A 57,671-nucleotide genomic window follows, 5' to 3' on the forward strand; every position below is an offset into this window, starting at 1 on the left:
GTGTAAGGGTTTTTTATTTCACTATAATTAATACGGTCGAACCATACGCTTATATTGCTCAAGTGACACACTTTGATCTGATGATACACGCTTAATATAAAATGGGTCTTCATAAGGTGAATTATAGCCAAGTCGTGTCGTTAGTGCTAGGTCAAAGCCTGCATTCTTTACAATTTGCACAGTATTTGCATTAAATTGACCAAATGGATAGGCAAATGCGCGTGGGCCTTTTGGTAAACTCGAAATATTGCGCTTTAAATCTGCTGCAAGCTGTGCATTCGATACTGTTAGCACATTGCTTGTCTTGCCAATGATATTATGCAAGTTGTACGTATGCCCTTCAAATGAAAAGACATCACTCATATTCGTTACATCCTGCCATGATAACGCTTGTAATACATTGGGGCTAAACACTTGCTTAGGGTTTGCCGCATCATTACGTGCCGTAATTAAAAACTGGGCTGCTTTAAAATTATGTTTCTTTAATACAGGGTAAGCATACTCTCGCGTTGATAATAAACCATCATCAAAAGTTAACACCACAGAGTTTGCAGGCAAAGTAATTTGTCGTTTTAAATAACGACGGAATTCGTCTAAAGTAATTGTTTCGTAGTTTTGCGAATTTAGGTACGCCATTTCCTGTCTAAACTGCTCACTCGTCACAGTCGTACTTTTATGTTTAAAGAAACCTAAATCACGCTCTGGTAAAACATGATGATACATTAATACGGCTACACCACGGTCTAGTGCCGCCTTAGAGCTATGAATATAACCCTCACGACCACCAATTACTGTTACATACCAGTTGCCCTCCGTACGAATTAGCGGGAAGCGCTGATTGGTATCTAAGTGACCAAAGGCTATCAGCTTACCACTCTCATTTGTATAAATATGATTGCTTTGTGAATTATACGGAATAATAAATTTACCTGTTGGACGTAGCGTTGTAAAGCGATTAGCCGCAACGGTCTGCTCTTTTACATGAGAGCGTGTAATATATACAGGTGCATCGCCCCATTGAACCTTAACATGCGTTTTGTAGCGGCTATCCGCTGGATCATCCACATATTTAATCGGTGTATTGCCATATAAGCGTGCTACCGTCATTGGCTTATCACGTCTAAAATCAATAACTTCTGTATATGTTGTTGTAAAACCTGTTTTAGCCACTGGCTTACTCGGTGGCGTTGTTACTGGTGGCTTTGGTTGAGGTGCTGGTGTACTCGTTACATCGACATTTGTATGATAAATAAAACCTAGTCGTCCATTCAGTTCAATGCCATACCAGTTACCCATTTGACTAATTACTGGATAGGTTTGCCCTTGCTTTAGCACTGCAAAAGCTTTTAATGTGCCTGCAACGGTTTTATTATCCATAATGCTTGCATCTCGATTAGCAGTAACAATTTGCTTCGCAGGTGCAATTGCTGTTGCATTGCGATAATTTACCGCTTTTACTTGCTTAGTGCGATTTTTAGCAATATACGCATAGTGATTACTCCAACGAATTTGCCACCAATTGTCACCATAGCTTTTTTCAACTGTAAATGTTTCACCTTGTACAAGTTGCCCAATTTCAACTAGTTGTCCTGTACGATTATCGTAAACGGGTACATTTTGCGTAACCTCAATAATTGGCTTAGCTGCCTGTGCAGTTAAGCTGCCTGTTACTACAAAAGCAAATACTACAATAAACGCACGTATCAATCGTTGCATGATATCTTCTCCTTTACTCACTCTCCATAAAATCCTCTGGTCGCACACCTTCCATACCTATCATCGGTGAAATGTGCTGGTAGTTTACAGCAGTTAAGTTAATTTCAGTTGTAGCTTGTACTACTTGCTCTGCTACTTGGTCAATAATCGCAAGGCGTGCAGTTAAACTTGTCCGACGCGCTAAAGTATCTGCTCGGCGTAATCCTTTTTGAAAAGCATTAGGGTCGCCACATAAAATTAAAAAGCGCTGCGCACGAGTAATACCCGTGTATAAAATATTGCGATTAAGCATGCGATAATAATCATTAACGACAGGCATAATAACAGTCGCAAACTCTGAGCCTTGTGCCTTATGCACAGAACAACAATACGCTAACGTCAGCTGGCTAAGGTCTGCTCGCTCATATGTCACTTCAATACCACTAAAGGATACAACCATTTGTTCTTTTTTATCGGCGCTCTCCTTAGCCAAAATAATATGCGTGACACGCCCCATATCACCATTAAATACATTACTCTCTGGTTGATTAACCAGTTGTAAAACTTTATCCCCTACCCGGTACGTAGTATCCCCATAAATTACTTCCTTTGGTTTCGCTGTTGTACGTGGATTTACTACTGCTTGGATTTCACGATTTAAATGATCAATCCCTGCTGGTCCACGGTAAATCGGCGCAAGCACTTGGATGTCTTCAATGGATTGCCCTGTGTCTAGTGCACGCTTAATAATGCGAGTAACACGGTTGGCAATGTCGGGCGTATTAGCTGGTATAAAAGAACGGTCAGGTGTTTTTGCGGTAATATCCGCAGGTACAGCTCCTTGCTTAATTTCATGAGCCATTCTAATAATAGAGGAGTGGCTCGCTTGTCGAAATACCTCAGTCAACTCAATAACGGGCACTTGCTTACTCTGTAATAAATCGCGTAATACTTGACCAGGCCCTACAGATGGCAGTTGGTCTTCATCCCCTACAAATATTACTTGCATATCCTCTGGTAGTGCCTTTAATAGCTGGTAAGCTAACCACGTATCCACCATCGAAAACTCATCCACAATTAATAATTTGCCTGTAACCGCACGCTCACTACCTTCTTCTTCCTCTTGCCCTGTAAACCCTAACAAGCGGTGAATAGTCATGGCAGGTAAGCCTGTAGACTCTGCTAAACGCTTTGCGGCTCGCCCTGTTGGTGCGGCTAGTACAATCGGAAACGCCTCATTTTTTGCGGCATAATGTGCAGGGTCTAGCGGCAATTCATGCAACGCAGCATACACCTCAACAATACCGCGTACTACAGTTGTTTTACCTGTACCTGGCCCACCTGTTAAAATCATTAATGCCGACTCCACTGCCGTTGCAATTGCCTCTGCTTGCGTAGTGGCATATTTGACTTCGAGTTTTTCTTCTACCTCACCTATCGCAGCGTATACATCACTATTGACGAATGAGGGCGCCTTTTCGTTGTCCATTAATAAAGAAATTATTTTATGGGCAATGCCTACTTCGGAATAATACAAACCTTTAGGGTATACACGCGTTTCTTCGCCGCATAATGCGCCCTCGTCAATTAAACGCTCTAGAGTAGCCGTAAATAGCTCCGCATCTTGAATCGTTGCAAGCTGTTGTGCACGCGCTACAACCTCACTCGCCTCTGCGTAAATATGCTCTGTCGTAACCGCTTCATTTAACGCAGCGATTAAGGCTGCTTCAATGCGTCTTGTATCCTCGTGTGCAAAGTGCAAGGACTTGCCAATCTTATCTGCCTTATCAAAGCCAATACCCTTAATATCCTCAATTAAGCGGTAAGGGTTGTCCTCTACAACTTTCAAAGTGTCTGCACGGTAGGTTTCATAAACCTTAATACTGTCTTTATTTCCGATGCCATACTCCTGTAGCTTCAGCAAAATATGTGACACACCAATATTTTCTTGCACATTCGTAATAATCATTTGTTTTTTTTCGTCTGTCAGCCGCGGGACAGCATCAAGTACATCCCCGTCTTGCAAAATGCGCTGTAATGTATTGTCTCCTACCTTATCAATAATCATCTCAGCTGTTTTAATGCCAATCCCAGGGAATAAATCACTGGATAAATAGCGCACAAGACTTAGACGAGACGTTGGCAATTGCTTTTCAAAAGTATCAGCAGAAAACTGATCCCCGTAACGCGCATGCGTTTTAGCATACCCTGTAAAGCGATACATTTCTTCTTTTTCGATAGCTAAAAAACTACCAACGACGGTTAAATCTTGCTTGCGAGAAATAGTTGGTGCATCCGTATCTGTTACGCGGAGGCTGAGTACGGTATACAAGGTTTCTTCATTATGAAATACTACGCGATTTACCTCGCCCTCAACAAAATGTACCATAATAACCTCCTAACGATTTTCTAAAATTTACAGCTTATTTCTAGCTATTTGCTTTATTCGCATCTAAATTTGTCTGATTTTTCTTTTTTATTAAATCAATGCTATAATTATACTAGCATTATAGAAAAGCAAAGGTGGACATTTCATGAATTTAATTTATAAAGAGCTAGTTTTCCCGTTCAAAAACACAAATTTAGAACGTATAATTGATGGTAAATACTTCAAAGTTAATACTATGGATAATGCGCAAGAAATTCAAGTACAACTCGACAATGAACAAATGTTACTCGAATTCTCCAAATCATTAAAAGCAACGTGTGGCTTATTGCAAACGTATGAAACAGAGCCTTATACGTGTGTAACAATAGATTTAGAAAAGTTTGTAGCCTCTTTTAATGCGCGCTACCAGCTAAATGCTGTAATTACAGCCTAATGAAATACCAGACCTGTCAACTTGGACAGGTCTGGTATTTTTTTCATTGTAAACGTTGATTAACTAAATCATAAATGTATTTAGCTTGCTCAAACGCTGGTGAAATTGTAAAGGCGCGCTCTAGGTGATGCAATGCGCCTTCTGTATTTTGCGTAGATACTGCATATAGCACACCTAAATTATAATGAGCATCTGCATTATCCTTATCCATTTCTGTAACAGCGAGTAGCTCTGGTTCTGCTTGCTCAAACATTTCAAGCGTGCATAGTAAAATACCATATGACAAACGCACTTGACTATCAAATGGTGCAAGCTCTGCCGCACGTTGCATATAAGGTAGCGCAAATTTAAAGTTTTCTTGTTGCTCTAAGCTTTTACCTAACATGTAATAGGCATCTGCACCCTCCAATTTATGCTCAATAGCCTTTTGGTAAAGTGTTGCCGCTTCTGCGTAACGTTCATTATTATAATAAAGATTAGCTAGCCCGTAATAAGCCGTTGCGGCTGTTTCGTCTAGTGTAATTGCTTTTTGAAAGAAGCGCTCTGCACGCTCTGTGTCATTTAATGCAGCGAGTAAGTTACCAAAGTTAATATAACCTACAGCCTCCTCAGGATTTGCCTCAATGGCATCATTAAAGGCTTGCGCCGCCTCGTCGTAGCGCTTTGCTTGAAAGGCCTCAATGCCTAATTCATTATAGTTTACTATCATGCCTGTCACCTTACCCTACGTATGTTAATTTTTCGCCGTTTTTAAATACTTCATCAATCGTACCGCCACCTAGGCATACATCACCATCATATAATACAACAGCTTGTCCTGGTGTAATCGCACGCACAGGTGCAGCAAATGTAATTTCTGCACGACCATCTGTCAGCATTTGCACCGTTACAGGTGAGTCTTCTTGACGGTAGCGGAACTTAGCCGTACACGTAAAAGTAGCAGGCATTGCTTGTGGTGTTGTAAAGTTCATTTCAGTTGCTGTTAAAGATGTTGAGTAAACCGCATCATGGTGGAAGCCTTGACCTACTAATAATACGTTGCGTTCAAGGTCTTTACCTAATACAAACCAAGGCTCACCATCGCCACCAATACCAAGTCCGTGACGCTGCCCTAATGTGTAATACATTAAGCCATCATGCTTACCTTTTACCTCACCGTCCATTGTTTCCATATTGCCAGGCTGTGCAGGTAAATATTGTCCTAAAAACTCTTTAAAATTACGTTCGCCAATAAAGCAAATACCTGTTGAGTCCTTTTTCTTTGCCGTAGCTAAACCAGCTGCCTCTGCAATTTTTCGGACTTCTTTTTTCTCCATTTCGCCAATTGGGAACAACACATGCTCAAGTTGCTCTTGTGATAATTGGTTAAGGAAGTACGTTTGATCCTTATTGTTATCTACACCACGCAGCATTGTGCTACCTGTTTCGTCATGACGGACGCGTGCATAGTGACCTGTTGCTACATAATCTGCTCCTAAGCTTTTTGCATGCTCTAAGAAAGCTTTAAATTTAATTTCCTTATTGCACATCACGTCAGGGTTTGGTGTACGTCCTGCTTTATACTCTTGTAGGAAGTACGTAAATACTTTATCCCAGTACTGTTTCTCAAAATTGACGGCATAGTAAGGGATACCTACTTGGTTACATACTTTAATTACGTCTTCATAATCTTCCGTTGCTGTACAAACGCCTGATTCGTCAGTGTCATCCCAGTTTTTCATAAATATACCGATTACCTCATAGCCTTGCTCTTTTAATAATAAAGCTGCTACTGAAGAATCTACACCGCCAGACATCCCAATTACGACACGCGTTTGCGACGGGTCTTTAGTTGTTGCCATTTCACTTCACCTTTTTCTATAAATTAACGAGGCGTGTAACAATCTCTGCCACTTGCTTAGCAGCTTGCTCAACCTCTTGTGCTGTTGTACTAAAACCAAAGCTAAAACGAATTGCATTGCGTAGCTCAGGCGCACCCTCACCGTACATCGCTACTAATACATGCGACGGGTCAATAGCGCCTGCTGTACAAGCAGAGCCGCTTGATGCACAAATCCCCGCCATATCTAAATTGACAAGCATTGACTCTACATCCACACCCGCAAAACTAACATTAAATATTTGTGGTAGCGTGTTCGTGCCATTGATAGCGTACGTAATACCTGCAGCTTGCCACGTATCTTGCATCAATTGCTTAAACGCTAAATAATCTACCTCTGTACGCATTGCTACAGCTTTAGCAAAGCCGATAATCGCTGGTACGTTTTCTGTAGTAGCACGGCGCATACGCTCTTGTTGCCCACCAAATAATAAAGGACTAAATGCCGCACCTGTGCGCTGATATACAAAACCAATGCCTTTTGGCCCACCGATTTTATGCGCTGACACACTTAAATAATCGACAGCTAGCTCATCTACCTCAATAGGTAGTACGCCGTATGCCTGTACCGCATCCGTATGAAAAGTTGCAGGGTGCTCGCGTAATAAGGCCCCAATTTCTGCAATTGGCTGGATTGTACCTACCTCATTGTTAGCTAACATAATTGTGACTAAAATTGTATCCTCACGTAGTGCTTGTTTTACAGCAGCAACACTTACTGCACCATTTGCATCTACAGGTAAATAGGTTACGTCAAAACCTTCTTTTTGCAATTTTTCACACGCATGAAGTACAGCATGATGCTCCACCTGCGTTGTAATAATATGCTTACCTTTATGACGATTAGCATAAGCCACACCAAAAATGGCTGTATTGTCTGCCTCTGTACCGCCACTTGTAAAAATAATTTCCGTATCTTTTGCACCAATCGACTGTGCAATCGTCATACGCGCTTCATCAATAGCTTTACGCGCTTCACGTCCTGCTGCATGTACGCTTGATGGGTTTCCGTATACTTGCATCGCCGCTAGCATCGTATCAATTACGGCTGGTCGCATTGGCGAAGTCGCTGCATAATCTAAATAAATTGTCATTGCGTTTACTCCTTTAAATATAGAACATGTAGCCGTCTTCAGTGCGCTCTACATGATTTGCTAAATCTTCTATCGTTGTTGTATCTAATACATTTTTTACTGCGTCACGAATACGTGACCACAGCTCGCGTTGTGGTGCTTCCTCGTCCTCAATACCTTCGACAGGTTGGATAGGTCCTTCTAATACACGAATAACATCAGCTGCAGAAATTTCTGCAGGTGGATGCGCTAATAAATAGCCACCATAAGCACCGCGTACACTTTTTACTAACCCTGCATTACGCAATGGCGAAATTAATTGCTCTAAATATGCCTCAGACAGCTCTTTGTCTGTCGCAATCTTTCGTAGTGGCGTTGGGCCATCGCCATAATTTTTAGCGAGCTCAATCATAATGGTTAAACCATAGCGCCCTTTCGTTGAAATCTTCATATGAACACCTCTTACTTTAGTTAAAAAAATATAGCCATAGTATAACATATATGCACGTTTACGAGTGTGACATAAGCGCTTATGCTACAATATATTACAGATTGGAGGCTGGTAAAATGAGCGAACCACTCGCTTTCCGAATGCGCCCGCGTACACTTGACGATATTGTAGGGCAAGACGATATTATCGGAAAAAATACCGCACTGTATAAAATGATTTGTAAGGGGCATGTGCCGTCTATGTTATTTTACGGTGAGCCAGGCATTGGCAAAACATCCATTGCAAATGCAATTGCAGGCACAGCTAAACTCCCCTTCTACCCATTAAACGCTACAATCTCTACTAAAAAAGATGTAGAGCATGTTGTTAACGAAGCTGACTATTACGGTCAGGTTATTTTATTTTTAGACGAAATCCATCGTTTTAATAAATTACAGCAAGATGCCTTGTTACCTCACGTCGAAAATGGCAAAATAATTTTAATTGGGGCTACTACAGAAAACCCCTTCCATAGCGTTAATCCTGCCATACGCTCACGTTGTGGTGATATTATCCAACTCACACGCCTTACAGCGGCAGATTGTAAATTACTAATAACGCGCGCTATTCAAGATGAGACTTACGGGCTTGGCAAAGAAGACTTTATAATTACCGACGAGCAACTCGATAACATCGCTATTGCTGCCGGTGGCGATGCACGCCGTGCGCTCACCTTAATAGAGTCGGTATTTTATTCTGGCGATGTGAAAGGCAATACGACAATCGCTACCGATGACGCTATTGCTCATTTAAGTAAACGCATTGGTGTTTACGGAGATAATAAGGGCTCTCATTTTTATAATTTATTATCGGCATTGCAAAAATCAGTACGTGGTAGTGATGCAGATGCCGCACTCTATTACTTAGCTCACCTTTTAGAGATTGGTGACTTAGTTGCTGTTAACCGCCGCCTACTCGTAATGGCTTATGAGGATATTGGGCTTGCTAACCCGCAAATCGGGGCTCAAGTGCTTGCAAGCGTGCAAGCAGCTGAACGCCTCGGTATGCCAGAAGCACGTATTCCTTTAGCTAATGCCGTCATTAGCATGTGTCTTTCGAGCAAATCTAATACTGCCTATAAAGCCATTGACAAGGCCACCCATGCGATTAATAGTGGACATGTTGGCGATATTCCTAAGCATTTACGTGACACTCATTACGCAGGTGCAGAAGCATTAGAACATGTAGGCTACAGCTACCCTCACCTTACACCTATGGGCACGTTTGGTGGCTGGGTCAAACAACAATATTTGCCTGATGAAGTAGAAGGTTTGCAATTTTATTCTCCACTACTTGCTGGTGAGGAACAACGTCTCGCAAAAATTTATCAAGGCTTACGTGATAAAGCAAAATAAAAACTACCGCCACTATTGTTAGGTAACAATGGTGGCGGTAGTTTTTTTAGCGTAGTACCTTTATCGCATCTGCAATGCTTGCTGTAGGTTGTAAACCTAAACAACGCATCGCAACATCCTTCATCACATCAGAAAACAGTTTTTCCTCTTGTGCTAAAGATTGATGAATTGCTTTCACAACATTAGCTTGCGCCACAACCCAATGCCTTGGTAGTGGTGTGATAGCTGTTGATAGCTCCTCATATACTTCATGATACTTTTGCATTTTGATAGATTTAACTAGCTGGTAATCTTCATCTAAATAATTCACCTGCAACACATACTCATTTAACCAATGAAGCAGGTAATGCGTTGTAATTGTTGTATAAATAAATGCCTGATCGGCATCACCTTTACATGCATTTTCGAGATTTTCGATAGCAGTATCTTTAGCAATGGCCTGCAATAATGCATAACGTACAGAATGAATCATAGTATTTTTTTGATTAATAATGACATTATCTCGACCATAATAAAACATCAGCCAAATATCTCGCATGGTAATTGCAACATAGGAAGAACAAAACGTTGTCTCAAACTCTCCAGTAGTTGTGAAGGCGGGTAAAAAACGTTGCGCAAATGCATCGTTATCTTGCTCATTTGATACAACAAGACCATAATCACCTTGAGCAATCTCCGTCATGATTGAATGTGCTAACGTTGTTGCCATCTCTTTGCCCTCCCCTTAAATTATGCTGTTATGATATCACAGTATGCTGCGTCATGTAATCTGCAAAAAGTCGCAAGCTTGTTGCTACATCATTGCGCGCTGTGGCTAATGAAGCGACTACCTCACGCATTTTTGTTTCATCCTCAATAAGCGCAGTATACTTTTCATTCATTTCATCGACTAAAAGCTCGTCATCTTCACTTTTCATTTGCGGTAGTGTTGCTACTGCTAACTCTGCATATTGTACAGCTTGTGTTTTATCTGCTAACTGTTGTGCAGTAGTGAACGTAGTAATTGATAAAAAATAACTAAGCTGTGAAACACAACTCACAAACATATGCCAATAGGTGGATGCATCTGGCAACACACCATTATTTTTCGTTATATAATTGGTGAAGTACTGCTGCACTTCTGTAAAAAGTTCGTTTAGTTGCTCATGTGCAATTTCGTGTCGTACTGACGTATCCATATAATCGAATACAATGTGGTCAATTTGCTCTTGCAAAGACATTACATCTAATAAATCACCTTTAGTTGTTTTAATTGCCATCATTAACACTCCCTTTAGTCCATAATTCCCTACCCTTGCTTAACCGTATTGGTTACGAAAAGTATAACAATAATAGTTATAAAAATTAGGGTTTACGTATAAAGGAACGTAATTCAAGTCATTTGTAGCAATTTTGTGACAGATTGCCAAAGTTACTTTGCATCGTTGACACGTGTAATTGGCATGTCCTCAATAATTTTATTTATTACCCAACTTGCAGCAAATAGACCTGCTACCGAGGGTACAAAAGCGTTAGAAGAAGGTGGCAATTGCGCCTTACGCACGGTAGCATCCTTATTACCAATCTCATCAACAATATCCTCGCGCACTACAATTGGGCTCTCGTCCGAAAATACAACGGTAACCCCTTTTGTAATACCTTCTTTACGTAGTTTTGTACGAATAACTTTTGCCAATGGGTCTGTATGTGTTTTAGCGATATCTGCAATTTGAAAGCGTGTAGGATCAAGCTTATTAGCCGCACCCATACTTGAAATAATCGGGATATTACGGCGCAAGCATTCTTTCATGACATGAATTTTATACATCACAGTATCCGAAGCATCAATTACGTAGTCAATATCCTCCGCAAAAAACCTTTCGTATGTTTCGTCTGTATAAAACATATGCATATCTACAACCTCACAAGCAGGATTAATATCAGCAATACGTTCTTTCATTACAGCTGATTTAGATTGACCTACTGTTGATAAATAAGCTACTAACTGCCGATTAACATTAGTAATATCAACGTCATCCTTATCAACAAGCACAATTTTACCTACACCTGAGCGTGCACAGGCCTCTGCTGCGAAAGAACCTACGCCTCCAATCCCTAAAATTGCTACGGTTGTCTGCTGTAATTTAGCAACGCCTTCTTTGCCAATCGCTAGTTCGTTTCTTGAAAATTGGTGTACCATTTGTAACGCCTCACTTTTTTATTGTATGAGCGAATTATACACAACAAAAAACCAAGTATCAAGCTATGTATTAATGACAAACAAAAAATCCAAAGCTACCGTCGCTTAAAGTTGATTGAACCCTTCTATGTGAAGGTGGATACTCGCATCAAGTACGCAAATGTCCTTCTATGTAAAAGGCGTATTTTTGTAATTGAAATTAAAGTTTCCTAGTTACTGGTGTCGGTCAATCAAAAATAAAACTAAACGTATAGCCTAGGATTTATTAAAACTAATTTTATCACACTGTTTTGAAAAGTCAATTAATTGAACTTAGTATAAAAAAGACGCCCACAATAGGTGAGCGTCATAAAATTAACGTAAACGAATGTGTAAATCTGCTAATTGTGCTGGTGCAACTTCGCTTGGTGCATCCGTTAATAAGCAGCTTGCTGAAGCTGTTTTAGGGAATGCAATTGTGTCACGTAAGTTTGTGCGACCTGCTAATAACATAATTAGACGGTCTAAACCAAGTGCTAAACCAGCATGTGGTGGTACACCGTATTCAAAAGCATCTAATAAGAAGCCAAATTGCTCATTAGCTTCTTCTTCTGTAAAGCCAAGTAGTTTAAACATTTTTTGTTGCAGTTCTTTTTCGTAAATACGTAAAGAACCACCACCAAGTTCATAACCATTTAACACAATATCATAAGCTTGTGCGCGCACACTAGCAGGGTCTGTATCCATTAACGCTACGTCTTCTTCAAACGGACGTGTGAATGGGTGATGTGCTGCTGTATAACGACGAGCTTCAGCATCATACTCAAGTAACGGCCAGTCTACTACCCATAAGAAGGCAAATTGTGACTCATCAATTAACTCAAGTTCTTTACCTAATTTTAAGCGTAGTGCGCCAAGTGCATCGGCTACTACATTCTTTTTATCTGCTACGAATAAGAATAAGTCACCCGCTTCACCGTCAAGTGCTTCGATTAATGCTGTTGCTGCTTCGCCCTCAAAGAATTTTGCGATTGGACCATTTAAGCCTTCTTCAGTAACTTTTAACCAAGCTAAACCTTTAGCGCCATAAACGCCTGCAAACTCACCTAATGCATCAATGTCTTTACGTGAGTAGTTCGTTGCTGCCCCTTTAACGTTAATACCTTTTACTTCGCCGCCGTTTTCTACTGCTGAAGCAAATACTTTAAAGCTAGAGTTTTTAACAATCTCTGATAGTTGTACAAGCTCTAAACCAAAGCGCACGTCTGGTTTATCTGAACCAAAGCGATCCATTGCTTCTTGGTATGGCATACGTGGGAATGGCACAGTTACGTCAATACCTTTTACTTCTTTCATTACCGCTTGCATCATACGTTCGTTTGTTTCGATAACTTCATCCATTGACATAAAGCTTGTTTCGATATCGACTTGTGTAAACTCTGGCTGACGGTCAGCACGTAAGTCTTCATCACGGAAACAACGCGCAATTTGGAAGTATTTTTCGAAGCCTGACACCATTAATAATTGTTTAAATAATTGTGGTGATTGTGGTAAGGCATAAAACTCACCCTCATGCACACGTGATGGCACTAAGTAATCACGCGCGCCTTCTGGTGTAGATTTCGTTAAAATTGGCGTCTCTACTTCTAGGAAGCTTCTGTTTGTAAGAAGTTACGAATCGTACGTGTAACGTCTGAACGCATTTTTAATGTTTCGTACATCGCAGGGCGACGCAGGTCTAGGTAACGGTATTTTAAACGTAGCTCCTCTGAAACATCCGTGCGGTCTTCAATAGCGAATGGTGGTGTTTTGGCTGTATTAATAATAACTAGTGCTGAAGCGATTACTTCAATTTTACCTGTTGCCACATTGTTGTTTACTTGTGAGGCATCACGTAATACAACTTCACCTGTTACTTCTAACACAAACTCACTACGCACAGTTTCAGCAATTGCTAAAGCTTCAGGCGCTGTTTCTGGGTTAACAACGATTTGTACGATACCTTCGCGGTCACGTAAATCAATAAAGATTAAACCACCTAAGTCGCGGCGACGTTGCACCCAACCTTTTAATACTACCTTTTCACCCGTTTGTGCCTCTGATAGTAAGCCACATGTATGTGTACGTTTTGCCATTATGCTTGTCCTCCTAATTTTCCTTGTAAATATGTTACCAGTTCGCTAAATGCGATGGTTTGTTGCTCGCCTGTTGCCATTTCTTTTACGGCAGCCGCTTGCTGTTGTAATTCAGTTTCACCTAAAATAAGAACAAATTTAGCTTGTAGACGGTCTGCCGCCTTCATTTGTGCTTTCATTTTACGCTGTGCATAATCAATTTCTGCTGCAATGCCCTTTGTACGGAAAGTGCTGGCTAGCTCTACTGCTTTAACTTTAGCCGCTTCGTCCATTGCCACGATGTATACATCAAGCTCATTGTGTAAATCTAGTGACTTACCTTCCGCTTCAAGCGCTAATAATAAACGCTCAATGCTCATCGCAAAACCAATGCCTGCCGCATCTGGTCCACCAATTTCTTTTGTTAAACCATTATAACGACCACCGCCACAAAGCGTTGTAATAGCGCCAAAGCCACTTGCTGTTGACATAATTTCGAATGCTGTGTGGTTATAGTAATCTAGGCCACGCACTAAATTAGGGTCTAGCTCATAAGCAATACCTAATGTATCTAAATACATTTTGACATCTGCGAAGTAAGCTGCTGCACTTTCTGTTAAATAATCTGTTAACTTTGGTGCTGTAGCCATTAGAGGATGCGCGTGATCCTTTTTACAATCTAAAATACGTAATGGATTTTTTGCTAAACGTGACTGACAGTCGCTACAAAACTCACCAATCGCTGGCTCAAAATGTGCCACTAAGGCTGCGCGGTGATTGTCGCGAGTTTCCTTGTCGCCTAATGAGTTAAGGACAAGCTTAATATCCGTAAGGCCTGCTTGCTCATAAACATCCATAGCTAATGAAATAACTTCTGCATCAATTGCTGCATCATCACTGCCAATCGCTTCTACACCAAATTGTACAAATTGACGATAGCGACCTGCCTGTTGGCGCTCATAGCGGAACATTGGTCCAATATAAGATAATTTTACAGGCTGATCAGGTGAGCCAAACATTTTGTGCTCTACATATGAACGAACAACTGCTGCTGTGCCTTCTGGACGCAATGTTAAAGATCTGCCACCGCGGTCTTCAAACGTATACATTTCCTTTTGGACAACATCTGTTGTCTCACCCACTGAACGTGTAAATAGCTCTGTGCTTTCAAACATTGGTGTACGAATTTCATCGTAGCGATAAACACGACATAAATCGCGAATGATTTCTTCTACGCGTTGCCACTTTGCTGACTCGCCAGGTAAAATATCTTGCGTGCCTCTTGGTACTTTAAAACTCATCTCCATGACCTCCTTAAAATAAAAAAAGCCCTCGCCACTTGCATTACGCAAGGGACGAGAGCTAATAGCTTCCGCGGTTCCACCCTAGTTGGCAAAAAGTTTGCCCACCTCAAACGACTAACGGCTCGTAACCGTCTTTAACTACTACATTTCATTAAAGAACTTCAAGAGTGTTATTCATGATACATTTTTGTGAAAAAGATTGCAGCCCATGTCTTTTTCTCTCTAGCCAATAGTGGTATCATTACTTGCTCTATCATAAGTTTTAACTATTCAATATAGTTCATGTTAATCACAAAACACTTGCTTGTCAACTGTTTGTCTAAGCATTTTGGGTAAGTTCTCGCTTATGTCGCTTACAATCTATAGATTGTGGTAATATAATAACATTATAAGGAGGGAAGACATGGCAAGTAATTACCAAAAAATATTTTTTGTACTACTCCTCCTGTTCGCCATGGTTACACCCGTGCAAGCAGCAAGCACAGATTTACAAGTAGGGAATGCCGAGGTTAACTTACGCCAAGGTCCAGGGCTCTCGTACCCTGTTTTGGTAACATTAGCTAGTGGTACACCCTTAACATCGCTTGAACGAAGCGGCGATTGGATTAAAGTACAAAGTAAGCATGATGAAGGTTGGATTGCTAGCTGGCTTGTTACTACGCCAGAAAATTCCACAAAAAAAGCGCAAACTGTTGTTTCTCAAGCAGACAAGCTTAATGTGCGTATGGAGCCTAACTTCTCTGCGCCAATTTTAGCCCAGCTTTATACAGGTGACCAAACTGAGCTTTTGCAGGAGCGAGATGGTTGGGCACAAATTAGCTGGAACAACCAAAAAGGTTGGGTATCAAAAGATTATATCGCGATTAAAAATGGTACACCCAAAACAAGTACTACTACAGATAATAGCACCTTTACTGTTGTAGTAGACGCACTACGTATGCGCAGTGAACCAAGCCTCGATGCTAAGGAGATTGGTGTCGCAAAATACGGAGAGCAGTTCCCTGTGGTTAGTCAACAAGACAACTGGGTTGAGATTTCGGTAAATGGCAATACTGCATGGCTTTACAGCTTCTATGGCTCATTTAGTCAAGGCGCTGATGCAGAAGTAACCGAGCAAACCTATACGACTATTATTTATAACGAAACTAACGTGCGTGCTAACGCCGAAACTAACGGACAAGTTATTGCGCGTGTACATGCAGGCGAAAAATATCCTATAGTAGGTATGCAAGGTGACTGGTACGAAATCCAACTAGAAAACGGCACAGGCTTCGTTGCTAACTGGGTCGTATCAACCGATGCTAAAGCGCAACAACAGGAAGACACAAAAATCACCGTCCATAACACAGGTCAACAAGGCGTGCTTAGCGGAAAAACTATCGTCATTGACCCAGGACATGGCGGTCAAGATAGAGGCACAACCGGCTACCGTGGTACGGACGAAAAAGACGTCACGTTAAAAACCGCAGCGCTACTATCCGCTAAACTACAAGCGGCTGGCGCTAACATTGTGTTAACACGTGAGGCGGATGAGTATGTCACCTTACGTAAGCGCGTTAGCCTTGGTCACCAAGTAAATGCTGATGCCTTTATTAGCATTCACTATGATGCCAATGAAAACAGCTCAATTACAGGTTCCACAACGTATTATTTCCATGATAATCAAATGAACCTTGCTACGGCAATTCATCAAAACCTTATGCAAAAGGTCAGCTTAAACGATCGTGGTGTACAACCAGGCAACTACTATGTTGTACGTGAAAATCGTCAAGAGGCTGTATTAATTGAACTTGGCTTTTTAACAAATCCAAGTGAAGAACAAACCGTCACTTCTGCACAATTCCGTGAGCAAGCAACACTCGGAATTTATAATGGTATTTTGCAGTATTTCGGTCATTAAAAAAATGCCCCTCGGATTATTCCGAAGGGCATTTTTATTTACATAAATAATTTAGGTAACTCTTTTACTAACGTCATAACACTTAAAATACCCATTACAATAACAACGAATACACCAGGAATGGTTAACCATAGCGGATGCTTATACGTCCCTACAATATCTTTACGATACGCAGCAATTAAAATAATGCCTAGCGCTAATGGTAAAATTAAAGCATTTAATGCGCCTACTAAAATTAAAATCATTACTGGTTTACCTACTAACGCAAATGTCGCAGTAGATACAACAATAAAGGCGATAATTACCCAATTATAATATTTTTCGATGATTGGGCTAAATGAACGGATAAATGAAACCGACGTATAGGCCGCACCAATAATTGAAGTAATGGCAGCTGCCCACATAATAATACCAAACATACGGTAGCCTGCCTCACCTGCCGCTAAGCGGAAAACAGATGCCGCTGGATTACTTTCGTCAATGACTAAGCCTTGCGATACAACACCAAGTACAGCAAGGAATAAAGCAATACGCATCACACCTGTTGCAGCAATACCCGTTACCGAGCTTTTTGTTACTTGAGGTAATGCATCTACACCTTTAATCCCTGCATCTAATAAACGGTGACCACCAGCAAATGTAATATAACCACCTACTGTACCACCAACAAGTGTTACGATGGCATATAAACTAATTTGCTCTGGCCAAAAAGCGTTAGCAACCGCTTCACCTACAGGTGGTGATGTTTTAAAAGCAACATACACCATTAAGATAATCATAATCATCCCTGCAATTTGTGTTGCCTTATCCATAATCTTACTCGCTTCTTTAATTGAAAAGACAGCTACAGCAATAATGGCACTAATAATTGCACCTGCGATTGGGTCAACACCAAGCATGGCATTTAAACCAAGACCTGCACCTGCTACGTTACCAATGTTAAACGCAAGCCCGCCCATCACAACAAGTAATGCTAAAAAATAACCGAGACCGGGTAAAACTTTGTTCGCAATCTCTTGACCGCGCAAACCTGACACTGCAATAATACGCCACACATTCATCTGTGCAAAAACATCTAAAATTAGTGATACGACAATAACAAACGCAAAACTTGCGGCAAGTTGCTGTGTAAATACTGTTGTTTGTGTTAAAAACCCTGGTCCAATGGACGACGTTGCCATTAAAAAGGCAGCGCCGAGTAATACGCCACGGTTATTTTTTTTGTTCATTAACTCATTGCTCATCCGAGTTCCCCCTTAGTATGCCTTAATCGCAATGCCCTGCGCTTTAAGCTCTGTATAAATTCGTTTTGCAAAGGCTACTGCATGCAATCCATCCCCATGAACGCAAACGGTATCCGCGCGTAGTAAAATATCTAGTCCTTCTTGCGATAACACTTTACCTTGCTGAATCAAGCGTAGCACCTGACGAATGGCAATGGCCTCGTCAGTAATAATGGCATCCTTACGACTACGCGACGTTAATTTACCATTGGCTTGATATGTACGGTCTGCAAAAACTTCATGTGCCGTTTTTAAGCCTAATGCCTCGCCTGCTTTGGTAAGCTCGCTATCTGCCATGCCAAATAATACAAGTGTTGGCGAAATATCATACACAGCTTGTGCAATGCCTGCCGCTAAATTTGCATCTACTGCAGCCATATTATAAAGCGCACCATGCGCCTTAACATGACGTAAAGCTGTACCCTCTACTTTAGCAAAGGCTTGCAAAGCACCAACTTGATAAATAACCATGTCATACGCTTCTTGCTGTGTAATTTTCATTTCACGACGACCAAAGCCATTTAAATCAGGCAACCCTGGGTGGGCACCAATCGCAACATTATGTGCAACAGCACGCTTTACTGTTTCACGCATCGTTTTTGGGTCACCTGCGTGGTAACCACACGCAATATTAGCGCTAGAAATATACGAAAATATTTCTTCAGGCTCTCCAATCGTATAGCGACCAAAGCCTTCACCTAAATCGCAGTTAATATCTACACGATACATTTCTTTCCCTCCTTAGTTTCGTTTAATGGAACTATTGTTTTAAAAACTTATTTCGAAGTTTATCATATTTTTATACGATTGCCTACGTATTTTCTGAATATTTTATATTTACACTTGTTTTTTTATAAATGAATTTTATAATAACAATATAGTCTCATTTTTCACAACTTGAGTTTTAAAATTCGAAACCAAAGAAGGTGCAATTATGCATATCCTACCGTTCGGTGACACTGCCGCCTATATGAAATTTGGCGATGGTATTAATAGCGAGCACCAAAAAACGATTCAAGCAATGATGCACAGCCTCCAACAAGAGCCTTTTATTGGCTATATAGAGTGTGTGCCTGCCTATACTAATTTAACCGTGTATTATAACCCTTTACTTGTTCAACAACATACACGTACACCATCCGTTTTTGCAGAAGTTGAGCGCGAGCTATCCGCGCGCTTCGCCAAACTTAATACTGCTCAAGCTACAGCACCACGCACAGTCGAAATTCCTGTCGTTTATGGCGGCATCTTTGGCCCTGATATTGAGGAAGTAGCTAAGCATAATAACCTCTCTGTTGAAGAAGTTATCGCCATTCATACGAGTGAACCCTGTCTCGTATATATGCTAGGCTTTGCGCCAGGCTTTCCCTTCCTCGGTGGTATGAACGAAAAAATCGCAACACCCCGTAAATCTGTGCCGCGCCTTAAAATCCCTGCAGGCTCTGTAGGAATCGCGGGAAAACAAACGGGTATTTACCCACTCGAAACACCAGGTGGCTGGCAAATTATCGGGCGAGCTGCAACACCATTATTTAATCCAGCAAATGAGCCGCCTACCCTATTACAAAGCGGTGAGTATGTAAAATTTGTCGCGGTACAAGAGGAGGATATTACATGGCGCTAACGATTTTACATCCCGGACTTTATACTACAGTTCAAGATTTAGGTCGCTTTGGCTTTCAGCAGTACGGTGTCATTACAAGTGGCGCTATGGATGAGCAAGCACTACGCATTGCCAATATGCTTGTAGCTAATGATGCAAATGCTGCTTGTCTTGAGATTACATTAATTGGACCAACTTTAATTTTTACAAAGCCAACGTTATTTGCGGTAACTGGCGGTAATCTACAACCTGAGTTAAACGGACAACCCTTAATGATGTGGCAACCACATGTAGCAAAAAGCGGTGACGTTTTACAACTCAGTAATGCTCGTACAGGTTGCCGTAGCTACTTAGCTTTAGCTGGAGGGATTGATGTGCCGGTTGTATTAAATAGCCGTAGCACTTATGTACGCGCACAACTTGGTGGACTTGAAGGAAGGCTGTTAAAAAAACGAGATGTCATCGACCATGCGCCACTTAGCCGCTTACAACTTACTTTATTACGTGAGCTGAGTGACAAACGCCTAGCATGGCATGCCTTTTATCCAAATTTGCATACCAACGCACAGGAAGTAACTGTACGCTTTACTCGCGGGCTAGAGTATGACAGCTTCACGAAAGAAAGCATTACCAACTTCACGAAAAATCATTACCGCGTTACTCCGCAGTCTGACCGCATGGGCTGTCGTATGAGTGGCGTTGCGTTAGAGCGTCAAACGACACAAGAACTATTATCAGAAGCCGTCGCCTTTGGTACTATTCAAGTACCTCCAAATGGCCAACCAATTATTTTATTAGCAGACCACCAAACAACGGGCGGCTATCCTAAAATTGGTCAAATTATTAGCGCTGACTTAAGTTTATTAGCGCAGTTGCGTCCAGGTGCTAAAGTACGCTTTACTGAAGTTACACATGCCGAAGCAGAGTTACGCTACTTCCAAAATGCACGACATCTTGCCTTACTTGCTTACACAATTAAAGATCAATATAAAAAGCTATCTGCGCAATAAATGCACAGATAGCTTTTTTATGGACGATAACCAAGCTTTGCCGAAATTTTAGCAGCCGCTTCAATGGTTTTTTCGCTTAAATTTGTAATATATGCCGCGTCATAGTTAGCCGCAATACCTGCTGCACTAATACCCGCAATAACTTCACCTTGGTAATTATAAATCGGCGCGGCTACAGCTGCGGTATTGTCTTCAAGCTCAGAGTGACTTACTGTAAAGCCTTGCTCACGTTCCTTTGCCATAATCTGCTTCAAAGCTGCGATAGTCGTTAGTGTACCACTAGCCATTTGCACTAATGGGGTGCGTTCTAAGTAAGTTGTTTGCTCATTCACAGGTAAAAACGCTAGTAACGCTCTTGGACAAGCCCCAGCATAAAGCGGACTTTTTTTCCCGATTTCAGTATAAAGACGAATGGTTTGGTAACGATCAATTTTTTCGATATAAATCGCTTCATCACCACTGCGCACAGTTAAATTAATAACTTCTTTTGTTTCTTCGTGTAATTTTTCCATAATAGGATAGGAAATATGACGAATATCTAGTCTTGATGCTACAAGGTGCCCATATTTTAAGAAAATCGTACCTAGGCGATATTTCAAATCTTCCCCCTTCTCTAAAAATCCTAACTCCTCTAACGATTGCAGCATACGGTAAACAGAGCTTTTGGGCATCTCAGATAGAGTAATCACCTCTTGAAAGGTAAGTTCCGCGTGCTGCTCAAATAAATCTAATAGTAACATCGAGCGCATCACGGTTTTATTTTTCACGGTTTCTTGCATAATTATCCCCTCCTACAATACACTAAGCTGTTCATCTTTTTGGTCAGCGATAAACATACAGCCTGGTGCATGTGTAATCATAAGCGATGGTTTACTAGCCATTGCGACAGCTTGTGGCGTTACTCCGCATGCCCAAAACACAGGGATTTCACCTTCTTTAATAGTGACACTATCTCCAAAGTCTGGCTTCATAATATTTGTAATACCAATGGCTGCAGGGTCACCAATATGGACGGGAGCACCGTGCACACCAGGAAAGCGTGTAGTAATTTGTGTGGCACGGATGGCGTCACTAGGTGTCATAGGGCGCATACTTACCACGGTTGGGCCACTAAATTTACCCGCTGGTTGACAAGCAATTGTCGTCTTATACATAGGTACATTACAATTTTCCTCAATATGGCGAATGGGAATGCCTGCTTCAAGCAATGGTGTCTCAAAGGTAAAGCTACAACCAATTAAAAAGCCTACCATATCATCCTCCCACAGCGCTGTAATATCTGTACACTCCTCTACAAATACGCCATTTTTATAAACACGATATTTTGGTAAATCGGTACGGATATCAGCTTGCGGTGCAATAAGTGCTGGTACAGCCTTGCCAACCTCTGTTACATCAAGTACAGGGCAAGCCTTTTGATTACGTTGGCAAAATAATAAAAAATCAAAAGCATCTTCTTTTTTCAAAATAGCAAGATTAGCCTGCGTATGCCCTTTAGCTAGCCCTGCCGTTGGTGCTGTCCACTCCCCGCTTCGGATTTGTTGTCGAATTTCTTGTACTGTTGTCATAGTATTTCCCCCTTGTTTCGATATTCGAGACTAATTACTTCGTATCGTAACATAGCTACAAATGCAAAAAAGAGTAAACAAGTGAATTGTTTACTCTAACGTTCCTTTGTATCTAAAATAATCGTTACAGGTCCATCATTAATTAGCGCTACATCCATCATGGCTCCAAAGATACCTGTTTCGACTGTTAAGCCCTCGGCACGAAGCGCATCGTTTAGCGCCTGCCATAGCGGCTCGGCTAACTCTGGGCGCGCTGCACCTGTAAAACTTGGGCGGTTACCTTTTTTTGTACTCGCATACAGGGTAAACTGCGAAATAGATAAAATCGCACCCCCGTACGCACGAATGTCTTCATTCATTTTACCTTCTGCATCTTCAAAAATACGCATAGCCGCAATTTTGCGAGCGGCATAGGCTACATCCTCTGCTGTATCCTCATGTGTAACGCCCACAAGCAATACTAACCCTTTATCAATCGCGCCTGTTACCGCTCCGTCTACTGTGACAGAAGCGGCTTTACTGCGCTGAATTACTATCTTCATACAACAACCTCACTTAATTAATAACACGTTGAACCGTGTAAATATCAGGAATCTGTTTAATTTTTTCTACAATACGTTGTAAATGAATTAAATCTGAAATCGAAATTTTTAGGTGAATCGTTGCGACCTTATCACGGTCTGCCTTACCACTAACAGCTAAAATATTTGTTTTAGCCTCACTTACGGTATGCATAACCTCATTTAAAATACCTGGGCGGTCATAAGCTGAAATTTCGATATCAACTGGGTACTCTTTGCGTGTTGGCGTTAAAGCGTCTTCCCATGCTACATCAATTAAACGCTCTGTATCCTCGTGTGAAACGTTTGGACAATCAGCACGGTGAACAGATACACCACGACCTTTCGTAATAAAGCCTACAATCTCATCACCAGGTACAGGTGTACAACAACGTGACAAGCGAATTAGCATATTGTCAATGCCCTTTACAATAACACCAGACTCCGTTGTTTTTTGTGGTGCTGGGTTTTTCATTTTCTTTTCGATTTTCTCTAGCGCTTCTTCTTGTTCACGCTCTTTACGAATACGATCCGCTAAACGATTAACAACCTGTAGCGCTGTAATACCATTAACGCCTACCGCCGCAAATAAATCTTCTGCATTCGTGTAATTTAATTTATCGCATACGCGCTTTAAGTTTTCGTTTGATAAAATCGTTTTCACATCAAAGCCTTGGGACTTGATTTCTTTTTCGATCATATCTTTACCTTTAACGATACTCTCCTCACGCACATGCTTTTTAAAATATTGTTTAATTTTATTTTTTGCTTGTGAAGACTGGGCAAGTTTTAACCAGTCACGGCTTGGACCAAACGATTGCTTAGACGTTAATATCTCAATAATATCTCCTGTTTTAAGCGGTGTATCTAACGGTACCATCTTGCCATTGACCTTTGCGCCAATCGTACGATTACCTACCTCTGAGTGTACGCGGTAAGCAAAATCGATAGGCACAGAGCCTGCAGGTAACTCAATAACATCACCATTTGGCGTAAAGACATATACCATGTCTGAAAATAAATCGAACTTTAATGATTCCATAAATTCTTCTGCGTTAGATGACTCATTTTGGAACTCTAAAATTTCGCGGAACCATGTTAGCTTTTGGTCAACATTTTGATGCTCAGTATCTACCGTCTTGCCTTCTTTATACGCCCAGTGTGCTGCAATACCGTACTCTGCAATTTTATGCATTTCTTTTGTACGAATTTGCACCTCTAATGGATCACCGTACGGGCCAATAACTGTAGTGTGTAGTGATTGGTAAAGGTTTTGTTTAGGCATCGCAATATAATCCTTAAAGCGACCTGGCATTGGCTTCCATAATGTATGCACAATACCTAATACGGCATAGCAGTCTTTAATACTATCTACTAAAATACGTACAGCTAATAGATCGTAAATTTCGTTAAACTGCTTATCTTGCAGCGCCATTTTACGGTAAATACTATAAATATGTTTAGGACGACCATAAATATCCGCATCAATATCAACTTCAGACAGTTGTGATTTGATTTCGTCCACAATATTATCTAAATAAGCTTCACGCTCTGTACGCTTTTTCTTCATTAGGCTAACAATACGGTAATACTGCTGTGGGTTAAGGTAACGTAACGCGGTATCCTCTAACTCCCACTTAACCGTTGAAATCCCTAAGCGATGAGCAAGCGGCGCAAAGATTTCTAATGTTTCTTTAGAAATACGGCGTTGCTTTTCTGCTGGTAAGTGTTTAAGCGTACGCATATTATGCAAACGGTCTGCTAGTTTAATTAAAATAACGCGAATGTCTTGAGCCATCGCGATAAACATTTTTCTGTGGTTTTCAGCTTGTTGTTCTTCTTTAGATAGGTATTTAATTTTACCAAGTTTTGTTACACCATCAACAAGTAGGGCTACTTCTTCACTAAACGTATTAACTAAATCTTCACGTGTTACCTCAGTATCTTCTACAACGTCATGTAAAAATCCTGCGGCAACTGTGGCAGGGTCCATTTGTAAATCTGCTAAAATGCCTGCGACCTGCACAGGGTGAATAATATAAGGTTCACCAGAGCTACGGAATTGTTCTTTATGGGCATCTCGTGCCACTTCATATGCTTTTTTAACAAATGCTACGTTTTCTTCATTCATATACGACTGGACTTTTGTAAACACATCTTCGGGTGTCATTATTTGCTCTTTTGCCATATTCATTCACCTTGTTCTCTTCTGTATTTTCAGACTTTATCGTTACCCTCCATTGTATAGAACTTACAGGGTAATTGTAAAGCCCATGCCCGTATAAAAAACAAGGCTATGCCTAAGCACAGCCTTGTTGATTAGCAATCGTATTTAATTAATGCTTTAATATCATAATCTGCAATTTTTTCGCGGCCTTTTAAATCTTCTAGCTCAATTAAAAATGCACAGCCTACAACAATACCGCCTTGTGCTTCGATTAAGCGTACAGTAGCCTCTACTGTACCGCCAGTTGCTAGTAAATCATCTACGATTAACACTTTTTGACCTGGTGACACTGCGTCTTTATGCATTGTTAACACGTCTGTGCCGTACTCTAAGCCGTACTCTGCACGAATTACCTCACGTGGTAATTTACCTTCCTTACGCACTGGTGCAAAACCCACTTCAAGCGCATACGCTACAGGGCACCCCATAATAAAACCGCGTGCTTCAGGACCGACGATTAATTCTGCACCTTTTTCGCGTGCATACGCAACAATTTGATCTGTTGCATATTTGTATACCTTGCCGTTATCCATCACAGTTGTAATATCCTTAAAGCTAATGCCCTCTTTTGGCCAGCCGTCTACAACCGTTACATAATCTTTCAAATTCATTTCGCTGTTTCCTCCTCAGCACATGCTGACTGTAATCGCTCATCAAACCATTGTTTTAATTGTGCATACGGTGCATACACAAATTGCTGTTCCATTTCGATTTGAGCTGAGCGTTGTTGATAGGAAGGTGCACTTGTAAGCGGCGTTTTGGGCGCGCCTTGTACAACCGTTACCCGTTCATTGTCTATTTTAACAAAACCTAGTTCAAAAAACACCCTCGTCATAAATTTAATCGTATTTACTGCCCAGCCTTTATGTGCCGCAAGCTGTTCAATATGTTGTTGCAAGGCAAAGTCAGGACGTTTCACTAAAAATTTATAATACCAGCCAAAATCCTCACGTGTCGGTGGGCGTGTAAAACCACTAGCCTCTGTATGGAAGTGTACATAAATACGCTGTGGCTGACTTTGCATAATTAATGCAGCAAGTTGTGCTTCGCTTTGTGGTAAATCAAGTAGTACTAACGTTTTTGCTGTCACTTGTGTAGGTGCTAACTCAATCGACGCTGTAATAAAAGTCGAAAAATACACACGTGTTGCTTCGTTAAAGGCAACATAAACAGCATCTGTTGGTACAGCATTTAGCCAACGACCTACTTGACGAATGCCACGCACATCAAACAACTGCCATGTATTTACTTGCATATCCTTTAATAAAAACTGTGGCTTTACGTTACCTTGCCATTCATTTAATTGTAAATCACCTACAAAGGACATTGGCGTACCATACGTAATATTATCGTACATCTCGGCCTGACTAAAGCCAATAGCGTCTAGGGTCGTACCCTCGCCTGCTAGCGTAAGCTTTAAATGTTGCTGACTAGCGCCAATTTTGCGCATATCCTTAACCTCTACTCCCTCAAGCGCATAAAGTGGCTTAGGAAAGTCTGTACCGAATGGGCCAAGCTTTGCTACTTCTTCAATCGCATGTACGGAAATCTCATCGAGCGTTAATGCCACATCAATGGCAATACGTGGTGTTAGTTGTTCATCTGTTAGTTGTTGTGCTTGCTCGTTTAAAGCTTGACGTAGCGCGTCCACATTTTCTAGTGGTAAGGTCATACCTGCTGCCATTGGATGCCCCCCAAAGTGCGGTACAATCGCTTTATTTTTAGCTAACTCATTATATAAGTGGAAGCCCTCAATACTGCGTGCAGAGCCTTTAGCAATGCCTTTGTCTTTATCAATGCCAAGTACAATAGTTGGACGGTAAAAGCGCTCAACTATACGAGAGGCAACGATACCTACAACGCCTGCATTCCAGCCCTCTCCTGCTACTACAATGACACGATCATCCGCTACTACTTGCGCTATAGCCTGCTCAGTAATCGTATCTACGATTTTTTTACGTTCTTTATTACATGTCTCTAATAATGCCGCACCATGCGTTGCCTGCTCCATTGTTTCACTTAATAAAAAATCAACACCTGGTGCAGCATCCTGTAAGCGTCCTACCGCATTTAAACGAGGCGCAAAATAAAAGGCAAGTGTTTCTTCATTGATCGTTGACTGTGCTGTTGCAGTTACCTCACATAGCGCCTTTATCCAATAACTTGAGCTATGTTGTAACTGCTTAATACCTTGTTGTACGAGCCAGCGGTTTTCATCTACTAGTGGCACTAAATCTGCTACTGTACCAAGTGCTACTAAACCGACTAAATGTGCAGGAAATTCTTCATACAGCGCATGGGCTAATTTAAATGCTACACCAACGCCTGCTAACTCACCAAATGGGTAATGTCCTAGAGGAATGCGAGGGTGTACAATCACATCAGCATCAGGTAGTATATCGCCTGGCTCATGGTGATCTGTAATAATAACGGCTAAACCAAGCTCACGCGCTACTTTTACTTGCTCCACACCTGATATACCATTATCTACTGTAATAAGTAAATCCACACCATCCTCATGCGCTTGACGGAATAACTCCGTATTTGGCCCATAACCATGTGTGAAGCGATTAGGAATTACGTAATCTACATTTGCGCCTAACTCTAGTAATGCTGTCATTAATACCGTAGTGCTTGTAATACCATCGGCGTCATAATCTCCATATATACGAATGTGCTCTCCCTCATCTAATGCTTGGTGAATACGGGCTACTGCCTCCGTCATCCCCTGCATTAAAAAGGGATCGTGCACAATACTCTCATCCATTTGTAAAAAGGCTGTTGCCTGTTTGGCAGAACTAAAACCACGCGCGGCTAAAATTTTAGCTGCAATAGCAGTAATGCCTAACTCATCCTGTAAGCTTTGTACTACTGCTTTATCCTGTCGTTCAATCGACCATACTTTTTCCATATTCGTATCATCTCCCTTTCATCCCTATTATACGTCATTGTAGTTGATAGCCTTTAGTTATTTGTGCTACGCTACAAATAAAGAAGGTGTGTCCATGCGTTATTTATTCGTTATGGTTTTATTGTTGAGTGGTTGCACGTCGCCCCCTGCAACACCTACACAAGCACCAACAAACGAACTTTTACTTTACCGTAATACACTCATTGGTGACAATAGTCAGGTACTTGCCATTATTTACGATTTACCTGAGGCGCGTAACTTTTTACAACTGGAGTTGCATACAACAGAACCTCCTTATGGTGCTCACTTAATGTATGACGAAGTAACACATCCTAAAATTGTGAGTATTGCAAACGCCACATGGCTTTTTACGCTCGTACCTAACGTAGATAGCTTGCAATTTACTTTTGATACGCAAAGCTACACACTGACACGCGAACAGTTAATGTCTTGGTACGGCAAAGATGTTACTGCAAGTACCAATGAAGCTGATATCCAACTGCTTATTGACGCTTACACAGCAGACCCTGTTGAGGTAGATGCGTTATTTGAGACAAAATAAAACGAGAGGCCGCTATGTTAGCGCCCCCTCGTTTTATTTTTTATTCTTCAATGACTTCAATTTGTGCAGGCTTACCCTTTTCTAAACGGGCTACCTCACTTTGCAAGTGTTGAATTTTTTCCTGTTGCATTGCAACCATATCCTCACGTTGTTTTAACGTGTGCTCTAATTGCGAATACTTACGACGACCACCATAAATTTTAACCATCGAAAAGGAAATACTAATAATTGCACCAAAAAAGGCTGAGCCTAAAATAATTAAAATAAGCGGCCACTGTGCTGTACCAAATAAATAATTGACTGCCACCTTATCCACGTTAGCAATTGCAAAAATCGCAATTAAAATCGCAAAAATCATACCTGCAATTAATGACCATTGTACTTTCATAGTAACGCCTCCTTTCCTTACTTATTCCTATCATAACGTACAAAAAAACATCTTGCGAGTAATTTTCGCAAGATGTTTTGTATTATACAACTGGCTCGTCAGAACCCCATTGTTTTTTCTCTTTCTTTTCAATTTTACCGCCCGTTTTATCCATCTCACGTACTTTAAGTGAGTACCAGATTTGTGCTGCGATACAAATTGAAGAATAAATACCTGTAATTAAACCAACAAGTAAAGCGATTGAGAAGTTTTGGATTGATGGTGCACCAAAGATTAATAAGGCAACAACAACAATAATAACCGTTAATACTGTGTTTACTGAACGTCCCATCGTTTGACGTAATGATTTATTAACAATCATTGCTAATGTTTCTTTATCCGCTACTTCACCGTAATGGTTAAGGTTTTCTCGGATACGGTCAAAGGTAACAATCGTATCATTGATAGAGTAACCAACAATTGTTAGTACTGCGGCAATGAATGTAATGTCAACCTCTAAACGGAAGAAGCTAAAGACTGCAATAATTAGGAATACGTCATGTAACAATGATACAACCGTACCAAAGCCCATACGCCATTCGAAACGAACTGCTACATAAATTAAGATACCAAGTGCTGCGATAGCAAGTGCATAAATCGCATTGCGCACAAGCTCTTTACCAACAGTTGGTGATACTGAGCTTACTGATGGCTCTTGTCCGTATTTTTCTGCTACAACTTTTTTGAAGTCAAGTACTTCTTGCTTCGTAAAGTCTTCCTTGTAGCGAACAACACCGATATTTTTCTTGTCACCTGAAATAACAACATCTGTTGAAGGGTGACCAATTTCTTTAACATAATCAACAATTTCTTCTTTTGTTACAGCTTGATCTGATACGATTTCGACACGCGTACCACTTGAGAAGTCAATCCCTAAGTTTAAGCGGAAGATACCAATAATCGCGATACCAGCAATTAAAATAATTGTTGAGAAAGCATAGAATTTTTTACGATTATGCACGAAATCAATTTTATCAAATTTCGTTGTTAAATCGATTGTACCTAAGTTTTCTTCTAGGCTATGTTGTTTTGATTTAGCAATACCAAATAGTGCTGGATTGTTAAAGTAACCACTTTGCACAAGTAAGCTCATAAACATACGTGAGCCCCATACAGCTGTAACAAAACTTAATGTAATACTAATGATTAACATTGTAGCGAAACCACGCACGTTACTTGTACCAAAGGCATACAGTACACCTGCAACAAGTAATGTTGTTAAGTTAGCATCAATAATAGCTGATAATGATTGTCTAGAACCTAGTTGGAAGGCATGCTTTACACTATGCCCTACACGTAGTTCCTCGCGTATACGCTCCGCGGTTAAAATGTTAGCATCTACCGCCATACCAATACCTAGCACGATAGCTGCGATACCTGGTAGCGTTAATACCGCATTAATACCGTTGAACACAACAAGCACTAAATACGTGAAAATTGATAATGTAATGACTGCTACTAAACCTGGAATGCGGTAATACAGTAGCATGAAGACAAAGATTGCTAATACACCGACAACACTTGCAAATACAGTGCTTGTTAATGCCTGCTCACCAAATTGTGCGCCGACTGATGTCGAGTAAATTTCTTTCATTTTAACTGGTAATGAACCTGCGTTTAAAATGTTAGCAAAGTCTTGCGTTTCATCCACTGTGAAGTTACCCGAAATTTGTACGTCCTCTGTGTTTAAACGTTGGTTAACCGCCGCTGCTGATACATAGCGTGGGTCTTCCTTAGTTGCCTCAGCTGCATACGAGTCAACGCCGTCTTCAAAGTCCATCCAAACAACTAGCAGGTTACGCCCTGGTCCCATTGCGCTAATCTTGCTCGTAATGTCACTAAATTTTTCGGCATCCTTCATTGTTAATGTAACAATTGGTTGGTTGGTATTGCCGTCAAACGATGCCTTTGCACCATTTTGCTTTAAGTCATTACCATCAAGTAGGATGTTGTCATCTACGTCACGGAATGTCAGGTTTGCTGAAGTTGATAGCATTTCACGTGCTGTTTCCTGGTCTTCAACACCAGCTAATTGCACACGAATACGGTCTTTACCTTCAACCTGAATACTCGGCTCACTTACCCCCATCTTATTAACACGACGGTTTAATGCATCTGTCGTATTGGTTAAATCATCGACGGTAACAGCTTTACCATCTAGCGTTTTGACTTCATATAATACCTCGAAGCCACCTTGTAAATCGAGCCCTAAACGAATATCTTTCAGTACACCTTTAGCGGTAGTACCAATCCCTGCTGCGAATAATACAACAATTAGTAAAAACGCAACAATGCGGCCTCTTAATTTCATTGCTAAATCCTCCTCAGGTGATGTGTAAAATCATCACTAGCTTAAACAACTCATACGTTCTTTCTAACGCTAAAAAAGCGCAACACTAACATTATGAAACACGTTGCGCCTACTGTCAAATGAAGTTATGTTTTGTCATCGTATAATAATGTGCGGATTTCTTCTTCATTGACATCCGAAAAAATGGTTACGGGTTGTAAATCCTCCGCTGTCGTAGCGAATATGCTCGCTACAACTTGATGCATCTGCAATTGGTCAAACGGATGGTTGCGCCAACGACTTTCCACACAATATTCAAAAAGTTGTGCAGTGGTTACTTTATGCCCCATCGTTTGTAAATCTGCCGCACGTGCCTGCAATGCAGGAAACACGTGATAATAAAGTTGCTGCTTCAAGTACATGTCATTACCTCCAAACAAAAAAGAGTGTCCGTTTGAACACTCTTCCCGCATTACCTTACTTTGTAAACACGTCGTCTGTAATAACGCGACCGATTGCTTGGCGTTCAAACTTAACACGCACGCCATCTGCAACTGTTAAATGAATCACTGTATCTTCGATTGCCTCAATTGTACCATGCATACCACCAACGGTTACGACCTTGTCGCCACGCTGTAAGTTATTTTGCATTTGCGCTGTTTGTTGCTGACGCTTTTTAGCTGGTCGAATTAAAATAAACCACATCGCCACAAACATTAAAATTAACGGAATAAAGCTAACTAATTGTTCACTCATGGATTAACCACCTCTCTAGATAAATCTCACTTAGTAAGTATAGTATAATTTATACCTAAAAAGCGACAAAAGTTAGAAATTTTTTGCGTCTGGCTTATTGAAGCCATACTTCTCGAAAAATGCATCACGGAAATCACCTAGACGGTCTTCACGAATCGCTTGACGCACCTGCTCCATTAATTTAATAAGGAAACGCAGGTTATGGTAAGACGTTAAACGTAAGCCAAAAGTTTCCTCTGTACGAATTAAGTGACGTACGTAGGCACGCGTATAATTTTTACATGTATAGCAATCGCACTCAGGATCAATTGGTGTAAAGTCACGCTCATACTTTGCATTCTTAACAACAAGACGTCCCTGTGATGTCATTAATGTACCATTACGTGCAATACGTGTTGGTAGCACGCAGTCAAACATATCAATCCCGCGAATAGCCCCTTCAATTAATGAGTCTGGTGAACCAACACCCATTAAATAACGTGGCTTATCCTCAGGTAGTAAATGTGTAGTTTGCTCAAGCACACGATACATAATATCTTTAGGCTCACCTACAGACAGGCCACCAATCGCGTAACCTGGGAAGTCAAGCTCTACTAAAGCCTCTGCTGAACGCTGACGTAAGTCTTCGTACTCGCCACCTTGTACAATACCAAATAATGCTTGGTTCTCTGTATTTTTATGCGCTTCTTTACAACGCTTTGCCCAGCGTGTTGTACGGTCTACAGATTTTAGCATATATTCATGCGTTGCTGGGAATGGTGGGCACTCGTCAAATGCCATCATAATATCTGAGCCTAAATCATTTTGGATTTCCATTGCTTTTTCAGGACTTAAAAATAGTTTGTCACCGTTTAAATGATTGCGGAAGTGTACACCTTCCTCCTCAATTTTACGGAATTTACTTAACGAAAATACTTGGAAGCCGCCCGAATCCGTTAAAATTGGCTTATCCCAGTTCATAAATTTATGCAGGCCACCCGCTTCTTTCACAATATCATTGCCTGGGCGTAACCATAAATGATAGGTATTCGATAAAATAATACCTGCATTCATTTCTTTTAAATCCTCTGGCGACATTGTTTTAACCGTCGCTTGTGTACCTACAGGCATAAAGGTTGGTGTTTCGAAAGAGCCATGTGGTGTATGCACGATACCTAGCGTGCGCCTGTTTGTTTACATGTTTTAATATGTTCATACCATACTGCTGGTTTTGTCATTTACTTTGTGTCCTTTCTGTTTGGGCGGATAAACATCGCATCCCCAAAGCTAAAAAATCTATATTGCTGTTGCACGGCTGTTTCATACGCGTGCATGATTGTTTCTTTTGAAGCTAGTGAGCTAACAAGCATTACTAATGTTGATTTTGGTAAATGGAAGTTTGTTAACAAACCATCAACTACTGTCCATTTATAACCAGGATAAATAAAAATAGAAGTCCAGCCTTGCTCAGCACGCATCTCACCATTGTATTTTGCCCCAATTGTTTCGAGCGTACGTGTTGAAGTTGTGCCTACTGCGATTACTTTACCACCATTTGCTTTCGTTTGATTAATTAGTGCGGCGGTTTCCTCGCTCATACTATAAAATTCACTGTGCATCTCGTGATCATCAATACTATCTACGCTCACAGGTCGGAAAGTGCCTAAGCCAACATGCAAGGTAATAAAGGTAATTGTTACCCCTTTAGCACGAATAGCATCTAGGATTTCGTCAGTAAAGTGCAAGCCAGCAGTTGGCGCAGCTGCCGAACCACGTTCACGTGCAAACACCGTTTGGTAACGGTCTTGGTCATCTAGCTTCTCACGAATATACGGAGGTAGCGGCATTTCGCCAAGTTGGTCTAAAATCTCATAAAAGATACCGTCATAACTAAATTTAAACTTACGTCCACCATGCGCTAAAATTTCTGTACAGGTTGCTGTGAGTAAATTACCAAACGTCACCACCGTACCTACCTTTACACGTTTAGCAGGCTTAACGAGTGTTTCCCATACGTCTGTTTCATGCTGTTTAAGTAAAAGTACCTCAATATGCGCACCTGTATCCTTTTCGCCCATTAAGCGTGCAGGTAATACACGTGTATCATTTAATACTAAGCAGTCACCCGCTTCAAGCTCATCTACAATCGCAGGAAATTTTTCGTGTTGTAACACGGTTGTATCTGGCGTTACGACTAATAAGCGACTTGCTGTACGGTCAAGTAATGGGGTTTGTGCAATTAATTGCTCAGGTAATTCAAAATCAAAATCTTCCACTCTCATGTTTGTAACTTCCTTTATTTAAGTTTGGTCGGGCAGCTCATAGCCAAAATGTAAATACGCGAGCTGGGTTGCCACACGTCCGCGTGGTGTACGCTGAATAAAGCCAATCTGTAATAAATACGGCTCATACACATCCTCAATTGTTAAAGACTCCTCACCAATAGAAGCCGAAATCGTATCAAGCCCAACAGGCCCCCCACGAAAACGTTCAATCATACCTTCAATTAATTTACGGTCAATATGATCTAGCCCTCTAGCATCCACTTGTAGCAATTCAAGTGCTTGGTGTGCAATCGGTGCTGTAATCGCACCATCACCTAATACTTCAGCAAAATCGCGTACTCGCTTAAGCAGACGGTTAACAATACGCGGTGTCCCACGCGAGCGCTTCGCAATTTCACACGCGGCTTCTTCAACAATTTCCACCTCAAAAACACCTGCACTACGCTTTACAATTTCAGTTAAAGCTTCCTCATCATAATACTCCAAACGTAATAATACACCAAAACGGTCACGAAGTGGTGCAGATAATGCCCCAGCACGCGTTGTTGCCCCAATTAATGTGAAGGGTGGTAAATCTAGACGGATTGAACGCGCCTCAGGACCCTTCCCTACTACAATATCTAAACAAAAATCCTCCATAGCAGGGTAAAGCACTTCTTCAATAGCGCGCGGCAGGCGATGGATTTCGTCAATAAATAATACATCACCTGGCTCTAGCGCATTTAAAATCGCGGCTAAATCCCCTGGGCGCTCAATTGCAGGCCCACTTGTCATGCGTACATTAACGTTCATCTCATTAGCAATTACCGCGGCAAGTGTCGTTTTACCAAGCCCTGGTGGCCCATAAAGTAACACATGGTCAAGGCACTCCTCACGACGACGCGCCGCTTCGATAAAGATGTGCAAGTTATCCTTAACCTGTTGCTGACCAATATACTGTGCCAAACGCTGTGGGCGAAGGGAAAACTCAAATTGCTCATCATAATCCGTTGCTTCATTTGTTGTAATAGGATTTGTCATCGCATTGCCCTCCTTACATTAACATTAATTTTAACGCCTGCTTCATATAATCATCCGTCGTACTAAGCGCATCGTTGCCCTCTAGCTTCGGTCGCACTTTTTTTTAACTCGCGCTCTGAGTAACCTAGTGTTGCTAGTGCTAGCATAGCATCCTCTAATGCTGCATTATGTGAAGTGTCTTCAAATAATGGTAGCTCATCAGGCGCACTCGCAAAATCAATTACTTCTAGTAATGCACCGAGCTTACCTTTTAAATCTAAAATAATTTGGCGCGCTGTCTTTTTGCCTACACCAGGAAACTTCACTAAATAAGTCTCGTCTTCATTTTCAATCGCACCTACGACTTGTGAAGGGTCGCCTGTAGCTAAAATAGCGAGCGCTCCTTTAGGTCCAATACCCGACACTTGAATTAATTTGCGAAACAGCTCGCGCTCATCTAATGAAGTAAAGCCATATAGTAAATTTGCATCCTCACGCACATGGTGATGCACATAAATTTGCACACTATCCTTACTCTTTTTAAAGGCATATGAGTTTGGTGTAAATAAGCGGTAGCCTATCCCACTTTGCTCTAGCACAATATACTCTGGCGTCATGCGCGTTACTTGCCCAATCATATAATCATACATTTTTTCTTCGCCTCACAATCTATATAAGATTATAGCATAATAGCGAACGAATGCTCGACGTTTAAACGCACAAAAGTGACATTGAACATGATACAATATTAACGATTAAGGAGTGAACGAACATGACTAAAAAACTATTAGGCGAAGAACGCCGCACAAAAATTTTATCGTTGTTACAACAAGCTAAAACCCCACTAACAGGCGCTGACCTCGCAAAGGTAGCCAATGTCTCTCGCCAAGTCATTGTCAATGACATCACTTTGCTCAAAGCACGTAACGCACCTATCCTTGCAACAAGCCAAGGCTATTTATACCTTTCTACTTCAGAGCCAACTTATGCCACACGTGTAGTAGCTTGCCAACACACACCTGCGCAAGCTGAAGAAGAATTATTCGCTATTGTGGACTGCGGTGTTACGGTTAAAGACGTTTGTGTCGAGCATAGTGTTTACGGCGAAATTACTGCCGCTATCCATGTTAGCAACCGTGTTGAGGTGAGCCGCTTCATTGATAAAGTACAAGTTGCCAATGCTTCCTACCTCTCTGATTTAACAGACGGCATCCACCTACACACACTCCAAGCACCAACGGAAGATATGCTTGATTGTGCAGAGCAAGCTTTACGCGCTAAAGGCATACTACTCGATTAAAAAAAGCGGTTCACGCTAAACGTGAACCGCTTTTTGCTATTCCTCTCGTTGCTGAAAATAATAAGACGTGCCCATGTAAGCTATAATTGTTACCGCAAGTACAACATAAAATACTTCCACTTTTAGCGAATACATATACAACGCATACAGTACAATTACGGTAGGGACAATTACAAATCGCACCACACTATATTGCTGATACTTTTTGATTTGCACCCACCCCATACGAAACGGTAAAAACATAATCCCAAACACTACTAAGCCTAGCCAATTTTTCGGTTGCTTCATCCATACTGCCTCCTTTTTTGGCGTCGGCAGCTGTAATGCTTTACGTAACAATTCAGCGGAGATAAAATCAGGCTCACTTTTGCCAAGCTCCCATTTAGAAATCGTTTGGCGCGTTACAAAAACTTCATCCGCTACCTCCTGCTGCGTTTTGCCTAATGCTATACGTCTCTTACGCAACTCATCACCTGCTGTCATACGCTCACCTCCTACACTATGTCGTTTCAGGTCAATCGTATAGCAACATCCGCCCGTTGCGCACGCAACACAAGCATTTACTTACAAGAAAACGCATAGTCGCCAGTCACAGACGCTTCAATGGTAAGGTCAACTGTGCCTCCAACTTGTTTACAGCCCTCAATTAATTGATTGAGTTCAGTGTGATTAAAATAACTCTCTGCTAACAATAAAAACATTACGCAACCTATCGCAACGACTGTAAGAATAATAGCAGCAACTTTTATTTGTACACTAATCATACTAACGCCCCCTCCTAATTACACTAAGGTAGCTAAATACCATCACCAGGAGTAGCACTACCATTACTATAATTGACATAATTTGCGATTGACCTGTTAGCACGCTATAGTACATCGCTAATAAAATACTTATAATCAATAAACCCATTACTATTTTGTACACTTTATAATACGCTTTTAATGCCACATGACGCTCTCCCTCATCCATAGCATCAAATGCGCCGTCCTCTTTTACCCAGTTAGGTATTGGGCGTGTTGGATTAGCAAGCGTTACGCTCTTTGTTACTATACCTGTTGATAAAACACTACACACTAACAAAGCAAATGACAGTAAGGGGGTAGCAGGCGAGCTTTCACGTACGATAATAAAGCCAATGGCCATAGCACCTAAACTTAAAATAAACGCACTATTAATCATTTGCGACACTGTAATCGCACGCTCATATTGCTTATCTAATAATTGATCTTCCTCCTCACCCGTCACAACTAGCTGACTACTCTTTGTTATTTTCCTAAAATAAAAATAGCCTGCACCAAGCAATAATATAACAATGCTATTGGTGAGTTGTAAAAGTATAATCCCCAATTCATTCATCCTCCTCAATAATAAAAACATTCTCTACTGGCTCATTAAAAATCCGTGCAATGCGTACAGCAATCAAAATAGACGGCATATACTCTCCTCGCTCAATTAAGCTAATTGTTTGGCGTGACACATTTGCACGCTTTGCTAACTCCGTTTGGTTATAACCATCTCGTGCCCGAAGCTCTTTTAATCTACTCTTCATATGTATAACCTCCCCCATTAAACTAACATGAAGATAGTCATTTTGACAACCATATTTGTCAAAAAAGATAAAAAAGAAGACCATTTCCGAGGAAATGGTCTTCTTTTTATAATTGTAATGCTGGTCCAAAAAACTCGTAATGAATTTGCTCTGGTGTAAAACCATTGCTTTCCAGGGCATTAACTGTAGCAGCCATAAATGGTACTGGTCCACACACATAAACATCTGCATCTTTAGCAATACGCTCCGCAATAATTGCTTCGTTAATATATTGCGCTTGATCTGAGTACAATACATCATAACTTGCATTCGGTAAGTTAGCCATTTTTTGTTGAATGGATTGTTGGAAAGTGACTACTTCTGCATTGCGCGCGCATTGGATAAAGCTTACTTGTGGCGCCTCCTCTAGCGCTTGTACCATACTATGCAATGGTGTCACACCAATCCCACCACTAATAAAGGCCACTGGCTTCGTTGATTGTTGTAATGTAAACACGCCTGCTGGTGCACTCACATCTAAAACATCATCAACCTGTAGTGTGTCATGTAAAAAGTTAGACACTTTACCTGCAGGTGTTGTGTCATTTTCTTTTTTCACAGAAATACGGAAAGCTTTACCATCCGCCGCTTGCGACAAAGTGTACTGACGATTAGCCAAATATGTATCGCCAGGAATAGCCGTACGAATTGTAATATATTGACCTGGTAAATAGTTTGGCAGTGCACTACCATCTTCTGGTGCTAAATAAAATGAAGTAACACTCGCATTTTCGGCTTCTTTATTTACTACTTTAAACTTCTTAAATAAGCGCCAGCCGCCGTCATTTTCAGTTTGTTTATACAAATCTTCTTCTACTTGAATAAAAATGTCTGCAATAACGCCGTAAGCCTGCTCCCATGCTTGTAAAATCTCTGGTGTTGCTGCATCACCTAGTACCTCTTTAATTGCCGCCAATAAATATTTCCCTACGATTGGGTAATGAGCTGGTAATACACCTAGGCTAACATGCTTATGTGCAATTTGAACGACAACAGGTAAAATCGCTTCAAGATTTTCGATATGTACGGCAGCTGCATACACTGTATTAGCAAGTGCCGTTTGTTGACGACCTTGTGCTTGATTTGTGTGATTAAAAATATTCAGTAATTCAGGGTGATTGTCGAACATATTTTGATAAAACGTTTTGGTAATTGTTACGCCATGAACCTCTAAAACTGGTGCTGTCGCTTTAATAATATCCATTGTTTGTTGTTGTAACATACTAACCACTCCTTTTCTTACCCCAACTATAGCGCGCTCAGTTTTTAAAAGCAATATATAATATACATCTTTAACAAATCGTTCACAAAACATATATAATTTATACATCTTTAAAATTAAATGTATACAAAATGTATCTTTTAATGTATGCGTACTAGGTAAATTAAATGCTATACTATTGTGAGAAAGTGGTGAAATCAATGCGCTTAACTGTTTATACAGATTACTCTTTGCGTACACTGATTTATTTAGGCGCAAAGAACGAGGACGAACTTACAACGATTCAGGAAATTTCTGACGCTTATAATATTTCGAAAAATCATTTAATGAAAGTTACTCATCAGCTAGGACAGCTCGGCTATATCGAAACCATTCGTGGACGTGGCGGTGGCATCCGCTTAGCTAAGTTACCAAAGGATATTACAATTGGTGAAGTTGTGCGCCAAACTGAAGAAGACTTTCATTTAGTAGAATGCTTTGACCCTGCTAGTAATATGTGCAAAATTGCACCTGCTTGTCAGTTAAAAGGCGTACTAGCTGAAGCACTTCAAGCCTACCTTGCTGTACTCGACCGTTATACCGTCGAGGATTTTTTAGGTAATCGTGATTTATTAATGCAATTACTACAATAAAAAGGTAGCTGAGAAAATCTCAGCTACCTTTTTTCATGGAAACGGGCGCGCTGCGTTGCCGTCGGTACGAGACAAGCACCCGGTAAATGCTTGCGATTGGTTGCAATCACTTCATACACGATATCTCGCAGAAAGCGCGGTACAATACGTAAACCACGTAGCACCCAAAAATAACGCAAATGCTTTGTAATTTGCAAAGCAGCACTGGATTTAGTGTAAGCCTTGTTTTGGTCTATTACTACGACACTTGTCGTATCTGTAATATCGTAACGTTCACAAAGCGCTTGCCCAACCTCACTTTGTAAAGAGGCAAAGTGAAAATAAGCTGAACGCTCAAAGCGTAAAATAAACTGCACATTTGCCTGACAAAAACTACAGTCGCCGTCAAACAACACAAAGTTCATTAGCCTTCAAGCCCCGTCATATAACGGTAATACGTACCTAAAGATTTAACAGTACAGCCAAGTGCCTCAAGTTCCTCCATAGCCCCTTGCATCATCTTCTCTTGCTCATCTGCAAGTACATCCACCATAAAGAAATAATCGCCTAACCCTGTTTTAAGCGGGCGCGACTCAATTTTGCTTAAATTTAATTGACGCCATGCGAAAACCGACAATACTTGGTGTAAAGCACCTGAACGATCCGTAGGCAAAGTTACCATTAATGTTGTTTTTGGCTCTTCATTCGACTCTGCTAACGGCATGCGTTGATTTTGTCTTGATAATACAAAAAAGCGCGTATGGTTAAAATGGAAGTCATGAATTTCAGGTTCTACAATTGTTAAGCCATACTTTTTAGCTGCTGACTCATTGCCTACAGCCGCAATGCACATTTCTGGATTTTCAGAGACGTATTTTGCAGCCGCTGCTGTTGAGGTCGTTTGATTAAGTGGCACACCACTGAAACGGTAAAATAAATATTTATGGCACTGTGCAAGTGCATGCGGATGCGAGTAAACACCCTCAAGATTTTCCCAATTATGTTGTTGTGCAGGGTTAACCATTAAATGCTGTGCAATGGGTAGTAAAATTTCACCTGTCACAAATAACTCCACTTCATGGAACAAATAGTCTAATGTAAGCGGCACAGAGCCCTCTAAAGCATTTTCTAGAGGTACAACAGCTAAGTCAACCGTGCCTTTAGCCACTGCCTCAATACACTCAGGTATTGTTGCTTGAGGTACAAGCCATTCATTTGGAAATAAACCTTTCGTTGCTAAATATGTAAAGGACGCTTCAGGCCCTAAATATGCAATTCGATGTTGCCAATCTTTTGTTTCAGTCATTGCTAAAACCTCCTTGTATGCTAGTGTACGCTCATTTGACAGAATAGTAAATCAAAACAAGGGTTTTGACACTATAAAAAAAGCCTAGCATTTTACCGAAGTAAAATACTAGGCTACAAAGTTAAAGAGCGCCTGAGCTAATAACCTCAGCAGACTCTACAAAATCTAATTTTTTAAGTTGTTGTAGTAATTCGTCTAGTTCACAGGTCATGCTCGTCACATCAAGTGACAAAGTGACATTAGCACGCCCTTGAATCGGAATTGTTTGGTGAATCGTCAACACATTACAATGCGTAACGGTGATGGTTTCGAGCAAGCGCGCAAGTGTCCCTTTACGATCTTGCAATTGCAAAAAGATAGTTAAGATACGCTCTTGCACGACGGAATGAAAAGGGAAAACGGCATCGCGGTATTTATAAAACGCACTACGCGAAATATCGACTTCTTTAACTGCATCCCAGATAGAAGATACAGCTCCCGTAGATAGTAGCTGCTTCGCCTCTAAAGTTTTTTGCATCGCATCTGTTAATACATCTTCACGCACTAAAAAATATCGTTGATTGGCAACGCTCTTCATAATTTTCCCCCTACTTCACATCACTATTATTCAAAGAATTCAAATTCAAACTCAAGTAAACGTACAGTATCGCCATGCTCAGCACCTCGTGCACGAAGCGCCTCATCCACACCCATACCACGTAGCTGACGTGCGAAACGACGCACACCATCTTCACGACTGAAGTCTGTCATTTTAAACAGACGCTCAATTGTGTAACCGCTAATGATAAACGAACCATCATCATCACGTGTAATTTCATAATCTTCTGATGTGTTTTGGTGTTTATACATTACTGTTGCATCTGATTCTTCTTCTTCAACATGTAATAAGAACTCTGGTGTTACTTCTAGTAAATCAGCTACTTCGAATAATAGCTCTTTTAAGCCTTGTCGAGATACAGCTGAGATTGGGAATACCTTAACATCCTCGCCAACTTTTTTACGGAAAGCTTGTAAGTTTTCTTCAGCATCTGGCATATCCATTTTATTAGCTACAATAACTTGTGGACGCTCCATTAAACGTAGGTTGTATTGTTCTAGTTCTTTATTAATTGTTACGTAATCTTCGTAAGGGTCGCGACCTTCCATACCTGACATATCAATAATATGCACGATAACGCGCGTACGCTCAATATGACGTAGGAATTGGTGACCTAGCCCTACACCCTCGTGTGCGCCTTCGATTAACCCTGGTAAATCTGCCATAGCAAAGCTACGTCCATCTTCAGTTTCAACCATACCTAAGTTAGGAACGATTGTTGTAAAGTGGTAAGCACCAATTTTAGGTTTAGCTGCTGATACTACAGATAGTAATGTAGATTTACCCACACTTGGGAAACCTACTAAACCAACGTCTGCAAGTACTTTAAGTTCTAAAATAACGCTAAGTTCTTGACCTGGTTCACCTTTTTCGGCAAGCTCTGGCGCTGGGTTAGCTGGTGTAGCAAAACGACAGTTACCACGACCACCGCGACCTGCACGAGCAATAACTGCACGTTGACCATGTTCAACAAGGTCAGCCAGTACTACTTCTGTTTCTTCATCAATAACTACTGTACCTGGTGGCACTTTTACGATGTAATCTTGTGCATTTTTACCATGCATCCCTTTACTCATACCGTGCTCACCGCGCTCAGCTTTAAAGTGGCGTTTGTAACGGAAATCCATTAACGTACGCAGACCTTCTTCTACTTCAAATACTACGTTACCACCATGACCGCCATCGCCGCCTGCTGGTCCACCCATAGGTACATACTTTTCTCGACGGAAGGCAACCATACCATCGCCACCGTCGCCGCCTTTAACAAAAATCTTTACGTGATCGACAAACATTTATTTCACTCCCTGTTTAGCCGTTATACATAAATCCAGCATAGTTGTAGTTGATGCTTTAATGTTAACGGTAAAACGTTCATTTTTTTCAGTTAATTGTATTGGGGTCTGCCACTGTCCTGTTACACGCATTGCCAGCGCCACATTAGCTGGTTTAACGGTATAATCAAGTGTTATATACTGCTCGCAGTAAACATCCACCTGTTTAGCAATAGCTGCTATGCACGCCTCAACGTAAGCGACAATGGCAGTCTCTGCTACAGTAGCCGTCCCTGTTACTGTACTTGTTAATGCTACAGCAAATTCATTATAGCGCCAACCTACTGTAAGAAGCCATTCGGCTAGCACTGGTGTACCTGCACGATTTACTGCGGATACGACCTGCATTTCATTAACAGCCTTTGTAATATAAGCCTGGCACTGCTCCTGCTTGCCAAGCTCGTTATACATCATAATCATTTGTAAACGATTTAAAAAATCATGATTCGCTAGACGTAGCGCCTCAGGTACTGTTAGTTTGTTAGGTTTCACTGAGACACTCACTCCTGACATTCGCTATAACAGTTTGCATTTTATTATAACGCAAAACCGCAAAAAATTCATGCCACAAATCACGCTGGGGCTGCCTAACGAACAAACGATGCAAATAAAAAAGGCGACCGCATTTTAGGTCTACCTCCTACTATGTCTATCACTTGTACGTTAGACACCCTCATATAACTTCAAAAAAAGCATGTCCAATAGCCCTAACGACTTTTGGACATGCTCTACTATAAAGTATTAAGCTTCCGCTGGGTATACTGATACTTGTTTCTTATCGCGACCAAGACGCTCGAATTTAACTACGCCGTCTACTTTAGCGAATAAAGTATCATCGCCACCGCGACCTACGTTAGTACCTGGGTAAATTTTTGTACCGCGTTGACGGTAAAGAATTGAACCACCAGTTACGAACTGACCATCAGCACGTTTCGCACCAAGACGTTTTGACTCAGAGTCACGACCGTTCTTAGTAGAACCTACCCCTTTTTTAGAAGCGAAGAATTGAAGATCTAATGTTAATAACATGCTCATTCCACCTCCTACTGTTCGTAAGATATTTGAATATACTGCCCATAACTTTCTACCATCGTGTAAAACTGTGCTGTCATAGTTTGGACAATAAGTTGTAATTTAGCATCGATTTCTTTGTCAAGATCTTGTGGTAGCGTCACTTTAAGGTAACCGCCCTCACCTGCTTGTTCAATTTCTGGTTTGATTTGAAGCAGCGCATAAATCGCATTAACAGCACCGAAACCGATAGCTGAAGCGCCTGCACATACTAAATCTTTACCTGGCTCATCAAACTCCGCATGACCTGACATTTCAAACGCATGCACGTGTCTATTTTCATCATGAAAAATCGTTACTTGAATCATTCCGATTCACCTCTAATTAAGCGTTGATAGTTTCAACTACTAATTTAGTATATGGTTGACGGTGACCTTGTTTACGACGGTAGTTTTTCTTCGCTTTCATTTTGAAAACAGTGATTTTTTTAGCGCGGCCTTCTTTAACAGCTTTAGCTGTTACAGTAGCACCTTCCACGAATGGAGCGCCGACTTTCACGTTTTCGCCACCTACGAATAAAACTTTATCAAAAGTAACCACTTCGTCAGCTTCAACACCTAGTTTTTCAACATAGATTTCTTGGCCAGCTTCTACTTTGATTTGTTTACCACCAGTTTCGATAATTGCGTACATTTCCCAATGCACCTCCTTAGACTAAGACTCGCCTGTTACAAGGTGACTTTCGTGCTTAAACCTTGGCAGTGCGGTTGTAGTAGCACGGGTGCTACAAACAATAACAGTAAAATATTATCATGCGTACAATGATAAGTCAATCGTTACTTCGTAAACAGCGAAAACATTTTTGCAAAGAAACCTTTTTTCGTTCCGCTAATGGTTTGGAGTGGTACACTCTCACCTAAAATACGACGAGCAATATTACGATACGCAAGCGCTGCCTTGTTAGATGGGTCCATCACAACAGGCTCACCCTTATTAGAAGAAGCTATTACTTCTTCATCATCAATAATAATACCTAATAAATCAATCGCTAAATGCGCAGTAATTTCGCTGACATCTAGTGTATCGCCTGCTTCAATTAAATGTTGTCGCACGCGGTTAATAACGAGGCGTGGTGCTTCAATTTGCGGCTCTTGTTCAAGCAAACCAATAATACGGTCTGCATCACGCACAGCCGAAATCTCTGGCGTAACAACAACAATCGCTTTATCTGCACCTGCAATCGCGTTGCGGAAGCCTTGCTCAATACCCGCTGGACAATCAATTAATACAAAATCAAACTCTTGTTTTAATTCGCCAATTAGTTTGTGCATTTGCTCACCATTAACCGCTGTTTTATCTGTTGTTTGTGCGGCTGGTAGTAAATAAAGTTTTTCATCTACCCGCTTATCCTTCACTAACGCTTGGTGCGTTTTACAACGTCCTTCAACAACATCAACTAAATCATAAATAATACGGTTTTCTAAACCTAACACAACATCTAAATTACGCAAGCCAATATCTGTATCTACAAGGCATACGGTTTTTCCTTGCAATGCCAATGCAGTACCAAGATTAGCCGTCGTCGTTGTTTTACCGACGCCGCCTTTTCCCGATGTAATTACAATTGCTTCTCCCACATTAGCTTCCTCCTTTAGCAGTCATGAAAAACGACGGCATATTTCTTATTTCGTGTACTGGTCGATACTCAATATCCCCTTGCTGACTAATGTGTGCACATAGCAACTCATTATTCTTTTGAAGCGCGGCTGTTTCATTAGACATTGTTTGAATAACATCTGCAATCATAATATGGGTTGCTTCAAAAAACGATGCAGCTACCACTGCTTTACGATTACCATCCACGCCTGCATGTGCAATACCTTTTAAGCGTCCTAGTACATAAATATTGCCGCCTGCCTCAACACGGCCATTTTGGTTAACATTGCCAATGATGACAATGTCCCCTGGCACACGTAGCACTTGACCTGAGCGTACCATACCGACATAGAGCTCATTTTTATGGCGCTCGATATGACGATTGCGCTCCTCTACCGTTACCACATCACTGCTTACTTTCGAAACAATGATTTTATCTGTGCTTTCGGTTGCTCGTGTTAATTTTTGGATTTGCTCATTTGTGCAATAACGATAGCCTAAATGAAGTTGAACATAAATGCGGCGATCTGTTGTATAGCTTTTTGCCAATTGTTCTAGCTCCATTAGCAAATCACTAAACGCTCCATGTTCGTCCAATTTAATAATAAAGCCTTCTTTTGTACCCTTCATATGAACTAATGATTGTTTCATACAACTTTTCACCTCGATTTCACTTCATCCAATTATACCGTATTCATCTCATCACGTAATAATTTGGCATTAATTAAATTCACAAAAATAATAGCAACCAAAATAATAAATAAAAAATTCATTGCGATTGTTGGTAGTAAACGCTCTTGTATAAAGGGTTGCCATGCCATCGCAGTAAGTCCTATAAATGAGTAAAAACCATATAGTACAGACTCTAAAATTGTAATTAAAACGAGTGCTACAGTTGATGTTACGACCATATTAGGTCGAATATAGCCCATCACAACACTCGCTAAAAAAATAATTGCGGGATATAAAAAAGCATATAGCCCGATGATATCGACATAAAAAATGTCATATAAAATGCCAAAAAACAAGCCGATGTACATCGCTCGCTTTTTGGAATGATACGTTGCTAAAAAAATTAAATACACGAGTAAAAATCGTGGTACAAAATAGTACAGCGTAGTATCAAATTGTAGTGGGGATAAAAAGGCGAAGTTAGGCTCAATCAAAAATAATAACGCTGCTGTAGCAATTACTGCGACACGTTGCATCATTTCTCATCACCTTCCGCCTCAGCTGGATGTGTTAAATCCTTCATTGTTCCGCCACCATCTGAACCATCAATCTCTGTCATTTTGCGCTTAGCAATTACAACTTGGTCAAGTAGTGCAAAGTTAGCTGCTGGCTTTACGTAAGCCATTTGTGTTAAACCATAGTCATCTGTACTTACTTCGGTAATTTCTCCAATTAATAAACCTTGCGGGAAAATACCACCTAAGCCTGAAGATACTACTGTTTGTCCTGGCTCTACTTTAAAGCCTGAATCAATACGTTTTAACATCATTTCGTTACGTTCCATATCAAAGCCCTCAATTAAACCAAAGACATCCTTGTCACCTTTTGCTTTAGCAGAAATACGGTAATTTGGATTATTAGAAAATAATAGCTCAATCTCTGCTGTATTAGGTGTTACCACAATGACCTTACCAATAAGTCCATCAGCTGTCATTACTGCCATGTTTTTTTCGATACCATGACGTTTCCCTTTATTAACAATAATTTTTTCTTCCCACTGGTCTGGGTTGCGCGCAATTACTGTTGCATATACAGGGTCATATTCTAGTAAGCTTTCTTCCTTATCAATGAGCGCGGCTAGTCTTTCATTTTCCATCTTAACTTCATCAAGTTGGGCACGCACCACTGTAAAGTCGTCAAGCTGAGCCTTTAGGCGCTTATTTTCGTCATAAGTGCCTAAAAGCGCATCAATGTCATCTAAAATACCACCAACAAAGTTAGCTGGCTTAGCATGATGCCTTGCCCAAAACCTACCGTATCTTTAACAGCCCCCTCAGCCATAGAGGGGTCTGTGCGATTGCTCAATGTGTAGCTAATAATAGCGACAAGGAAAATGATGCCTACTAATAACACAATAAGTTTTTTATTAGCAAAAAACTGTGGCATCTGTAAACTCCTCTCTCACAATTACAATTGTTGTTGACGAATAATATCGATGTGGTCTAATGCTTTACCTGTACCGATAGCTACACAATCTAATGGGTCTTCTGCGATAAATACTGGCATATTTGTTTCATCACTTAACACTTTATCTAAATTTTTAAGTAATGCGCCACCGCCAGTAAGTACAATACCGCGTTCCATAACGTCCGCCGAAAGCTCTGGTGGTGTATGTTCTAGTGTGCGTTTTACGCCATCAATAATTGATGAAACTGATTCGCGTAATGATTCTGATACTTCTTCGCTTGAAACTTCTAATGTTTTTGGTAAACCTGTTACAAGGTCACGTCCACGAATTTCCATTTTTTCATTATCGTCTGCTAATGCTGAGCCGATTTCCATTTTAACAGCCTCTGCTGTACGTTCACCAATTGTTAAGTTATACGTTTTGCGAATGTATGCAATAATCGCGTGGTCCATTGCGTCGCCGCCAACACGTACTGACTCACTTGTTACAATACCACCAAGTGAAATAACCGCTACCTCAGTTGTACCACCACCGATATCAACTACCATAGAACCCGTTGGATCCCATACTGGCAGATTAGCGCCAATTGCTGCTGCGAATGGCTCTTCAATTGTAAAAGCTTCACGAGCGCCTGCTTGACGAGATGCATCAATTACTGCGCGTTGCTCTACAGAAGTAATACCAAAAGGTACACAAATCATAACGTTTGGTTTTTTCCAGTTGCCACCAGAATTTTTTGATGCTTCTTTTAAATAATACTCAATCATTGCTGTTGTAATGTCAAAATCAGCGATAACGCCGTCTTTCATTGGGCGAATGGCTACGATAGAGCCTGGTGTACGTCCAATCATATTTTTAGCGTCGTTACCAACTGCAACGATTTCACCTGTTTTTGTATTACGTGCTACTACTGAAGGCTCGCGTAAAACGATACCTTTTCCTTTAATAAAAACTAATGTATTTGCTGTGCCGAGGTCAATGCCGACATCCTTACTTCCGAATCCAAACAAATTGAGTACTCCCTTTCTTTTGCGAAACATAGTTAGTTGATTGTAATTATGAAATCTACCATTTATTATAACGGAAAAACACATAAATTTATAGTGCCATCTATCCCCTTTCTATTATATAACGAATTAATTTTATCATCTCGTGCTTTTAGGGACGTTTTTGTTGACATTTGGTTGCAAAAAAACGTGAGATTTCTCCATCAGAGGAGAAATCTCACGTTTAAGTTAAGTACCCTTTTTCTTTTAAGCTTACATAATTATGGTTACCAATAATAATATGGTCTACTAACTCAATGCCAATAATTAATCCTGCTTCTTGTAAGCGCTGCGTTACTTCAATATCTTCTGGGCTTGGCTGTGGATTGCCGCTCGATAGCAATAGGTAAGGCTTTGAGGTTATCTCCACCTTTTCCCCTGCTCCACACCGTGCATGCAACTTTCATCGCACACGGCATTCCATCGTTTGCCAATTATTTCATTTTCCTCAATCTTATTGCCATTATTTGTTTTCCCTAATGTTAAAGTTCTTCGTTACCAACTAATACCCGTAGTTTGTTCAGCTTTTTCAGTTGCTCCCCATTCAAATTCAACTGTTCAAGATATTTATGGATTGTGTCGATCTCGGTAGCATGGATTAATCGGTGAACGTCCCTAGTAATCAAAACTAGATTGGAATACCTATCATCTTTTGTCAAGCTCCATAATTGTTTATGGTGACAATCCATTTCCGTTAAAATTAACTCCTCTCCCAATACAGCACATTTTCCTTTTTGTGCAATGAACAACGATATTCGATTATCATTTAACTCTATCGATGCTCGTTCGTTCATAACAGGATGCTCTCTTAGCCATTGAACTTGCCAGTTTGGAACTGACTTTTGTTCTTTATGCATTAGTTCGCGTCCCTCTGGCGTAAATTTATTGACACCATTTTTGGGCAACAATGCTGTTTTGGTTTTTATAAAACCTATTGGAATAAGTGGGTATCCATTTATATATCTTGTCATTTTTGATTTCAAATAAGGTTTTAACCCTTGGTCTTTAATTGGATAATTAGTTTGCTTACGAAGTGAAAAATGTTTTAATCGATGTCGTTCTACAAGCGTTAATTGGTATTGAATTGGCATCAAACTATCGTTCACTTGTGTCGCAATTCAGTAGTAATTATCGATGCCAATTACCATACTGTTGTAGATTCGGATGTTCTTGATTAAATCATTTCCATTTGGTGCTTTTTGCATGAGTTTAATTTGGTCTTTCAGTTGTTTTTTAATCCTCGTACGTGCTTTTTCCGCTATCCAGGACTGGCAGACATATCGTTTACGCTTAAAGCGGTCATAGCCTTTTCGTTCCATTTTCAGTTCAAATCCTAAAAATTCACTACGTTTCTTTTTAAGATTCGTAATTTGGGATTTCTCTTCTGAAATGGGAAGGTTCAATCGCTCTTCCAGCCACATTTTACTTGCCTGAAAAATCTTTTCGGCGTTAGAACGGGTTGTCGTAAAGATTTTAAAATCGTCTGCATAGCGAACAATATACATTTCTTTTAGTGTGGAAGTTTCCCTTAGTTTCCTGTACCTATATTGATGGCTATATAATCCAGTTTTCTTATTCAAATAATCATTGATGGAATGGCACTTTTTACTCTCCCATTGGTTCGCAATCCACCAATCAAATTCATTCAGGTTGATATTTGCTAACAGTGGAGAAAGTATTCCGCCTTGTGGCGTTCCTTTTGTAGGATACGTGATTTCTCCATTTGGTAAAACAATAGGTGCTTTTAACATTTTTCGAAGGATAACAAGCAATTGCTTATCTTGGATTCCCATCGTCCATATTTGTCGCATTAATTTCGTATGTTTTACCTCATCAAAGAAACCTTTAATATCTACATCCACCACATATTGCATTTTATTATTATTTATTCGTCCAGCACATGCAGAAATAGCATTTTCTGCTGATTTGGTTGGTCGGAATCCAAAACTGTATTTGTAAAACTTAGCCTCACATATAGGTTCTAATACTTGCAAAATACATTGTTGGGCTACTCGGTCCCACATAGACGGGATTCCCAATGGTCTAGTTGTCCCGTTTGGTTTTAGTATTTCCACACGTCTTACTTTTCGAGGGTTGTAGTGTGCGAATCTTTTCTTCACAATTTCAGTGAATTCATGTGTACTCAACTTTTCAATATCTTTGATTGTGACCTTATCTTCTCCAGCCGTTGTACTCCCATTATTTCGCTTAATATTACGATAAGCGAGTAGGATATTATCGTCCGAAGTAATAATAGACATTAGATTCGTCAACTTTTGGTTTTCTTTACTCTTTGCATAAAGCCTATCAAAGGTTTCTGTCATACCGTAATACTCCGCATGTCGTAACCTTGTATTTTTCATTCTAGGGATTTTCTTATAATTTTCTTTCAAGGTCTATCACGCTCCAAACTGGGTTCGTGACCTTTTTAGTCATACGAGAATCCTTGAGTTGATTGAGTTGAAATAAATTTGACGAAACGACTTGAGGCTGTTGCTCCATTTCCATTACAGAAACTTCAGCGCTCATGCCTCTACTCTCACTATCACAAAAGGAAGTTATAGACGAATCCTTTCCTTCCTATCACTTCACTCAGGTGTGCCCCCTCCATGTTGATAGCTTTCCACGTTCCCTTAACTCTATCTATATCTTAACTTAGGTGCTAGCTCTTGCCTGGCGTCCTCTCCACCGCCTGTAACGGTGCATGGAGCTTTCGAAACCACCATAGGTACTCGCCCACGGAACGCACTCGAATTTTCATCAAGCCCATTCATTTCTAAATGGTCGCCACTTACAGACATTTCATTCACTAGTTCGTCAGTGTTTTACCACATTCTCACCCTATTAAGTTTTTTACGACTCCCGGCCTATCAGTTGCACCAACTACCTCTAGTTAAATTTCGGTTACTAGATAAATAAACTAGTACTACGACAACCTTCAGCCGACTTCACCGAGCTTCACACCTCATCCTTTTACACATTCGGATAACGCATGTCGGAGTATTAGAGTAGGCATTTCAAGGCGTTACCCTATCATTCTACCTATCGAGCTAAGAGTTCACGACTCTCTTCTGGTCAAATGACCTTTAGACGGCGTGCGTAACCTTTTCAGTCACGAACGTGTCGCACGGTGATTATGGCAAACAATTATGCTTGCTGCCGAGCGTTTTACAGCCTCCCGAAAAAGTTCGCGAGGATGTACAATACTAGAGTTTAAGCTACCAATAAAAATTGTTTTTTGGTATAAAATTTGGTTTTTGACATTTAAAAATAGTGCTACAAAATGCTCCTGTAATAAAGACGTCATATCCGCCATTAAATAGGCGGCAGCATCCCCTGGCGAACGTATAGTATAACGCTCAATATCTTGCTTGCGCGCAAGCCGCCTGCCAAGTTCAATAGCAGCTAATAATTGTACAGCTTTAACTGTGCCAATCCCCTTAATCGCTGTTAACTCCTCTAGCGTAATATGCTTTAGCGCATGTAATTGCTCTACCTGTTGCATAATATGATTGGCTAGCCCTACTGCCGAAAGCTCACGCGTGCCTGTACGTAGTAAAATTGCGAGTAACTCTGCATTTGACAAACTCTGTGCCCCTTGCTGTAACAAGCGCTCGCGTGGTCTGTCCTCCTCATGCATATCCTTTAAGACAATCATATCCATAACAAAACCTCCTTTCCATTAGCATAATTGAAAGGAGGTTGTTTGAAAATTGTTGCTCACTCTATGAAAATTTCGTTTTGCCTAGCATTTCACTTGTAAAATAAATTTATGATACATTTTGTGCTCTCAAATTATAACTTTGCGTAAATCCGCGAGTAAATATAATGAGCCTGTAACAATTGTGATACCTTCTCGCTCTTGCTTAAGAAAATCTGCCACATCAGTTAGCACTGCTTTATGTGTAGCTTGGCTCAACAGCATTACTTCCTGCGCATCAGCAGCTCGCTCATTAGCAAATGACACAAAATAAAACTGCTGACTAACTTGCTCCAACAAACGTAGCACTTCCTCTATTGCCTTATCTGCTAAAATGCCAACAATAAATGTCACTGGTGTTGCTGGATAATTTTTTTTAATGGTAGCTACAAGTTGTGTAGCGCTAGCAGCATTGTGTGCGCCATCAAAGAACACATTTGGCAATACTTGTTCAAAGCGTGCGGGTAGTGTTGTAGTAGCAATCGTACGGCGTGCTAACTCTTTATCCATTGGTACGCCTAGCTGTAAAAAAGCCGTTAAGGCTAAAGCCATATTATCTGCTTGATGTACGCCTTGTAAGGCACGCGTCATATTAGTTAGTGTAACTTGTGCAAAAGAATAACTAGTAGGTGTTACTTTAATTGCCTCACCTATTTGATAATATGGTACATCTTTAGCTAGGGCACGGAGCACTTGCTCTGCCTCTTTCGGGACACGCCCTACAATAGCAGGTGCATGTTTAATAATACCACCCTTTTGGTACGCAATTTGTGCAAGTGTTGTACCCAAAAATCGCGTGTGCTCAAGCGCAATACTCGTAATAATAGAAGCAACAGGCACAACAACATTTGTAGCATCCTCTAGACCACCAAGCCCCGCTTCGATTACCGCTACATCTACGCCTTGTTGCACAAAATAAAGGAGCGCTACAACGGTCAACAACTCAAATTCCGTTAATTGATTTGAAAAAGGCGTAAGCTGCTCAAATATAGTAGCCATCTCTGTAGGTGTAATAGCACGACCATTCAGTTGAATTTGGTCATGCACATCTAAAATAGCTGGTGACATAAAGGTACCTGTTGTTAAGCCATGCGCCTGACAGAGTGCTGCCGTATAAGCTACCGTTGACCCCTTACCATTTGTACCTGCTACATGGATCACACGCAATGCTTTATGAGGGTTGCCAAGTGCCGCGAGTACCTTGTTTATTGCAGTAAGCCCTGGCTCAATAATTTGTTTACTGCTCACATTATGACGTAATTGATACGTATAAAACCCTGGGATCATCGTACAATACCTACGCGATTCAATATAAATTTACGTACCTCTGCTACAAAGTATAAAGAACCCGTAACTACTAATAAGCGACCATCATTATGTTTAACAATGACATCTTGCCAGCGCGGCACTAACATTTTTTTAGGATGTGTACATAGCCCACTTAACGTCACCATAGGTACTGCGTTTGGCATTGCAATTTGTGTAAACATCATCGTTTGTGCCTGTGCCTCTAATAGCTGAATAGACGTTGCATAATCCTTATCCTGTAACGAAGCATATAACACATCAAATGGTGTATTAGGGTAAACACTACCTAATGTTTTTAATAAGGAAGCCACTCCCTCAACATTATGAGCACCATCCAAAATAATATCGTTAAACACTTCAAAACGCCCTGCCCAATTCACATGAGTCAGCGCAAATTTAGCTGTACTCTCATTAAAAACAAAATGCAACTCATGCGTTAGTAAGCGCATAGCTGTAATCGCTACTGCTGCATTGTAAGCTTGGTGTGTGCCTTGCATTGTTAACTCAATACCTTGCCACGTTACCTCACCTACATAATCAAAGTGTTGTGCGTTTTCTTGCTGTACAATCGCCTTGGCGTCAAAGTCTTGATATAGCGCATAGCACGGCGCATTATTACGCTCTGCGATTTGTGCAATAACGGCTAAAGCTTCTTTATTTTGCACACCTGTAACAACAGGGACATTTGGTTTTATGATGCCGCCTTTTTCCGCAGCGATTAGCGCATGTGTATCACCTAATAAATCGGTATGCTCTAATGAAATCGTTGTAATAATCGACAATAAAGGTGTTACCACATTCGTAGCGTCTAAACGTCCACCTAGTCCTGTTTCTAACAGCACAATTTTCGGTTTCATTTCGGCAAAATGGAGGAAGGCAATAATCGTCACTACCTCAAAGAAATTTGGGTACTCTCCCTCAAAGTGTTCGTTTATTAATGCATCTAGTGTATTCATATGACGTAAAAAAGCATCATCACTAATTTCTGCACCATCAACTACAATGCGCTCATTGACGCGTGTTAAATGAGGTGAGGTAAATACACCTACGCGTAAGCCACTCGCCTCACATAACGCACGGAGCATCGCAATGGTTGAACCTTTACCATTAGAACCCGCCACATGCACAACCTGTAACGATGCCTCAGGGTTACCAAGTAAGTGTAAAATACGACGCAGTTGCTCATGTGGCCTTGCATCCTTCACTTTACGTAAACTAAAAATTTTATCTGTACATTGCGCCATTGTTCTAAACATGATTTCCCTCCAAAATAGCAAACGGTGAGCATTACGCTCACCGCTTAACTTACATTGTTTTTAATTCTGCTAAACGTTTTTCAACAAGTGCGTGTTTTTCCTCATAGTCTACAAGTTTAGCACGCTCTGCCACTACTAATTGCTCTGGTGCTTTCGCCACGAAGCGTTCGTTCGACAATTTACCTGTTACAAGTTTAACTTCTTTTGCCCATTTTTCAAGCTCTTTTTCAAGACGAGCAATTTCCTCATCTACATTAATTAAGCCCACAAGCGGCATAAACAATTCTGCGCCTGATACAACAGCTGTCATCGCCTGACTTGGTGCTTCTAGGTTTTCGCCAATTGTTAGTGTTTCAGGATTACAGAATTTTTCTAAATACATGGCATTACGCTCAAGCATCGCCTTTGCATCTGCTTCTTTTACCGAAATAAATAGCGGCACTTTTTTGCTCATTGGTGTATTTACTTCTGCACGGATATTACGTACAGCACGAATAATTTCTGTTAACATCTTCATGTCCTCTGCATCCTGTGCAAAGTTAAAGTCTTCATTTACAGTTGGCCAAGCTGCCACTACGATTGATTCACCTTCGTGTGGTAAGTGTTGCCAAATTTCTTCTGTAATAAATGGCATGAATGGGTGTAACAAACGCATCGTTTGATCAAGCACATGTGCAAGTACTGAACGCGTTGTTTTCTTCGCCGCTTCGTCCTCACCATACAATGGAAGTTTTGCCATTTCGATATACCATGAACAGAAGTCATCCCAAATGAAGTTATATAGCTCGCGTCCTACCTCACCAAACTCATAACGGTCAGCTAGACTTGTTACGCGCTCAATTGTTTCATTAAGGCGTGTTAAAATCCATTTGTCAGCTACTGATTTTTCGCCTGTTAAATCAATTTCTTCATACGTTAGCCCGTCCATATTCATTAAAGCAAAGCGGCTTGCGTTCCAAATTTTATTCGCAAAGTTCCAAGTTGCTTCAACCTTCTCTGTCATATAACGTAAATCTTGACCAGGAGAAGAACCTGTTGCTAGGAAGTAGCGTAATGAGTCAGCACCATACTGTGCAATAACGTCCATTGGGTCAACACCATTACCAAGTGATTTACTCATTTTACGTCCCTCTGCATCACGCACAAGACCATGGATTAATACATCTTCAAATGGGCGCTCATTTGTAAAGTGTAATGATTGGAAAATCATACGTGATACCCAGAAGAAAATAATATCATAACCCGTTACTAATGTGCTGTTAGGGAAGTAGCGCTTAAAGTCTTCGCTCTCCTCATTTGGCCAGCCCATTGTAGAAAACGGCCATAATGCACTTGAGAACCATGTATCTAATACATCATCATCTTGCTCCCAGTTTTCTGCATCTTTCGGTGCTTCTGTACCTACATAAAGCTCGCCTGTTTCTTTGTGATACCAAGCTGGGATACGATGTCCCCACCATAATTGACGAGAAATACACCAGTCATGAACATTTTCCATCCAACGTGTAAATGTATTTTCAAAACGGTTTGGTACAAAGTTTACTTTTGACTCATCATTTTGTTGATTTTGTAGTGAAGCATCCGCAAGTGGTTGCATTTTAACGAACCATTGTTTTGATAAGTAAGGTTCAACTACTGCGCCTGAACGCTCTGAGTGACCTACTTGGTGAACATGCGGTACAATTTTAATTAATACGCCTTGCTCTTGTAAATCCTTAACGATTTGCTTGCGGCATTCAAAGCGGTCCATACCCGCATAAGGGCCTGCTAGGTCGTTCATTGTACCGTCTTCATTCATTACGATGATGCGCTCAAGGTCGTGGCGATTACCTACTTCATAGTCATTCGGGTCATGGGCTGGTGTCATTTTTACAACGCCTGTACCAAATTCCATATCTACATAATCATCCGCTACGATTGGCATTTCACGTCCAATAATTGGTAGGATTACTTTTTTACCTACAAGGTGTTTAAAACGCTCATCTTCAGGGTGCACCGCAACGCCTGAGTCACCTAGCATTGTTTCAGGACGTGTTGTTGCTACTTCTAATGTACCTGATCCATCTGCTAATGGGTATAGCATATGGTAAAATGCGCCTTCTACCTCTTCATGAATTACTTCGATATCCGATAGCGCTGTCTTTGCTGCTGGGTCCCAGTTAATAATACGCTCACCTTGATAGATTAAGCCCTCATTATATAATTTAACGAATACTTCATTTACCGCATCTGATAAACCTTCGTCTAATGTAAAACGCTCACGTGAGTAATCTAAGCCAAGACCAAGTTTACCCCATTGCTCGCGAATATGACCTGCATATTCTTCTTTCCAGTTCATTGTTTCT

54 protein-coding genes, 1 other RNA gene, 6 pseudogenes and 2 other annotated features (1 of these 63 running past the window's edge) are annotated in these 57,671 nt (G+C 40.8%); of the genes and pseudogenes, 8 read left to right on the top strand and 53 right to left on the bottom strand.

The window, feature by feature from the left end; genetic code table 11:
- Positions 1–27: 27 nt before the first annotated feature.
- Both CH76_RS13425 and CH76_RS02755 read right to left on the bottom strand, forming a co-directional pair.
- Positions 28–1,716: a polysaccharide deacetylase family protein gene (locus CH76_RS13425; RefSeq protein ID WP_051910173.1), complete on the bottom strand. Its 1,689-nt coding sequence runs from the start codon at positions 1,714–1,716 to the stop codon at positions 28–30.
- A gap of 13 nt (positions 1,717–1,729) precedes the next feature.
- On the bottom strand, positions 1,730–4,084 hold the full coding sequence (locus tag CH76_RS02755; protein ID WP_081892599.1) for an ATP-dependent RecD-like DNA helicase: 2,355 nt from the start codon (positions 4,082–4,084) through the stop codon (positions 1,730–1,732).
- 145 nt (positions 4,085–4,229) lie between these two features.
- Here CH76_RS02755 and CH76_RS02760 point away from each other — a divergent pair, with 145 nt between their 5' ends.
- Positions 4,230–4,517 carry a hypothetical protein gene (locus CH76_RS02760; RefSeq protein ID WP_036142631.1) on the top strand — a complete coding sequence of 96 codons (288 nt, stop codon included), beginning with the start codon at positions 4,230–4,232 and terminating at the stop codon, positions 4,515–4,517.
- A 43-nt stretch (positions 4,518–4,560) separates the two neighbouring features.
- Here CH76_RS02760 and CH76_RS02765 read toward each other — a convergent pair whose 3' ends face one another.
- Genes CH76_RS02765 through cymR form a run of 4 tightly spaced genes read right to left on the bottom strand, consistent with a single transcriptional unit; the run spans position 4,561 to position 7,920 of the window.
- Entirely contained in the window at positions 4,561–5,226 is a 666-nt protein-coding gene (locus tag CH76_RS02765; protein ID WP_036142634.1) for a lipopolysaccharide assembly protein LapB, read from the bottom strand.
- A gap of 10 nt (positions 5,227–5,236) precedes the next feature.
- Positions 5,237–6,358: a tRNA 2-thiouridine(34) synthase MnmA gene (gene mnmA / locus CH76_RS02770; RefSeq protein WP_036142639.1), complete on the bottom strand. Its 1,122-nt coding sequence runs from the start codon at positions 6,356–6,358 to the stop codon at positions 5,237–5,239.
- A 16-nt stretch (positions 6,359–6,374) separates the two neighbouring features.
- Entirely contained in the window at positions 6,375–7,490 is a 1,116-nt protein-coding gene (locus CH76_RS02775) for a cysteine desulfurase family protein (protein WP_036142648.1), read from the bottom strand.
- Positions 7,491–7,503: 13 nt separating this feature from the next.
- Positions 7,504–7,920 carry a cysteine metabolism transcriptional regulator CymR gene (gene cymR / locus CH76_RS02780; RefSeq protein WP_036142649.1) on the bottom strand — a complete coding sequence of 139 codons (417 nt, stop codon included), beginning with the start codon at positions 7,918–7,920 and terminating at the stop codon, positions 7,504–7,506.
- 116 nt (positions 7,921–8,036) lie between these two features.
- Between cymR and CH76_RS02785 the strand changes: the two genes are divergently transcribed.
- Positions 8,037–9,314 (top strand): replication-associated recombination protein A, encoded by a 1,278-nt coding sequence (locus CH76_RS02785; RefSeq protein ID WP_036142650.1) that lies wholly within the window; start codon positions 8,037–8,039, stop codon positions 9,312–9,314.
- A 46-nt stretch (positions 9,315–9,360) separates the two neighbouring features.
- Here CH76_RS02785 and CH76_RS02790 read toward each other — a convergent pair whose 3' ends face one another.
- The 6 genes and pseudogenes from CH76_RS02790 to hisS all read right to left on the bottom strand — a co-directional run bounded on the left by CH76_RS02790 (position 9,361) and on the right by hisS (position 14,887).
- Entirely contained in the window at positions 9,361–10,023 is a 663-nt protein-coding gene (locus CH76_RS02790) for a hypothetical protein (RefSeq protein WP_036142651.1), read from the bottom strand.
- A gap of 28 nt (positions 10,024–10,051) precedes the next feature.
- Positions 10,052–10,573, bottom strand: coding sequence for a hypothetical protein (locus CH76_RS02795; protein ID WP_036142653.1), 522 nt, complete (start codon positions 10,571–10,573; stop codon positions 10,052–10,054).
- A 152-nt stretch (positions 10,574–10,725) separates the two neighbouring features.
- Positions 10,726–11,493, bottom strand: a complete 768-nt coding sequence (locus tag CH76_RS02800) for a ThiF family adenylyltransferase (protein WP_036142656.1) — start codon at positions 11,491–11,493, stop codon at positions 10,726–10,728.
- Between the two features lie 83 nt (positions 11,494–11,576).
- Positions 11,577–11,758: non-coding RNA, 6S RNA (ssrS, locus tag CH76_RS13650), on the bottom strand.
- Between the two features lie 89 nt (positions 11,759–11,847).
- Positions 11,848–13,607 (bottom strand): annotated as a pseudogene (gene aspS, locus CH76_RS02805) (aspartate--tRNA ligase).
- Entirely contained in the window at positions 13,607–14,887 is a 1,281-nt protein-coding gene (hisS, locus tag CH76_RS02810) for a histidine--tRNA ligase (protein WP_036142658.1), read from the bottom strand. Before hisS ends, aspS begins: the two are co-directional and overlap by 1 nt.
- 47 nt (positions 14,888–14,934) lie before the next feature.
- Positions 14,935–15,156 (bottom strand) — a binding site (T-box leader).
- 137 nt (positions 15,157–15,293) lie between these two features.
- On the opposite strand from hisS, the gene CH76_RS02815 reads away from it, so the two are divergent.
- The gene (locus tag CH76_RS02815; RefSeq protein ID WP_036142660.1) at positions 15,294–16,790 is read left to right on the top strand and encodes an N-acetylmuramoyl-L-alanine amidase; all 1,497 of its coding nucleotides are present in this window, start codon (positions 15,294–15,296) and stop codon (positions 16,788–16,790) included.
- Between the two features lie 38 nt (positions 16,791–16,828).
- Here CH76_RS02815 and CH76_RS02820 read toward each other — a convergent pair whose 3' ends face one another.
- Together CH76_RS02820 and CH76_RS02825 are read right to left on the bottom strand one after the other, a co-directional pair.
- Entirely contained in the window at positions 16,829–18,034 is a 1,206-nt protein-coding gene (locus CH76_RS02820; protein ID WP_036142662.1) for an NRAMP family divalent metal transporter, read from the bottom strand.
- A gap of 12 nt (positions 18,035–18,046) precedes the next feature.
- Positions 18,047–18,802 (bottom strand): LamB/YcsF family protein, encoded by a 756-nt coding sequence (locus CH76_RS02825; protein WP_036142663.1) that lies wholly within the window; start codon positions 18,800–18,802, stop codon positions 18,047–18,049.
- A gap of 205 nt (positions 18,803–19,007) precedes the next feature.
- Between CH76_RS02825 and pxpB the strand changes: the two genes are divergently transcribed.
- Positions 19,008–19,697: a 5-oxoprolinase subunit PxpB gene (gene pxpB, locus CH76_RS02830; protein WP_036142665.1), complete on the top strand. Its 690-nt coding sequence runs from the start codon at positions 19,008–19,010 to the stop codon at positions 19,695–19,697.
- Positions 19,688–20,686: a biotin-dependent carboxyltransferase family protein gene (locus CH76_RS02835; protein ID WP_036142667.1), complete on the top strand. Its 999-nt coding sequence runs from the start codon at positions 19,688–19,690 to the stop codon at positions 20,684–20,686. The genes pxpB and CH76_RS02835 overlap by 10 nt, the downstream gene beginning before the upstream one ends.
- 17 nt (positions 20,687–20,703) lie before the next feature.
- On the opposite strand, the gene CH76_RS02840 is transcribed toward CH76_RS02835, so the two are convergent.
- From CH76_RS02840 to recJ, 6 genes are all read right to left on the bottom strand, one after another.
- Positions 20,704–21,465, bottom strand: coding sequence for an IclR family transcriptional regulator (locus tag CH76_RS02840; RefSeq protein WP_036142668.1), 762 nt, complete (start codon positions 21,463–21,465; stop codon positions 20,704–20,706).
- Positions 21,466–21,477: 12 nt separating this feature from the next.
- Positions 21,478–22,254: a putative hydro-lyase gene (locus CH76_RS02845; protein WP_036142670.1), complete on the bottom strand. Its 777-nt coding sequence runs from the start codon at positions 22,252–22,254 to the stop codon at positions 21,478–21,480.
- A gap of 95 nt (positions 22,255–22,349) precedes the next feature.
- Entirely contained in the window at positions 22,350–22,796 is a 447-nt protein-coding gene (gene dtd / locus CH76_RS02850) for a D-aminoacyl-tRNA deacylase (RefSeq protein ID WP_036142672.1), read from the bottom strand.
- A gap of 13 nt (positions 22,797–22,809) precedes the next feature.
- Positions 22,810–25,002: a bifunctional (p)ppGpp synthetase/guanosine-3',5'-bis(diphosphate) 3'-pyrophosphohydrolase gene (locus CH76_RS02855; RefSeq protein WP_036142675.1), complete on the bottom strand. Its 2,193-nt coding sequence runs from the start codon at positions 25,000–25,002 to the stop codon at positions 22,810–22,812.
- A 131-nt stretch (positions 25,003–25,133) separates the two neighbouring features.
- Positions 25,134–25,652, bottom strand: a complete 519-nt coding sequence (locus CH76_RS02860) for an adenine phosphoribosyltransferase (protein ID WP_036142678.1) — start codon at positions 25,650–25,652, stop codon at positions 25,134–25,136.
- Positions 25,649–27,952, bottom strand: coding sequence for a single-stranded-DNA-specific exonuclease RecJ (gene recJ, locus CH76_RS02865; RefSeq protein ID WP_036142681.1), 2,304 nt, complete (start codon positions 27,950–27,952; stop codon positions 25,649–25,651). Before recJ ends, CH76_RS02860 begins: the two co-directional genes overlap by 4 nt.
- 94 nt (positions 27,953–28,046) lie before the next feature.
- On the opposite strand from recJ, the gene CH76_RS02870 reads away from it, so the two are divergent.
- A complete protein-coding gene (locus tag CH76_RS02870) occupies positions 28,047–28,514 on the top strand; it encodes a DUF4825 domain-containing protein (protein WP_051910175.1) in 468 nt (155 codons plus the stop codon).
- 40 nt (positions 28,515–28,554) lie between these two features.
- Here CH76_RS02870 and CH76_RS02875 read toward each other — a convergent pair whose 3' ends face one another.
- From CH76_RS02875 to ruvA, 8 genes and pseudogenes are all read right to left on the bottom strand, one after another.
- A complete protein-coding gene (locus CH76_RS02875) occupies positions 28,555–28,902 on the bottom strand; it encodes a lipopolysaccharide assembly LapA domain-containing protein (protein ID WP_036142684.1) in 348 nt (115 codons plus the stop codon).
- 82 nt (positions 28,903–28,984) lie between these two features.
- Positions 28,985–31,252, bottom strand: coding sequence for a protein translocase subunit SecDF (gene secDF / locus CH76_RS02880; RefSeq protein WP_036142688.1), 2,268 nt, complete (start codon positions 31,250–31,252; stop codon positions 28,985–28,987).
- A 125-nt stretch (positions 31,253–31,377) separates the two neighbouring features.
- Positions 31,378–31,653, bottom strand: coding sequence for a post-transcriptional regulator (locus CH76_RS02885; protein WP_036142691.1), 276 nt, complete (start codon positions 31,651–31,653; stop codon positions 31,378–31,380).
- A gap of 55 nt (positions 31,654–31,708) precedes the next feature.
- The gene (gene yajC, locus CH76_RS02890; protein WP_036142694.1) at positions 31,709–31,987 is read right to left on the bottom strand and encodes a preprotein translocase subunit YajC; all 279 of its coding nucleotides are present in this window, start codon (positions 31,985–31,987) and stop codon (positions 31,709–31,711) included.
- Positions 31,988–32,059: 72 nt separating this feature from the next.
- A pseudogene (tgt, locus tag CH76_RS02895) lies at positions 32,060–33,204 on the bottom strand (tRNA guanosine(34) transglycosylase Tgt).
- A complete protein-coding gene (queA, locus tag CH76_RS02900; RefSeq protein WP_036142697.1) occupies positions 33,205–34,248 on the bottom strand; it encodes a tRNA preQ1(34) S-adenosylmethionine ribosyltransferase-isomerase QueA in 1,044 nt (347 codons plus the stop codon).
- Between the two features lie 18 nt (positions 34,249–34,266).
- A complete protein-coding gene (gene ruvB / locus CH76_RS02905; RefSeq protein ID WP_036142700.1) occupies positions 34,267–35,271 on the bottom strand; it encodes a Holliday junction branch migration DNA helicase RuvB in 1,005 nt (334 codons plus the stop codon).
- A gap of 13 nt (positions 35,272–35,284) precedes the next feature.
- Positions 35,285–35,900: pseudogene (gene ruvA, locus CH76_RS02910) on the bottom strand (Holliday junction branch migration protein RuvA).
- 122 nt (positions 35,901–36,022) lie between these two features.
- On the opposite strand from ruvA, the gene CH76_RS02915 reads away from it, so the two are divergent.
- Positions 36,023–36,550: a transcription repressor NadR gene (locus CH76_RS02915; protein ID WP_036142703.1), complete on the top strand. Its 528-nt coding sequence runs from the start codon at positions 36,023–36,025 to the stop codon at positions 36,548–36,550.
- A 36-nt stretch (positions 36,551–36,586) separates the two neighbouring features.
- Here the strand turns inward: CH76_RS02915 and CH76_RS02920 are convergent, their stop codons facing one another.
- The 5 genes from CH76_RS02920 to hmpA form a co-directional block, all read right to left on the bottom strand.
- Positions 36,587–37,033 (bottom strand): helix-turn-helix transcriptional regulator, encoded by a 447-nt coding sequence (locus CH76_RS02920; protein WP_036142706.1) that lies wholly within the window; start codon positions 37,031–37,033, stop codon positions 36,587–36,589.
- Between the two features lie 77 nt (positions 37,034–37,110).
- Positions 37,111–37,314 carry a hypothetical protein gene (locus CH76_RS02925; RefSeq protein ID WP_036142709.1) on the bottom strand — a complete coding sequence of 68 codons (204 nt, stop codon included), beginning with the start codon at positions 37,312–37,314 and terminating at the stop codon, positions 37,111–37,113.
- A gap of 1 nt (position 37,315) precedes the next feature.
- Positions 37,316–37,900 (bottom strand): DUF3169 family protein, encoded by a 585-nt coding sequence (locus tag CH76_RS02930; protein WP_036142712.1) that lies wholly within the window; start codon positions 37,898–37,900, stop codon positions 37,316–37,318.
- Between the two features lies 1 nt (position 37,901).
- Positions 37,902–38,102 carry a helix-turn-helix transcriptional regulator gene (locus tag CH76_RS02935; protein WP_036142715.1) on the bottom strand — a complete coding sequence of 67 codons (201 nt, stop codon included), beginning with the start codon at positions 38,100–38,102 and terminating at the stop codon, positions 37,902–37,904.
- Between the two features lie 106 nt (positions 38,103–38,208).
- Positions 38,209–39,363 (bottom strand): NO-inducible flavohemoprotein, encoded by a 1,155-nt coding sequence (hmpA, locus tag CH76_RS02940; protein ID WP_036142718.1) that lies wholly within the window; start codon positions 39,361–39,363, stop codon positions 38,209–38,211.
- A 200-nt stretch (positions 39,364–39,563) separates the two neighbouring features.
- Here hmpA and CH76_RS02945 point away from each other — a divergent pair, with 200 nt between their 5' ends.
- Positions 39,564–39,995 carry an Rrf2 family transcriptional regulator gene (locus tag CH76_RS02945; protein WP_036142721.1) on the top strand — a complete coding sequence of 144 codons (432 nt, stop codon included), beginning with the start codon at positions 39,564–39,566 and terminating at the stop codon, positions 39,993–39,995.
- 23 nt (positions 39,996–40,018) lie between these two features.
- Here CH76_RS02945 and CH76_RS02950 read toward each other — a convergent pair whose 3' ends face one another.
- The 20 genes and pseudogenes from CH76_RS02950 to CH76_RS03040 form a co-directional block, all read right to left on the bottom strand.
- On the bottom strand, positions 40,019–40,399 hold the full coding sequence (locus tag CH76_RS02950; RefSeq protein ID WP_036142723.1) for a thiol-disulfide oxidoreductase DCC family protein: 381 nt from the start codon (positions 40,397–40,399) through the stop codon (positions 40,019–40,021).
- On the bottom strand, positions 40,399–41,280 hold the full coding sequence (gene pheA, locus CH76_RS02955; protein ID WP_036142726.1) for a prephenate dehydratase: 882 nt from the start codon (positions 41,278–41,280) through the stop codon (positions 40,399–40,401). Before pheA ends, CH76_RS02950 begins: the two co-directional genes overlap by 1 nt.
- A 121-nt stretch (positions 41,281–41,401) precedes the next feature.
- Positions 41,402–41,857 carry an ACT domain-containing protein gene (locus CH76_RS02960; protein ID WP_036142731.1) on the bottom strand — a complete coding sequence of 152 codons (456 nt, stop codon included), beginning with the start codon at positions 41,855–41,857 and terminating at the stop codon, positions 41,402–41,404.
- Between the two features lie 26 nt (positions 41,858–41,883).
- The gene (obgE, locus tag CH76_RS02965; RefSeq protein ID WP_036142734.1) at positions 41,884–43,170 is read right to left on the bottom strand and encodes a GTPase ObgE; all 1,287 of its coding nucleotides are present in this window, start codon (positions 43,168–43,170) and stop codon (positions 41,884–41,886) included.
- Complete coding sequence (locus tag CH76_RS13430; protein ID WP_051910177.1) at positions 43,171–43,701, bottom strand: Spo0B domain-containing protein; 531 nt, start codon at positions 43,699–43,701, stop codon at positions 43,171–43,173. It abuts the gene before it with no gap.
- Positions 43,702–43,950: 249 nt separating this feature from the next.
- Positions 43,951–44,238: a 50S ribosomal protein L27 gene (gene rpmA, locus CH76_RS02975; RefSeq protein WP_036142737.1), complete on the bottom strand. Its 288-nt coding sequence runs from the start codon at positions 44,236–44,238 to the stop codon at positions 43,951–43,953.
- A 14-nt stretch (positions 44,239–44,252) separates the two neighbouring features.
- Positions 44,253–44,588, bottom strand: coding sequence for a ribosomal-processing cysteine protease Prp (locus CH76_RS02980; RefSeq protein ID WP_036142740.1), 336 nt, complete (start codon positions 44,586–44,588; stop codon positions 44,253–44,255).
- Positions 44,589–44,604: 16 nt separating this feature from the next.
- Positions 44,605–44,913: a 50S ribosomal protein L21 gene (rplU, locus tag CH76_RS02985; RefSeq protein ID WP_036142743.1), complete on the bottom strand. Its 309-nt coding sequence runs from the start codon at positions 44,911–44,913 to the stop codon at positions 44,605–44,607.
- A 14-nt stretch (positions 44,914–44,927) separates the two neighbouring features.
- Positions 44,928–44,999 (bottom strand) — a sequence feature (ribosomal protein L21 leader region).
- 57 nt (positions 45,000–45,056) lie between these two features.
- Complete coding sequence (minD, locus tag CH76_RS02990) at positions 45,057–45,857, bottom strand: septum site-determining protein MinD (RefSeq protein ID WP_036142746.1); 801 nt, start codon at positions 45,855–45,857, stop codon at positions 45,057–45,059.
- A gap of 1 nt (position 45,858) precedes the next feature.
- Positions 45,859–46,527 carry a septum site-determining protein MinC gene (locus tag CH76_RS02995; protein WP_036142750.1) on the bottom strand — a complete coding sequence of 223 codons (669 nt, stop codon included), beginning with the start codon at positions 46,525–46,527 and terminating at the stop codon, positions 45,859–45,861.
- A gap of 32 nt (positions 46,528–46,559) precedes the next feature.
- Positions 46,560–47,087, bottom strand: coding sequence for a rod shape-determining protein MreD (gene mreD / locus CH76_RS03000; protein WP_036142753.1), 528 nt, complete (start codon positions 47,085–47,087; stop codon positions 46,560–46,562).
- Entirely contained in the window at positions 47,084–47,812 is a 729-nt protein-coding gene (gene mreC / locus CH76_RS03005; protein WP_369792352.1) for a rod shape-determining protein MreC, read from the bottom strand. Before mreC ends, mreD begins: the two co-directional genes overlap by 4 nt.
- Positions 47,806–47,994 carry a hypothetical protein gene (locus tag CH76_RS14255; protein WP_369792351.1) on the bottom strand — a complete coding sequence of 63 codons (189 nt, stop codon included), beginning with the start codon at positions 47,992–47,994 and terminating at the stop codon, positions 47,806–47,808. Before CH76_RS14255 ends, mreC begins: the two co-directional genes overlap by 7 nt.
- A 21-nt stretch (positions 47,995–48,015) precedes the next feature.
- Positions 48,016–49,026, bottom strand: coding sequence for a rod shape-determining protein (locus CH76_RS03010; protein WP_036142757.1), 1,011 nt, complete (start codon positions 49,024–49,026; stop codon positions 48,016–48,018).
- 220 nt (positions 49,027–49,246) lie between these two features.
- Positions 49,247–49,396: pseudogene (locus CH76_RS03015) on the bottom strand (JAB domain-containing protein); the annotation flags it as partial.
- Positions 49,397–49,544: 148 nt separating this feature from the next.
- Positions 49,545–51,455, bottom strand: a pseudogene (ltrA, locus tag CH76_RS03020) (group II intron reverse transcriptase/maturase).
- Positions 51,456–52,192: 737 nt separating this feature from the next.
- Positions 52,193–52,726 (bottom strand): annotated as a pseudogene (gene radC, locus CH76_RS03025) (DNA repair protein RadC); the annotation flags it as partial.
- A gap of 126 nt (positions 52,727–52,852) precedes the next feature.
- On the bottom strand, positions 52,853–54,049 hold the full coding sequence (locus CH76_RS03030; protein WP_036142763.1) for a folylpolyglutamate synthase/dihydrofolate synthase family protein: 1,197 nt from the start codon (positions 54,047–54,049) through the stop codon (positions 52,853–52,855).
- Complete coding sequence (locus tag CH76_RS03035) at positions 54,046–55,326, bottom strand: folylpolyglutamate synthase/dihydrofolate synthase family protein (protein ID WP_036142765.1); 1,281 nt, start codon at positions 55,324–55,326, stop codon at positions 54,046–54,048. The genes CH76_RS03030 and CH76_RS03035 overlap by 4 nt, the downstream gene beginning before the upstream one ends.
- 49 nt (positions 55,327–55,375) lie before the next feature.
- Positions 55,376–57,671, bottom strand: partial view of a valine--tRNA ligase gene (locus tag CH76_RS03040; protein ID WP_036142769.1) — the 3' portion only. 347 nt of this gene lie beyond the right edge of the window; 2,296 of the gene's 2,643 nt are visible here — the last part of the coding sequence; the start codon falls outside the window, past its right edge; it ends in the stop codon at positions 55,376–55,378.

The organism is Lysinibacillus sp. BF-4 (assembly GCF_000743635.1).
Classification (GTDB): domain Bacteria; phylum Bacillota; class Bacilli; order Bacillales_A; family Planococcaceae; genus Metalysinibacillus; species Metalysinibacillus saudimassiliensis.

What these genes read in the sequence shown, in the direction of transcription:
- CH76_RS13425 (WP_051910173.1), bottom strand. Translation starts at nt 1,716, where the DNA reads ATGCAACGATTGATACGTGCGTTTATTGTAGTATTTGCTTTTGTAGTA.
- CH76_RS02755 (WP_081892599.1), bottom strand. Translation starts at nt 4,084, where the DNA reads ATGGTACATTTTGTTGAGGGCGAGGTAAATCGCGTAGTATTTCATAAT.
- CH76_RS02760 (WP_036142631.1), top strand. Translation starts at nt 4,230, where the DNA reads ATGAATTTAATTTATAAAGAGCTAGTTTTCCCGTTCAAAAACACAAAT.
- CH76_RS02765 (WP_036142634.1), bottom strand. Translation starts at nt 5,226, where the DNA reads ATGATAGTAAACTATAATGAATTAGGCATTGAGGCCTTTCAAGCAAAG.
- mnmA (WP_036142639.1), bottom strand. Translation starts at nt 6,358, where the DNA reads ATGGCAACAACTAAAGACCCGTCGCAAACGCGTGTCGTAATTGGGATG.
- CH76_RS02775 (WP_036142648.1), bottom strand. Translation starts at nt 7,490, where the DNA reads ATGACAATTTATTTAGATTATGCAGCGACTTCGCCAATGCGACCAGCC.
- cymR (WP_036142649.1), bottom strand. Translation starts at nt 7,920, where the DNA reads ATGAAGATTTCAACGAAAGGGCGCTATGGTTTAACCATTATGATTGAG.
- CH76_RS02785 (WP_036142650.1), top strand. Translation starts at nt 8,037, where the DNA reads ATGAGCGAACCACTCGCTTTCCGAATGCGCCCGCGTACACTTGACGAT.
- CH76_RS02790 (WP_036142651.1), bottom strand. Translation starts at nt 10,023, where the DNA reads ATGGCAACAACGTTAGCACATTCAATCATGACGGAGATTGCTCAAGGT.
- CH76_RS02795 (WP_036142653.1), bottom strand. Translation starts at nt 10,573, where the DNA reads ATGGCAATTAAAACAACTAAAGGTGATTTATTAGATGTAATGTCTTTG.
- CH76_RS02800 (WP_036142656.1), bottom strand. Translation starts at nt 11,493, where the DNA reads ATGGTACACCAATTTTCAAGAAACGAACTAGCGATTGGCAAAGAAGGC.
- hisS (WP_036142658.1), bottom strand. Translation starts at nt 14,887, where the DNA reads ATGAGTTTTAAAGTACCAAGAGGCACGCAAGATATTTTACCTGGCGAG.
- CH76_RS02815 (WP_036142660.1), top strand. Translation starts at nt 15,294, where the DNA reads ATGGCAAGTAATTACCAAAAAATATTTTTTGTACTACTCCTCCTGTTC.
- CH76_RS02820 (WP_036142662.1), bottom strand. Translation starts at nt 18,034, where the DNA reads ATGAGCAATGAGTTAATGAACAAAAAAAATAACCGTGGCGTATTACTC.
- CH76_RS02825 (WP_036142663.1), bottom strand. Translation starts at nt 18,802, where the DNA reads ATGTATCGTGTAGATATTAACTGCGATTTAGGTGAAGGCTTTGGTCGC.
- pxpB (WP_036142665.1), top strand. Translation starts at nt 19,008, where the DNA reads ATGCATATCCTACCGTTCGGTGACACTGCCGCCTATATGAAATTTGGC.
- CH76_RS02835 (WP_036142667.1), top strand. Translation starts at nt 19,688, where the DNA reads ATGGCGCTAACGATTTTACATCCCGGACTTTATACTACAGTTCAAGAT.
- CH76_RS02840 (WP_036142668.1), bottom strand. Translation starts at nt 21,465, where the DNA reads ATGCAAGAAACCGTGAAAAATAAAACCGTGATGCGCTCGATGTTACTA.
- CH76_RS02845 (WP_036142670.1), bottom strand. Translation starts at nt 22,254, where the DNA reads ATGACAACAGTACAAGAAATTCGACAACAAATCCGAAGCGGGGAGTGG.
- dtd (WP_036142672.1), bottom strand. Translation starts at nt 22,796, where the DNA reads ATGAAGATAGTAATTCAGCGCAGTAAAGCCGCTTCTGTCACAGTAGAC.
- CH76_RS02855 (WP_036142675.1), bottom strand. Translation starts at nt 25,002, where the DNA reads ATGGCAAAAGAGCAAATAATGACACCCGAAGATGTGTTTACAAAAGTC.
- CH76_RS02860 (WP_036142678.1), bottom strand. Translation starts at nt 25,652, where the DNA reads ATGAATTTGAAAGATTATGTAACGGTTGTAGACGGCTGGCCAAAAGAG.
- recJ (WP_036142681.1), bottom strand. Translation starts at nt 27,952, where the DNA reads ATGGAAAAAGTATGGTCGATTGAACGACAGGATAAAGCAGTAGTACAA.
- CH76_RS02870 (WP_051910175.1), top strand. Translation starts at nt 28,047, where the DNA reads ATGCGTTATTTATTCGTTATGGTTTTATTGTTGAGTGGTTGCACGTCG.
- CH76_RS02875 (WP_036142684.1), bottom strand. Translation starts at nt 28,902, where the DNA reads ATGAAAGTACAATGGTCATTAATTGCAGGTATGATTTTTGCGATTTTA.
- secDF (WP_036142688.1), bottom strand. Translation starts at nt 31,252, where the DNA reads ATGAAATTAAGAGGCCGCATTGTTGCGTTTTTACTAATTGTTGTATTA.
- CH76_RS02885 (WP_036142691.1), bottom strand. Translation starts at nt 31,653, where the DNA reads ATGTACTTGAAGCAGCAACTTTATTATCACGTGTTTCCTGCATTGCAG.
- yajC (WP_036142694.1), bottom strand. Translation starts at nt 31,987, where the DNA reads ATGAGTGAACAATTAGTTAGCTTTATTCCGTTAATTTTAATGTTTGTG.
- queA (WP_036142697.1), bottom strand. Translation starts at nt 34,248, where the DNA reads ATGAGAGTGGAAGATTTTGATTTTGAATTACCTGAGCAATTAATTGCA.
- ruvB (WP_036142700.1), bottom strand. Translation starts at nt 35,271, where the DNA reads ATGACAAATCCTATTACAACAAATGAAGCAACGGATTATGATGAGCAA.
- CH76_RS02915 (WP_036142703.1), top strand. Translation starts at nt 36,023, where the DNA reads ATGACTAAAAAACTATTAGGCGAAGAACGCCGCACAAAAATTTTATCG.
- CH76_RS02920 (WP_036142706.1), bottom strand. Translation starts at nt 37,033, where the DNA reads ATGACAGCAGGTGATGAGTTGCGTAAGAGACGTATAGCATTAGGCAAA.
- CH76_RS02925 (WP_036142709.1), bottom strand. Translation starts at nt 37,314, where the DNA reads ATGATTAGTGTACAAATAAAAGTTGCTGCTATTATTCTTACAGTCGTT.
- CH76_RS02935 (WP_036142715.1), bottom strand. Translation starts at nt 38,102, where the DNA reads ATGAAGAGTAGATTAAAAGAGCTTCGGGCACGAGATGGTTATAACCAA.
- hmpA (WP_036142718.1), bottom strand. Translation starts at nt 39,363, where the DNA reads ATGTTACAACAACAAACAATGGATATTATTAAAGCGACAGCACCAGTT.
- CH76_RS02945 (WP_036142721.1), top strand. Translation starts at nt 39,564, where the DNA reads ATGCGCTTAACTGTTTATACAGATTACTCTTTGCGTACACTGATTTAT.
- CH76_RS02950 (WP_036142723.1), bottom strand. Translation starts at nt 40,399, where the DNA reads ATGAACTTTGTGTTGTTTGACGGCGACTGTAGTTTTTGTCAGGCAAAT.
- pheA (WP_036142726.1), bottom strand. Translation starts at nt 41,280, where the DNA reads ATGACTGAAACAAAAGATTGGCAACATCGAATTGCATATTTAGGGCCT.
- CH76_RS02960 (WP_036142731.1), bottom strand. Translation starts at nt 41,857, where the DNA reads ATGAAGAGCGTTGCCAATCAACGATATTTTTTAGTGCGTGAAGATGTA.
- obgE (WP_036142734.1), bottom strand. Translation starts at nt 43,170, where the DNA reads ATGTTTGTCGATCACGTAAAGATTTTTGTTAAAGGCGGCGACGGTGGC.
- rpmA (WP_036142737.1), bottom strand. Translation starts at nt 44,238, where the DNA reads ATGTTATTAACATTAGATCTTCAATTCTTCGCTTCTAAAAAAGGGGTA.
- CH76_RS02980 (WP_036142740.1), bottom strand. Translation starts at nt 44,588, where the DNA reads ATGATTCAAGTAACGATTTTTCATGATGAAAATAGACACGTGCATGCG.
- rplU (WP_036142743.1), bottom strand. Translation starts at nt 44,913, where the DNA reads ATGTACGCAATTATCGAAACTGGTGGTAAACAAATCAAAGTAGAAGCT.
- CH76_RS02995 (WP_036142750.1), bottom strand. Translation starts at nt 46,527, where the DNA reads ATGAAACAATCATTAGTTCATATGAAGGGTACAAAAGAAGGCTTTATT.
- mreD (WP_036142753.1), bottom strand. Translation starts at nt 47,087, where the DNA reads ATGATGCAACGTGTCGCAGTAATTGCTACAGCAGCGTTATTATTTTTG.
- CH76_RS14255 (WP_369792351.1), bottom strand. Translation starts at nt 47,994, where the DNA reads ATGCCACAGTTTTTTGCTAATAAAAAACTTATTGTGTTATTAGTAGGC.
- CH76_RS03030 (WP_036142763.1), bottom strand. Translation starts at nt 54,049, where the DNA reads ATGATCCCAGGGTTTTATACGTATCAATTACGTCATAATGTGAGCAGT.
- CH76_RS03035 (WP_036142765.1), bottom strand. Translation starts at nt 55,326, where the DNA reads ATGTTTAGAACAATGGCGCAATGTACAGATAAAATTTTTAGTTTACGT.